Origin of the sequence: Cumulibacter soli (assembly GCF_004382795.1) — a bacterium.
Taxonomy (GTDB): Bacteria; Actinomycetota; Actinomycetes; order Mycobacteriales; family Antricoccaceae; genus Cumulibacter; species Cumulibacter soli.
The window spans coordinates 1-56300 of record NZ_SMSG01000010.1 but is presented as its reverse complement, the minus strand read 5'-3'; the positions used below and the strand labels follow the sequence as shown (position 1 = coordinate 56300).

General features: G+C 64.7%; 55 protein-coding genes, 1 tRNA gene and 1 pseudogene (1 of these 57 running past the window's edge). 33 read left to right on the top strand and 24 right to left on the bottom strand.

Annotation, left to right across the window (positions count from 1 at the left end):
* The 4 genes from E1H16_RS17665 to E1H16_RS17650 form a co-directional block, all read left to right on the top strand.
* On the top strand, nt 1-524 hold the 3' end of the coding sequence (locus tag E1H16_RS17665) for a glycosyltransferase family 4 protein (protein ID WP_134325243.1). It extends 598 nt beyond the left edge of the window; 524 of the gene's 1122 nt are visible here — the last part of the coding sequence; its start codon lies beyond the left edge, outside the window; it ends in the stop codon at nt 522-524.
* Entirely contained in the window at nt 521-2704 is a 2184-nt protein-coding gene (locus tag E1H16_RS17660) for a hypothetical protein (RefSeq protein ID WP_134325242.1), read from the top strand. Before E1H16_RS17665 ends, E1H16_RS17660 begins: the two co-directional genes overlap by 4 nt.
* A gap of 110 nt (nt 2705-2814) precedes the next feature.
* Nucleotides 2815-4488: a CTP synthase gene (locus E1H16_RS17655; protein WP_134325241.1), complete on the top strand. Its 1674-nt coding sequence runs from the start codon at nt 2815-2817 to the stop codon at nt 4486-4488.
* Nucleotides 4488-5105, top strand: a complete 618-nt coding sequence (locus E1H16_RS17650; RefSeq protein WP_134325240.1) for an NUDIX domain-containing protein — start codon at nt 4488-4490, stop codon at nt 5103-5105. Before E1H16_RS17655 ends, E1H16_RS17650 begins: the two co-directional genes overlap by 1 nt.
* A gap of 92 nt (nt 5106-5197) precedes the next feature.
* Here E1H16_RS17650 and E1H16_RS17645 read toward each other — a convergent pair whose 3' ends face one another.
* Together E1H16_RS17645 and E1H16_RS17640 are read right to left on the bottom strand one after the other, a co-directional pair.
* Nucleotides 5198-6031 (bottom strand): hypothetical protein, encoded by an 834-nt coding sequence (locus E1H16_RS17645; RefSeq protein WP_134325239.1) that lies wholly within the window; start codon nt 6029-6031, stop codon nt 5198-5200.
* Nucleotides 6032-6074: 43 nt separating this feature from the next.
* On the bottom strand, nt 6075-7883 hold the full coding sequence (locus E1H16_RS17640; protein WP_134325238.1) for a peptidase M16 family protein: 1809 nt from the start codon (nt 7881-7883) through the stop codon (nt 6075-6077).
* A 67-nt stretch (nt 7884-7950) separates the two neighbouring features.
* Between E1H16_RS17640 and ald the strand changes: the two genes are divergently transcribed.
* The 9 genes from ald to der all read left to right on the top strand — a co-directional run bounded on the left by ald (nt 7951) and on the right by der (nt 16275).
* Nucleotides 7951-9078, top strand: a complete 1128-nt coding sequence (gene ald / locus E1H16_RS17635) for an alanine dehydrogenase (protein WP_243837889.1) — start codon at nt 7951-7953, stop codon at nt 9076-9078.
* Nucleotides 9071-10006 (top strand): site-specific tyrosine recombinase XerD, encoded by a 936-nt coding sequence (gene xerD, locus E1H16_RS17630; RefSeq protein WP_134325237.1) that lies wholly within the window; start codon nt 9071-9073, stop codon nt 10004-10006. The genes ald and xerD overlap by 8 nt, the downstream gene beginning before the upstream one ends.
* Nucleotides 10007-10112: 106 nt before the next feature.
* Nucleotides 10113-11321: a ParA family protein gene (locus tag E1H16_RS17625; protein ID WP_166741831.1), complete on the top strand. Its 1209-nt coding sequence runs from the start codon at nt 10113-10115 to the stop codon at nt 11319-11321.
* Entirely contained in the window at nt 11318-12163 is an 846-nt protein-coding gene (locus tag E1H16_RS17620; protein ID WP_134325236.1) for a segregation and condensation protein A, read from the top strand. The genes E1H16_RS17625 and E1H16_RS17620 overlap by 4 nt, the downstream gene beginning before the upstream one ends.
* A complete protein-coding gene (scpB, locus tag E1H16_RS17615) occupies nt 12160-12846 on the top strand; it encodes an SMC-Scp complex subunit ScpB (RefSeq protein ID WP_134325235.1) in 687 nt (228 codons plus the stop codon). Before E1H16_RS17620 ends, scpB begins: the two co-directional genes overlap by 4 nt.
* Nucleotides 12846-13727, top strand: a complete 882-nt coding sequence (locus tag E1H16_RS17610) for a pseudouridine synthase (RefSeq protein ID WP_134325234.1) — start codon at nt 12846-12848, stop codon at nt 13725-13727. The genes scpB and E1H16_RS17610 overlap by 1 nt, the downstream gene beginning before the upstream one ends.
* A gap of 96 nt (nt 13728-13823) precedes the next feature.
* Nucleotides 13824-14186, top strand: a complete 363-nt coding sequence (gene aroH, locus E1H16_RS17605) for a chorismate mutase (protein ID WP_134325233.1) — start codon at nt 13824-13826, stop codon at nt 14184-14186.
* Nucleotides 14183-14875: a (d)CMP kinase gene (gene cmk / locus E1H16_RS17600; RefSeq protein ID WP_134325232.1), complete on the top strand. Its 693-nt coding sequence runs from the start codon at nt 14183-14185 to the stop codon at nt 14873-14875. The genes aroH and cmk overlap by 4 nt, the downstream gene beginning before the upstream one ends.
* On the top strand, nt 14872-16275 hold the full coding sequence (gene der, locus E1H16_RS17595) for a ribosome biogenesis GTPase Der (protein WP_134325231.1): 1404 nt from the start codon (nt 14872-14874) through the stop codon (nt 16273-16275). Before cmk ends, der begins: the two co-directional genes overlap by 4 nt.
* A gap of 4 nt (nt 16276-16279) precedes the next feature.
* On the opposite strand, the gene E1H16_RS17590 is transcribed toward der, so the two are convergent.
* On the bottom strand, nt 16280-17272 hold the full coding sequence (locus tag E1H16_RS17590) for an LLM class flavin-dependent oxidoreductase (RefSeq protein ID WP_134325230.1): 993 nt from the start codon (nt 17270-17272) through the stop codon (nt 16280-16282).
* 83 nt (nt 17273-17355) lie between these two features.
* On the opposite strand from E1H16_RS17590, the gene E1H16_RS17585 reads away from it, so the two are divergent.
* A complete protein-coding gene (locus tag E1H16_RS17585; RefSeq protein ID WP_134325229.1) occupies nt 17356-18363 on the top strand; it encodes an NADP-dependent oxidoreductase in 1008 nt (335 codons plus the stop codon).
* Here E1H16_RS17585 and E1H16_RS17580 read toward each other — a convergent pair.
* The gene (locus E1H16_RS17580) at nt 18360-18968 is read right to left on the bottom strand and encodes a TetR/AcrR family transcriptional regulator (protein WP_208379144.1); all 609 of its coding nucleotides are present in this window, start codon (nt 18966-18968) and stop codon (nt 18360-18362) included. The two genes, E1H16_RS17585 and E1H16_RS17580, sit on opposite strands and share 4 nt — an antisense overlap.
* Nucleotides 18969-19114: 146 nt before the next feature.
* Between E1H16_RS17580 and E1H16_RS17575 the strand changes: the two genes are divergently transcribed.
* From E1H16_RS17575 to E1H16_RS17565, 3 genes are all read left to right on the top strand, one after another.
* A complete protein-coding gene (locus E1H16_RS17575) occupies nt 19115-19873 on the top strand; it encodes an enoyl-CoA hydratase/isomerase family protein (protein WP_134325227.1) in 759 nt (252 codons plus the stop codon).
* Between the two features lie 10 nt (nt 19874-19883).
* A complete protein-coding gene (locus E1H16_RS17570) occupies nt 19884-20852 on the top strand; it encodes a DNA polymerase domain-containing protein (protein ID WP_134325226.1) in 969 nt (322 codons plus the stop codon).
* An 80-nt stretch (nt 20853-20932) separates the two neighbouring features.
* The gene (locus tag E1H16_RS17565; RefSeq protein ID WP_134325225.1) at nt 20933-21937 is read left to right on the top strand and encodes an amidohydrolase family protein; all 1005 of its coding nucleotides are present in this window, start codon (nt 20933-20935) and stop codon (nt 21935-21937) included.
* A gap of 185 nt (nt 21938-22122) precedes the next feature.
* On the opposite strand, the gene E1H16_RS17560 is transcribed toward E1H16_RS17565, so the two are convergent.
* On the bottom strand, nt 22123-23382 hold the full coding sequence (locus tag E1H16_RS17560; RefSeq protein WP_134325224.1) for an ABC transporter substrate-binding protein: 1260 nt from the start codon (nt 23380-23382) through the stop codon (nt 22123-22125).
* 347 nt (nt 23383-23729) lie between these two features.
* Here E1H16_RS17560 and E1H16_RS17555 point away from each other — a divergent pair.
* A tRNA-Pro gene (locus tag E1H16_RS17555) sits at nt 23730-23803 on the top strand.
* Between the two features lie 239 nt (nt 23804-24042).
* On the opposite strand, the gene E1H16_RS17550 is transcribed toward E1H16_RS17555, so the two are convergent.
* Nucleotides 24043-24600: a tyrosine-type recombinase/integrase gene (locus E1H16_RS17550; protein ID WP_208379143.1), complete on the bottom strand. Its 558-nt coding sequence runs from the start codon at nt 24598-24600 to the stop codon at nt 24043-24045.
* An 80-nt stretch (nt 24601-24680) separates the two neighbouring features.
* On the opposite strand from E1H16_RS17550, the gene E1H16_RS17545 reads away from it, so the two are divergent.
* Nucleotides 24681-25169: a hypothetical protein gene (locus tag E1H16_RS17545; RefSeq protein ID WP_134325223.1), complete on the top strand. Its 489-nt coding sequence runs from the start codon at nt 24681-24683 to the stop codon at nt 25167-25169.
* Nucleotides 25170-25239: 70 nt separating this feature from the next.
* On the top strand, nt 25240-27987 hold the full coding sequence (locus E1H16_RS17540) for a DEAD/DEAH box helicase (RefSeq protein ID WP_134325222.1): 2748 nt from the start codon (nt 25240-25242) through the stop codon (nt 27985-27987).
* Nucleotides 27988-28366: 379 nt separating this feature from the next.
* Here the strand turns inward: E1H16_RS17540 and E1H16_RS17530 are convergent, their stop codons facing one another.
* From E1H16_RS17530 to E1H16_RS17505, 6 genes are read right to left on the bottom strand one after another with little or no spacing between them, the layout of a single operon-like run.
* A complete protein-coding gene (locus tag E1H16_RS17530) occupies nt 28367-29197 on the bottom strand; it encodes an ABC transporter permease (protein WP_134325221.1) in 831 nt (276 codons plus the stop codon).
* Nucleotides 29194-30141 (bottom strand): ATP-binding cassette domain-containing protein, encoded by a 948-nt coding sequence (locus E1H16_RS17525; RefSeq protein ID WP_134325220.1) that lies wholly within the window; start codon nt 30139-30141, stop codon nt 29194-29196. The genes E1H16_RS17530 and E1H16_RS17525 overlap by 4 nt, the downstream gene beginning before the upstream one ends.
* A gap of 1 nt (nt 30142) precedes the next feature.
* On the bottom strand, nt 30143-30919 hold the full coding sequence (locus tag E1H16_RS17520; RefSeq protein WP_134325219.1) for a hypothetical protein: 777 nt from the start codon (nt 30917-30919) through the stop codon (nt 30143-30145).
* A 9-nt stretch (nt 30920-30928) separates the two neighbouring features.
* A complete protein-coding gene (locus tag E1H16_RS17515; RefSeq protein ID WP_134325218.1) occupies nt 30929-32251 on the bottom strand; it encodes a vWA domain-containing protein in 1323 nt (440 codons plus the stop codon).
* Nucleotides 32248-33396: an AAA family ATPase gene (locus E1H16_RS17510; protein WP_279586378.1), complete on the bottom strand. Its 1149-nt coding sequence runs from the start codon at nt 33394-33396 to the stop codon at nt 32248-32250. The genes E1H16_RS17515 and E1H16_RS17510 overlap by 4 nt, the downstream gene beginning before the upstream one ends.
* Nucleotides 33397-33449: 53 nt before the next feature.
* Nucleotides 33450-33686 (bottom strand): hypothetical protein, encoded by a 237-nt coding sequence (locus E1H16_RS17505; RefSeq protein WP_134325216.1) that lies wholly within the window; start codon nt 33684-33686, stop codon nt 33450-33452.
* A gap of 14 nt (nt 33687-33700) precedes the next feature.
* On the opposite strand from E1H16_RS17505, the gene E1H16_RS17500 reads away from it, so the two are divergent.
* The 3 genes and pseudogenes from E1H16_RS17500 to E1H16_RS17485 form a co-directional block, all read left to right on the top strand.
* Nucleotides 33701-34453, top strand: a complete 753-nt coding sequence (locus tag E1H16_RS17500; protein ID WP_134325215.1) for a helix-turn-helix domain-containing protein — start codon at nt 33701-33703, stop codon at nt 34451-34453.
* Complete coding sequence (locus tag E1H16_RS17495) at nt 34450-35217, top strand: alpha/beta fold hydrolase (protein WP_134325214.1); 768 nt, start codon at nt 34450-34452, stop codon at nt 35215-35217. The genes E1H16_RS17500 and E1H16_RS17495 overlap by 4 nt, the downstream gene beginning before the upstream one ends.
* Nucleotides 35218-35748: 531 nt before the next feature.
* Nucleotides 35749-35910: pseudogene (locus tag E1H16_RS17485) on the top strand (helix-turn-helix domain-containing protein); the annotation flags it as partial.
* Nucleotides 35911-35957: 47 nt separating this feature from the next.
* Here E1H16_RS17485 and E1H16_RS17480 read toward each other — a convergent pair.
* Nucleotides 35958-36431, bottom strand: coding sequence for an SgcJ/EcaC family oxidoreductase (locus E1H16_RS17480; protein WP_208379142.1), 474 nt, complete (start codon nt 36429-36431; stop codon nt 35958-35960).
* Between the two features lie 208 nt (nt 36432-36639).
* On the opposite strand from E1H16_RS17480, the gene E1H16_RS17475 reads away from it, so the two are divergent.
* Complete coding sequence (locus E1H16_RS17475) at nt 36640-37572, top strand: hypothetical protein (protein WP_134325212.1); 933 nt, start codon at nt 36640-36642, stop codon at nt 37570-37572.
* 238 nt (nt 37573-37810) lie between these two features.
* Here the strand turns inward: E1H16_RS17475 and E1H16_RS17470 are convergent, their stop codons facing one another.
* The 3 genes from E1H16_RS17470 to E1H16_RS17460 all read right to left on the bottom strand — a co-directional run bounded on the left by E1H16_RS17470 (nt 37811) and on the right by E1H16_RS17460 (nt 39831).
* Nucleotides 37811-38191, bottom strand: a complete 381-nt coding sequence (locus E1H16_RS17470) for a hypothetical protein (RefSeq protein WP_134325211.1) — start codon at nt 38189-38191, stop codon at nt 37811-37813.
* A gap of 61 nt (nt 38192-38252) precedes the next feature.
* Entirely contained in the window at nt 38253-39305 is a 1053-nt protein-coding gene (locus tag E1H16_RS17465; protein ID WP_134325210.1) for a Gfo/Idh/MocA family protein, read from the bottom strand.
* Between the two features lie 178 nt (nt 39306-39483).
* Nucleotides 39484-39831, bottom strand: coding sequence for a DUF1330 domain-containing protein (locus E1H16_RS17460; RefSeq protein WP_134325209.1), 348 nt, complete (start codon nt 39829-39831; stop codon nt 39484-39486).
* Between the two features lie 219 nt (nt 39832-40050).
* Here E1H16_RS17460 and E1H16_RS17455 point away from each other — a divergent pair, with 219 nt between their 5' ends.
* Nucleotides 40051-40950 (top strand): alpha/beta fold hydrolase, encoded by a 900-nt coding sequence (locus E1H16_RS17455; protein ID WP_208379141.1) that lies wholly within the window; start codon nt 40051-40053, stop codon nt 40948-40950.
* Nucleotides 40850-41452, top strand: coding sequence for a phosphatase domain-containing protein (locus tag E1H16_RS19075; protein ID WP_424948529.1), 603 nt, complete (start codon nt 40850-40852; stop codon nt 41450-41452). The genes E1H16_RS17455 and E1H16_RS19075 overlap by 101 nt, the downstream gene beginning before the upstream one ends.
* A 50-nt stretch (nt 41453-41502) precedes the next feature.
* Here the strand turns inward: E1H16_RS19075 and E1H16_RS17445 are convergent, their stop codons facing one another.
* Nucleotides 41503-42123 (bottom strand): pyridoxamine 5'-phosphate oxidase family protein, encoded by a 621-nt coding sequence (locus E1H16_RS17445; protein WP_134325207.1) that lies wholly within the window; start codon nt 42121-42123, stop codon nt 41503-41505.
* 58 nt (nt 42124-42181) lie between these two features.
* Nucleotides 42182-42943, bottom strand: coding sequence for a class I SAM-dependent methyltransferase (locus E1H16_RS17440; protein ID WP_134325206.1), 762 nt, complete (start codon nt 42941-42943; stop codon nt 42182-42184).
* 255 nt (nt 42944-43198) lie between these two features.
* Here E1H16_RS17440 and E1H16_RS17435 point away from each other — a divergent pair, with 255 nt between their 5' ends.
* The 4 genes from E1H16_RS17435 (at nt 43199) to E1H16_RS17420 (ending at nt 49081) form a co-directional block, all read left to right on the top strand.
* Nucleotides 43199-43795 (top strand): lipoprotein LpqH, encoded by a 597-nt coding sequence (locus E1H16_RS17435; protein ID WP_208379140.1) that lies wholly within the window; start codon nt 43199-43201, stop codon nt 43793-43795.
* A gap of 107 nt (nt 43796-43902) precedes the next feature.
* Nucleotides 43903-46908 carry a CHAT domain-containing protein gene (locus E1H16_RS18690; protein WP_208379139.1) on the top strand — a complete coding sequence of 1002 codons (3006 nt, stop codon included), beginning with the start codon at nt 43903-43905 and terminating at the stop codon, nt 46906-46908.
* The gene (locus E1H16_RS17425) at nt 46905-48197 is read left to right on the top strand and encodes a hypothetical protein (RefSeq protein WP_134325205.1); all 1293 of its coding nucleotides are present in this window, start codon (nt 46905-46907) and stop codon (nt 48195-48197) included. The genes E1H16_RS18690 and E1H16_RS17425 overlap by 4 nt, the downstream gene beginning before the upstream one ends.
* A complete protein-coding gene (locus E1H16_RS17420; RefSeq protein ID WP_134325204.1) occupies nt 48194-49081 on the top strand; it encodes a hypothetical protein in 888 nt (295 codons plus the stop codon). Before E1H16_RS17425 ends, E1H16_RS17420 begins: the two co-directional genes overlap by 4 nt.
* Here E1H16_RS17420 and E1H16_RS17415 read toward each other — a convergent pair.
* On the bottom strand, nt 49038-49406 hold the full coding sequence (locus E1H16_RS17415; RefSeq protein ID WP_134325203.1) for an ArsR/SmtB family transcription factor: 369 nt from the start codon (nt 49404-49406) through the stop codon (nt 49038-49040). The two genes, E1H16_RS17420 and E1H16_RS17415, sit on opposite strands and share 44 nt — an antisense overlap.
* Before the next feature lie 112 nt (nt 49407-49518).
* Here E1H16_RS17415 and E1H16_RS17410 point away from each other — a divergent pair, with 112 nt between their 5' ends.
* From E1H16_RS17410 to E1H16_RS17400, 3 genes are read left to right on the top strand one after another with little or no spacing between them, the layout of a single operon-like run.
* Complete coding sequence (locus tag E1H16_RS17410; protein ID WP_134325202.1) at nt 49519-50862, top strand: FAD-dependent oxidoreductase; 1344 nt, start codon at nt 49519-49521, stop codon at nt 50860-50862.
* Nucleotides 50859-52100 carry an MFS transporter gene (locus tag E1H16_RS17405; RefSeq protein ID WP_208379137.1) on the top strand — a complete coding sequence of 414 codons (1242 nt, stop codon included), beginning with the start codon at nt 50859-50861 and terminating at the stop codon, nt 52098-52100. The genes E1H16_RS17410 and E1H16_RS17405 overlap by 4 nt, the downstream gene beginning before the upstream one ends.
* Complete coding sequence (locus tag E1H16_RS17400) at nt 52084-52770, top strand: cutinase family protein (RefSeq protein WP_166741829.1); 687 nt, start codon at nt 52084-52086, stop codon at nt 52768-52770. Before E1H16_RS17405 ends, E1H16_RS17400 begins: the two co-directional genes overlap by 17 nt.
* Before the next feature lie 83 nt (nt 52771-52853).
* On the opposite strand, the gene E1H16_RS17395 is transcribed toward E1H16_RS17400, so the two are convergent.
* The 5 genes from E1H16_RS17395 to E1H16_RS18495 form a co-directional block, all read right to left on the bottom strand.
* Entirely contained in the window at nt 52854-53252 is a 399-nt protein-coding gene (locus E1H16_RS17395) for an arsenate reductase ArsC (RefSeq protein ID WP_134325200.1), read from the bottom strand.
* Nucleotides 53249-54313 carry an arsenate reductase/protein-tyrosine-phosphatase family protein gene (locus E1H16_RS18870; RefSeq protein WP_134325199.1) on the bottom strand — a complete coding sequence of 355 codons (1065 nt, stop codon included), beginning with the start codon at nt 54311-54313 and terminating at the stop codon, nt 53249-53251. The genes E1H16_RS17395 and E1H16_RS18870 overlap by 4 nt, the downstream gene beginning before the upstream one ends.
* Nucleotides 54310-55401 (bottom strand): ACR3 family arsenite efflux transporter, encoded by a 1092-nt coding sequence (gene arsB / locus E1H16_RS17385; RefSeq protein WP_134325198.1) that lies wholly within the window; start codon nt 55399-55401, stop codon nt 54310-54312. The genes E1H16_RS18870 and arsB overlap by 4 nt, the downstream gene beginning before the upstream one ends.
* Complete coding sequence (locus tag E1H16_RS17380) at nt 55398-55751, bottom strand: ArsR/SmtB family transcription factor (protein ID WP_134325197.1); 354 nt, start codon at nt 55749-55751, stop codon at nt 55398-55400. The genes arsB and E1H16_RS17380 overlap by 4 nt, the downstream gene beginning before the upstream one ends.
* 185 nt (nt 55752-55936) lie before the next feature.
* A complete protein-coding gene (locus tag E1H16_RS18495; protein WP_166741828.1) occupies nt 55937-56086 on the bottom strand; it encodes a hypothetical protein in 150 nt (49 codons plus the stop codon).
* Nucleotides 56087-56300 lie beyond the last annotated feature (214 nt).

Sequence of the window (56300 nt, the reverse complement as noted above, 5' to 3'; positions counted from 1 at the left end):
GCGTGGGTCGGCTGCATCCGCAGAAGGGGTACGACACGCTGATTGCCGCGGCCGGCGCGTGGCAGGACCATCCGCTGCGACCCGAGGTCATCATCGCCGGTGACGGACCGCTGGAGAGCGAGCTACGCCGCGATATCGACGCGGCCAGCCTGCGGATCCGGCTGCTGGGGCGTCGCTCCGATGTAGCGGACCTCCTGGAAGCCGCTGATCTGGTCCTGATGCCGTCGGTGTGGGAGGCCCGCTCGCTGGTCGCTCAGGAAGCGATGCGTGCCGGAGTGGCGCTGATCTGCACGACGACCGGCGGGATGGGTGAGTTGGTGGGCGACGCGGCCCGGACCATTGACGTAGGTGATTCGGCCGGACTCGCGCAAGCGGTGCTGGATCTGCTGGAGGACCCGCAGAAACGCGCTGACCTCGCGGAGGCAGGCCGTCGCCGAGCTGCTGACTTCCCGACACAACGCGACACGGCGCTGGCATTGATCGAGATCTACCGTGAGCTCCTTGGCCAAGGAACGCCCGGGTGACGGCCGGCCGGAAACCGGCGCTCGTCGCGTTCTTCGTGATCGGAATTGTCGCGACGCTGCTCGCCGGCCTGCGTACCGCCATCACGCCCGACTACACGGCGCCGTCATCCGCGGAAAAAGTAGTCGTCATCGGCGTACCGTCCCTGGATTGGGACGTGTTGACACCGGAAGCCATGCCGCACCTGTGGCAGAGTGCCGAATCCGGCGCGGTGGGCATGCTCACCACACGCTCCGCCCGCTCGGTCACCTGCCCGTGGGACGGCTGGGTGACGCTGGGATCTGGGAACCGAGCGCGGTATCCGGCGCCGCTTCCGGAGGATGAGTTACCGCCCGAGCCGGCCGACCCGCTGCCCGGCGAGCCGGAACCCACGGCGAGTGAAACCCCCGAACCGACCACGCCGGAGGAACAGCGACAAGAAGAGGCGACCGAGGGCTGCCTGGGTCAACGCGGCGTCGTACCGACGGTCGGCGGGCAGCAGATCGGTCCCGCCGTCGTCGAGAATCGGGACAATGTGCGTTTTGGTGCCGAACCCGGCGCGCTGGGGGAGGCGGTGAGTTGCTCGACGGTCGTCGGTGGCTCGCCGGTCCTGGCCGTGGGTGCCGAAGACGCCGACGTGCGGACCAGCCCGAGTGGCTCCAGCCCGCAGGAATGGTCGAGTATCGTCGCGGACTGTCCGCTCACCCTGGTCGCCACCAGTCACGCGCTGGATAGATCCGTGGCCGAACTGCAGGCGCTCGATTCGGCGATCAAAGACATCGTCGAAGGAGCACGCCAGCAGGGTGCGACGGTCATCATCGCCGGCACTTCGGAGGCTGAATACAAGCGTGCTGGTCTGACGACGCTGATCATGCTCGATCCCGCGCTCGATCAGCAGGTGCTGAGTTCGCCGAGTACCGGCCGTGAGCCGTTCAGCCAACTGATCGATATCGCGCCCACCGTGCTGTCGATCTTGGGCGAGGATCAGCCGGCCAGTATGACCGGGCGGATCATTCATGGCGAAGACCGCTCCGATAACCTCACCGATCTCGTTGCGGACTTCCAAGAGGCCGACATCGCCGCCTCAGCACACATCTCTGTCGCTGGAATCGTCTTCGCCGTGTTCGCCTGGGTCGCGGCCCTCGCAGTCGTGCTCATGGCGATCCTGCTGCACCGCGGCCGCTCGCCGACGCGCTCAACCCGCGCGCTCGGTACGGCGGTGGGCGCGATCCCTGTCGCCACCCTGGTGGCGAACGTCTTTCCGTGGTGGAGCACCGGGCGTCCTATCGTCGCGGTTACCTTAGCGATCGCGGCGAGTTGGGTGATCGTGACGCTGATCGCGCAGTGCGGACCATGGCGCCGATATCGATCTGGTCCGCTGATCGCGGTAGCCGCAATGAGTTTCGGCGTGCTTGCCGTCGATGTGCTGACCGGCTCGCACCTACAGCTCAACAGCCCGTTCGGCTATAACGCGATCGTCGCCGGCCGTTTCACCGGATTCGGCAACATGACGTTCGCTGTCTTCGGCGTCGGCGGTTTGGTCCTGATCGCCCTCGCGTGCACCTGGGCTGAATCTCGCGCGATGCGGACGGCGGTCGTCGCCGTCGGCGGGTTGGCGCTGGTCGTGCTGGACGGGTTCCCCGGCCGCGACTTCGGCGGCGTCGTGGCCCTCGTGCCGTCGTTGCTGTTGATGTGGCTGATCGTGACCGGCGTACGACTGTCGAAACTGAAACTGGCGATTGTGTTCGGTGCCGGGGTGCTGGCGGTGTTGGCCGTTGCGCTCGTGGATTTCCTGCGTCCGCCGGAATCCCGCACGCACCTAGGAAATTTCATCGGTCAGTTGATGGACGGCACCGCCGGCACCATCATCGTGCGCAAGCTCGAGGCGAACTGGAACATTTTGACTGGCAGCGTGCTGACAGTTCTGGCGTTCGTGCTGGTCGCCGTGGTCGTGTGGCAATGGGTGCAGTCCTCCTCGCCGGGTCGGCTGTATCTGGAGCAGCGGGCGCCGTACGCCACCGCGGCGGCGATCGCGATTCTCTCGATGACGATTCTCGGATTCGCCGTCAACGACTCCGGTATCGCGGTGACCGCAATCGGTTTGGGGATCGTCGTGCCACCGCTGCTGGGAATCATCGGTGGAAGCGCCACACAGTCGCGATCGGCACACTCATCAGACCTTCGGCAGACCCAGTCGACCTGATAAGGTGAAATCCCGTAGGTCGTTGGCCTGCGGGATTTCCTTTTGAGCCATTTCGGTCATCGGGAGCGCCGCGGAGTCGACGTTGACATCGTCCTTCAGGAGCGTCGTTGATGGTTGGTTCTCCCCGCAAGACCAGGCACGTCTTTGTCACCGGCGGCGTCGTGTCGTCGCTCGGTAAGGGCCTGACGGCCAGCAGCCTCGGGGCACTGCTGAAGGCTCGGGGTCTGCGGGTCACCATGCAGAAGCTCGACCCGTATCTGAATGTCGATCCGGGCACGATGAACCCCTTCCAGCATGGCGAGGTTTTCGTGACTGAGGATGGTGCCGAAACCGATCTGGACATCGGTCACTACGAACGGTTCCTGGACGTCAACCTCAGCGGATTCGCCAACGTCACCACCGGTCAGGTCTACTCGAACGTGATCGCCAAGGAGCGTCGCGGTGAGTACCTCGGCGACACGGTCCAGGTAATTCCGCACATCACAAATGAAATCAAGGATCGGATGATCGGCATGGCCGACAGCGATCCGGATGGTGAATTCATCGATGTGGTGATCACCGAGATCGGCGGTACCGTCGGCGATATCGAATCGCTACCGTTCCTGGAGGCCGCACGTCAGGTTCGCCACGAGGTCGGCCGGGACAATTGTTTCTTCCTGCACGTGTCGCTCGTGCCGTACCTCGCGCCGTCCGGCGAGCTGAAAACCAAACCGACGCAGCATTCGGTAGCCGAACTGCGCAGTATCGGTATTCAGCCCGATGCGATCGTGTGCCGTTCCGATCGCGACCTGCCGGACTCGCTCAAGCACAAGATCGGTTTGATGTGCGACGTCGAGGACGAGGCGGTCATCGCGACCGCTGATGCGCCATCGATTTACGACATCCCCAAGGTATTGCACCGCGAAGGTCTGGACGCGTACGTCGTCCGTCGCCTCGGTCTACCGTTCCGCGATGTTGACTGGACCGTGTGGGGTGACCTGCTCGAGCGGGTGCACAACCCGAAGGAATCGGTCACGATCGCGTTGGTCGGTAAGTACATCGACTTGCCCGATGCGTACCTGTCGATCAGCGAGGCGCTGCGTGCCGGGGGATTCGCGCACCGCGCGAAGGTCACGATCCGTTGGGTCCCCTCGGACAGCTGTGAGCAGGACGCGGGCGCGTCGAAGGAGCTCGCTGGTGTTGATGGCGTGCTCATCCCCGGCGGCTTCGGGATCCGCGGTATTGAAGGAAAACTCGGCGCGATCAAGTACGCGCGGACCAACGGGATTCCGCTGCTGGGGATCTGCCTCGGTCTGCAATGCATGGTGATCGAAGCTGCCCGCAATCTCGCCGGCCTCGACGCCGCGAACTCGGCCGAGTTCGACGAGGCTATCGAATACCCGGTGATCGCGACGATGAGCGATCAGCAGGACGTGGTCTCAGGTGAACGCGATATGGGCGGCACCATGCGACTCGGGTCGTACGAGGCGCACTTGCGCGAAGGATCGATCGTTGCCGCGGCGTACGGCGAACGTGTCGTGCACGAGCGGCACCGGCACCGGTACGAAGTCAACAACGAGTTCCGCGCGCAGATCGAGGCCGCCGGCCTGCAGTTCACCGGTACCTCGCCGGACGGTCGGTTGGTCGAGTTCTGCGAGCTTCCCGGCGATGTACACCCGTTCTTCGTCGGCACCCAGGCGCACCCGGAGTTGAAGTCTCGTCCGACGAAGGCGCATCCGCTGTTTGCCGAGTTCATCGGCGCGGCGCTGAGTTACATGGACTCGGCCAAACTGCCGGTCACCTGATGGCGAGCATTCTCGGTGGTCGCGACGCCGTCGGATACTCGGTCACGAAGTCGGAGCGTATCTACGACGGTCCAATCTTCACGCTGCGTCGTGATGCCGTCGAGTTCCCGGACGGGTCGAGCGCGACTCGCGACGTCGTCTCGCATGATGGGGCGGTGGCGATCGTGCCGATCGACGCCGATGGGCGGGTCGTGCTCATCGAGCAGTACCGGCATTCGGTCGCGCAGATGCTGTGGGAGGTGCCGGCCGGACTGCTCGACGTAGCAGGGGAGCATGCCCTTGATGCGGCTAAGCGCGAACTGGCGGAGGAAGTCGGTCTGCGCGCTACCTCATGGCACACACTGATCGATCTGGTCAGCGCGCCGGGATTCTGTGATGAGCGAGTCCGGGTGTTCCTGGCGCGCGAGTTGTCCGAGGCGCCGCGTCCGGACGGTTTCGTTCTCGAACACGAGGAGGCGCAGGTCGCCGTACACCGGGTGCCACTAGCGGACGCCGTCGCGGCCGTGCACGCCGGGGAGGTCGTCAATTCCCTCGCCGTCGGTGCCTTACTGGCGGCCGAGCGGGCGCTGCGCGAAGAAAATGTGCTGCGCGCCGCCGACATACCGTGGCCGGCCTGAACTGAGCGTGGCGCACCGCTGATGGTCGGTGCAATGCTGATGGGCGGTGCAACGGTGGCCCCGACCGGAGGTGGCCGGGACCAGCGACGCGGCTAGAAGCCGAAGTCGAAGTCTCCGCCGCCCATATCGCCACCGCCAAAGTCGCCGAAGCCGCCGCCCATATCGCCGCCGTAGTCTCCGCCGCCGCCCATATCGCCACCGTCACCCATGTCGCCGCCGTCCGAGGCGTCGCCACCGTCGCCGCCGCCGTCATCACCGGACTCCTGCCCAGCGTCTTGGCCGTTCTCCCACGCCGAGGCGCTGGCGATCCCGGCCATACCCAGGAACATGGCGTTGAACATCATCATGGACCCCATCGCCCAGACGCCCGTGGCCAGAGCCGGAGCCCACCACCGCTCGCTGTACCAGCCAGCAGGTACCGGGCGGCCGGCGACACGTCCACCGGGATGGTAGTAAGGCGTGCGCTCAGAGGCTTCGGGAGACAGTTCGTACTCGTGACCCTCGACATCGACCTGACGCGATTCGGTCACCGCGCCGGCACGTTCGCGTTCGCGGTCCTTCGGCAGTTCGGGCCCAGGATCCAGACCCATCGCCGTACGCGCGGCACGCACGTAATACAAGCCCTCGAGCGCGGTGTCCTTAGCGAGCTGCGCCTGATGCGCGGTCGTGGCCTGCTCGATTTGCGATCCGGCAGCCGTAAAGCGCTCCGAGGCATCGCTCATGGCCTGCTTCGAGGCCGTGTCGGTGCCTTCCAGGTTCAGCACCTGGCCACCGAGTCGATCGATCCAGCGCCGCGCTTCGGCCTTCTCGTCCTCGACTGATAACGCCGGACGGCCGAATGCGGTGCGACGTTGCGGGCCTTGATTGCGGTTGCTGAGAAGCAGCACCACGAGCACGATAACGCCAACGATGAGGACGAACTCCATCTGCAGAATCCTCCGGAATATGGGGGTGTTCTCGCATAACGCTTTAGTGAGGTAGAGAGTTCCCGGTGACGCGGCCGGTTTGTAGTCGGCGCTCGGTGAGCGCCGTGTCGTACGCCCATGCGCCGCCGATGACGAACGTGACGAGCCCGACGGCGCCGAGTAGCCAGCGCAGCCAGGTGAGTTGACCCGGTAGCAGCGGTGCTGAACCCACCGCGATCAGCAGCACCCCCACCAGTACCGCGCCCCACCACCACATTGGGGCGATGCGGTCGCTGAGTCGCAGCGGGGCGGACGGCGGCGTCTCGCGCGGCCCCATCTCGATGATCGGCTGATCACCCAGGTGGCGGTGTACCGCTTGAGTTACCGCGTCCGGTGCGAGCCAACGTTCGGGGGCGATGTCGAACTCGCCCGCCGCGGTGCTGGTGAGCAGGAGTCGGCCGTCATCCCACGATTGCGCCATCGCGACATCTGCCCAACGCACCTGATCGTCCGCTGCGGTGAGGCTGCGTAACGTGATGCCGTCCTCGCCGACGATGAGCCGGCAGGGTTGGTGCCGGGAACTGAGCCCGTACGCGGGACGCGAGCGGAGGATTTCGCCGTCCGCGTCAAAGGGTGCGAGTGTCGCTCCGGCGCTCCAGGCCCGGACCGGCGGATCGGTCTCGGCCATCATCAACACGGCCGAATCCGAAAATTGGGACAACTGCGCGCCGACCAATTCGCTGCTGGCGCCGCTGAGCATGCGCCGCTCGAGGGCGAGGGACCACGGCTGCTCGTTCAGGGCTCCGAGCGCCTGACGATGGAGTAGATCGTGCGCGCCGGAGCCGGTGCCGGCGGCGCGCTCATAGGCGCTGAGCCGACGTTTTACGTGCGCACCGAGCTCGCCCTCGAGTAGACCGTTGGCAACGAGCACAGCGAGCGCCTCGGCCGCGATATCGGCTACTTTGGCCTCGATCTCGGCATCGACGTCCGCCCATACGACGCTATGCACCGAATGCGGGCCGAGTGTCATCGGTCCACCGCGGATCTTCAGTTCAGATCCGTATCGCTGCTGCAGTGCGAACGCGATCCGCGAGCGGACGATTTCGGTGGACAGCCCGGCGACGGCGCGATCTCGGTCGAGATGATTCTCGTCCGTAGTCAGCAGACCGCTGAGGCTCAGCATCGGAGTAGGGCTCGCGATCAGCGCCGGCGGGTTCAGCAGGGTCGGCTGCGGTGGGGTCACAGGCACGTAGTTGCCATCCGGCAGGGGCACCCGCAGCGTGGTGGCTTTGGTGCCGCTGAGCGCGAGTACGGAGTTCCCGCTGGTCAGGTAGGTCGTTACCCAGTCGTGGATGTCGTCGACACCGATGCTGTCGAGCCCAAGCTCGGGCACCGATCCGCCGCCCCAGCCTGGTAGGCCGAATCGGGCTCGCAGGACTCTCGTGTGCTCGGGGGCGTGCAGTCGTTGATCGGCCTTCGCGGCGCCGCGAACACGCTCCAACGCGCGCTCGTCAGCATGTGCGCGGGCGCTGCCGATCCAGTGGCACACCGCGCCGATCTCGTTGGCAACAGCCAGCGCTCCGCCGGAGAAATGGAAGCTGAGCGTGGAGGCACTGACGGAGACGTGGCAGGTGCTCTCATCTTGATCCGCCGCCGCGCTTGCCAGATGCCCGACGAGGTGGGTGATACCCCGGTGATGCAGCGGTTCGTCGGCGAAACCGACCCGGAACGAAAGGGTTGCCCGGGTGCGTCCACCGACCGAAGAGATAAGCGTTGTGACATTGTCGATGGTGCTGCGAGTGGCCGCGTTGCGCACGATGGTCTGTGCGGCGCTGGCGCCGGACAGGCTGTTCGTTCGTTGCGTTTCGGGCACCCAAGAAGGCTACGTCATCCGGGTGGGTCGATAAGGTTCATCAGCCCGCCAGCGTGGCTTGAGTTAAATGATCGAGAGGTTTTCACATATGCGAGTCGGCGTTCCCAAAGAGGTCAAGAACCACGAGTACCGGGTTGCTCTGACCCCGGCTGGGGTGCGTGAGCTGCACGCGCATGGGCATGACGTTGTGGTGGAGACCAACGCCGGCATCGGATCGTCGATCGGCGATGAGGATTACGTGCGGGCCGGAGCGCGCATTGCCAAGCACGCCGACGACCTGTGGGGCGACGCCGAGTTGGTGCTGAAGGTGAAGGAACCGGTAGCGCAGGAATATGGCCTGCTACGTGACGGGCAGACATTGTTCACGTATTTGCATCTGGCCGCCTCCGCGGAGTGCACGCAGGCATTGGTCGACTCGAAGGTGAACGCGATCGGCTACGAGATGGTGCGCTCCGCTGACGGCCGACTGCCGCTCTTAGCCCCGATGTCCGAGGTAGCCGGCTGCTTGGCGCCGCAGATCGCGGCCAACGCGCTCACCAAGGTCAACGGCGGGCGCGGCATGTTGATGGGTGGCGTCACCGGCGTGTACGGCGCGAAGGTGGTCATCATCGGTGCCGGTGTCAGCGGTATGCGCGCGGCCAGGATCGCCGCCGGCATGCAGGCGAAGGTCATCCTGCTCGACCGCAACATCGAGGCGTTGCACGCCGCCGATGCGTACTTCCGCGGTGCCGTGCAGACGATCTCATCGAGCGCACACGCGATCGAAGAAGCGATCGCGGATGCCGACGTGGTGATTGGTGCGGTACTGGTGCCGGGCGCACGTGCGCCGAGGGTGATCACCAATGAAATGGTCGCCGGTATGCAGCCCGGTTCGGTGCTCATCGACCTCTCCGTCGATCAGGGCGGGTGTTTCGAAGACACGCGCCCGACGAGCCACGCGGACCCGACGTATACGGTGCATGGCTCAATCTTTTATGCCGTGGCGAATGTCCCCGGCGCCGTTCCGGTAACGAGCACGGCGGCGCTGACGAATGCGACGCTGCCGTACGCGCTCGCGCTGGCCGATCGCGGTTTCGCGGGCGCGTGTGCCGCCGATCCCGCGCTCGCCGCCGGTGTGAACACCGCCGCCGGAGCGTTGGTCTCCGAGGCCGTCGCTCAAGCGCACGACATGCCGTGGACGCCGTTCGGTGACTGATGCACCGCGCCACTCGATCGGGCAGGTTGCGCGCGGGTACCTCGATCACCTCGCCATCGAACGGGGCCTGGCGACAAACACGCTCTCGGCGTACCGCCGAGATGTGAATCGGTATCTCGATTGGCTGCACGCTCGTGGACGCGAAGACTTCGGGGACGTGATTGCGGTGGACGTCGCCGACTTCGCGGCGTACCTGCGTGAGGGCGACGAGGAGCATCAGCCGTTGTCGACGACCTCGGCGGCGCGGGTCGTCGTCGCTGTGCGGGGTCTGCATCGGTTCGCCGTCCGCGAGGGCATCGTGCCGGTTGACGTCGCCGGTGACGTCCGCCCGCCGACCCCAGGTAAACGGCTACCGAAAGCACTGCCTATCGAAGACGTCGAGCGACTGCTTGATGCCGCGCTGCACGAGGACACGCCGCTGGCCTTGCGCGATCGAGCGTTGCTGGAATTCCTGTACGGCACGGGGGTGCGAATCTCCGAGGCGCTGGGGTTGGACGTCGACGATATTGACGCCGCCGCGCGTGCGGTTCGGGTGACCGGCAAGGGCAGTAAACAGCGGATCGTGCCGATCGGCAGTTATGCGCTAGCGGCGATCGAGGCCTACCGGGTGCGCTCTCGCCCGACGCTGAGCGTATCCGGGCGCAGCTCCAGCAGACTGTTCCTGAATTCGCGCGGCGGCCCGCTGTCGAGGCAGAGCGCGTGGGCGATCCTGCGGGCGTGCGCCGAGCGAGCGAATATCGACGTACCAATCTCACCGCATACGCTGCGGCATTCGTTCGCCACTCACCTACTCGACGGCGGGGCGGACGTCCGCGTGGTGCAGGAACTGCTCGGTCACGCCTCGGTGACCACAACGCAGGTCTACACGCTGGTGACGGTCGACAAGCTCCGTGAGGTTTACGCGACCAGCCATCCGCGAGCACGTTAGCGCGACACTCTCTAGGGCTACTTGAGGTTTCCGGGGCGCTCGTGCTGTGCCTTAGACTCGTCGGGTACGCCTCGTAGTTTCCGACCGAGAGGTCTTGACCGCTGCCATGACTTTCCCGCCCGATCGCCCGTCCGAGACGCCAGTTCATGGGCATGACGACGCCGTCGACAACGGCACGTACGTCCCGCAGGACCTCTCCGATGCGCAGGATCCGGGAGCTCCAGCAGCTAGCGAATGGCAGTCGCTGTCGCCGCTCATCGTTGACGGTTCCCACCAACCTCCACCTGATCCTCAGTCTCAACCTCAGCCTGAGACTGATCCACAGACGGTCGAATCATCTCCGGTCGCTGATACCTCCGCGGGATCGAGCGCGGCGGCGGTATCGCCACGGCCGGCCGCTGCCGATCAATTGCCGTTCGAGGACGCTCCTGCCGGCGAGCAGGAATCGCAACCCAAACCAAAGCGTCGCGGGATGGGTGAGGATCCGGCGAAGGCACGTCAGCACGACCTGCCTGATCCCGCTCCGCTGGTCAGCACTGGTCCGGCGGTGGTGCTCGCGGTATGCAACCAGAAGGGCGGTGTCGGTAAGACGACGTCCACCATTAATCTCGGCGCGGCGCTCGCGGAGTTCGGACGTCGGGTGTTGTTGGTCGACTTCGACCCGCAGGGCGCACTGTCGGTCGGGCTCGGGATCGCCCCGCACGATTTGGACGTGACTGTCTACAACTTGCTGGTGGAGCGGGGGACCAACCCCACCGACGTCGTGCTGCGTACCTCAGTCAAGGGCGTGGACCTGCTGCCAGCGAATATTGATCTGTCTGCGGCCGAAATCCAACTCGTCAATGAGGTCGCCCGCGAGCAGACACTCGAACGCGTACTGCGCCCGCTGTTGCCGCAGTACGACTACATCCTGATCGACTGCCAGCCGTCGCTTGGCCTGCTGACGGTCAACGCGTTGACCGCCGCTCAGGGCGTGTTGATTCCGCTGGAATGCGAGTACTTCTCGCTGCGTGGTGTGGCGCTGTTGATCGACACCGTGGAGAAGGTGCGCGACCGGTTGAACCCTGAGCTGGAACTCTCCGGGATTCTGGCGACCATGTACGACCCGCGCACCATTCACGCCCGTGAAGTGTTTTCGCGCATCGTCGAGGCGTTCGGGGACATCGTGTTTCAAACCACGATTAACCGCACGGTGCGATTCCCGGAAACCACTGTGGCCGGTGAGCCGATCACTTCCTGGGCGCCTACCTCCGCGGCCGCCGACGCGTACCGGAACCTGGCGCGTGAGATTCTCGCCCGCGACGCGGCGTCGTGACCGAAACGGTCGAAAACTTCGACGAGTCGGATATCGCCGCCGACGACCAGCCGCGCGGCTCCTTCACCGTTCGGTTGACCAACTTCGAGGGCCCGTTCGATCTGCTGCTGCAGTTGATCAGCAAGCACAAACTCGATGTCACCGAGGTAGCGCTGTCGAAGGTTACCGATGACTTCATTGCGCACATTCGCGCAGATGGCGATCGATGGGATCTCGCGCAGGCGACGGGGTTCCTGCTGGTCGCCGCGACATTGCTCGATCTGAAAACCGCGCGGCTATTACCGCGCGCCGAGGTGGAGGACGAGGAAGACCTCGCACTGCTGGAAGCACGTGACCTGCTGTTCGCCCGGCTCCTGCAGTACCGCGCGTACAAGGAAGCCGCCGCCGCGGTGGCAGAAATGATCAGCACGGCCGGACGCCGGTACCCCCGCGCCGTCGCGCTGGAGCCGAAGTTTGCCGAGGCGCTCCCTGAATTACTGATTGGCGTGGGCCCCGAGCGGTTCGCGGCTATCGCTGTTCGGGTGATGACACCTAAAACGCCAGAGACCGTACGCCTGGATCACCTGCACGCCGCCCAGGTGTCCGTCAGCGAGCAAATGGGCATCCTGCGCGAACGGCTACAACGTAAGCGCCAACTCACCTTCCGGGAGTTGACCGAGGATTGCACGCATACCCTGGAGGTGGTCGCTCGCTTCCTGGGCTTGCTGGAGCTCTACCGCGAGAAGGTCGTTGCGTTCGAACAGGTGGTGCCACTCGGTGACCTCAGCGTGCGGTGGTCTACGCGCGACGACGGCGCCGAGCCTGCGGACGCCGGCTACAACCCCGACGAGGAATACGCATGAGTCCAGACAGCGAGAACGCCCCGGCTCCCGTCGAGATCGAACTGCCGCCGCGCCCGGACGATGGCACCGCGCCGTCCGAGCCCGACCAGTTAATGACCATTCTCGAGTCGGACATCACCCCGGCGATCGAGTCGGTGTTGCTGGTGCTGGATCAACCCACCGCAGCGATGGATATCGCCCGAGCCATCGGTATCGGTGAGGACGTCGTCGAAGCGCGGTTACAGGGGTTGCGTGCGGAGTACGACGAACAGGGACGTGGCTTTCAATTGCGCGAGGCCGCCGGGGGCTGGCGGCTGTACACGCGTGAGCAGTACGCGCCGGCGGTAGAGCGGTTCGTGCTGGACGGGCAGAAGACCAGGCTGACGCAGGCTGCACTGGAAACCCTGGCGGTCATCGCTTATCGCCAACCGGTCACCCGAGCGCGGGTCTCCGCGATCCGCGGGGTGAATGTGGACGGCGTCGTACGGACCCTGCTGACTCGCGAACTCATCGAGGAATCGGGGCACGAAGAAGGCTCCGGTGGTGGACTGTTGTCCACGACCGACCTGTTCCTGGAGAAGCTGGGGTTGAAATCGTTGCGGGACCTTCCGCCGATCGCCCCGCTGCTGCCGGACGTGGACCCTGAGATGGACGAGCGACTCGAATCCGGGCTCGCCGCGATCGCCGATATGGAGATGGACTGATGAGCAGGACCTACGACGTGAATCTCGGCGGCGACTTCTACGATCCGGACGACGACGAGTACCAACTCGCCGATGCCGAATTCGATCTGACACCCGCGGCCCCCGAGCGTGGTGAGCGTCGATCGGCGAACTGGAAGGACGAGCACAAGCCCGCCGGCGAGCGATTGCAGAAGGTGCTCGCCCGCGCCGGAGTCGGCAGCCGCCGCGTCTGCGAAGATCTCATCTCCGCGGGGAAGGTGCGCGTCAACGGACAACGCGCATCGCTCGGGATGCGCGTCGATCCGCAAACCGATGTCGTACAGGTCAATGGCTCGCGGATAGAGACCCGCGAGGACATGATCTACCTGGCCCTGAACAAACCACGTGATGTGCTCTCGGCGATGAGCGACGACCGCGGCCGGTGGACCCTCAGCGACTACATCGAGAGCTATACCGAACGCGGCATCCGCCTATTCCACGTCGGCCGGCTCGATGCCGACACGGAGGGGTTGATCCTGCTGACTAACGATGGCGCGCTGGCACATAAGCTCGCGCACCCGTCGTTCGGCGTGGAGAAAACGTATATAGCTGAGATCGTCGGCCCCGTCGCGAAGGACGTCGGCAAGCGGCTGCGCGCGGGAATCGAACTCGAAGACGGACTCGCGCGGGTCGACTCGTTCCGTCTGGTCGAGCAGTTCGGCAACCGGGTGATGGTGGAGGTCGTACTGCACGAGGGGCGCAAGCACATCGTGCGCCGGCTACTGGAGGCGGTGGGGCATCCGGTGCAGAGCCTCGCGCGCACCAAATTCGGTCCGGTGCACCTCGGTGATCAGCGTTCGGGGGTTCTGCGTCCACTGAACTCGAAGGAGATCGCGGACCTGCACGCTGCCGTCGAGAAGTAGCACCGGCGCCGGAATCTTCGCGGCCCGGCGCTCAATGCGGGTAGACCGCTAAGATTGATCGGATTCCCGGCTGGACTGAACGACGAGGAGGACGCTGTGGCGGTACGTGCTGTGCGAGGCGCGGTCCAGATTGACCGTGACGATGTGACGGAGCTGCACGAGGCGACCGCTGAACTGGTCAGCGCCGTGATGGAGCGTAACGACTTCACGATCGATGACATGATCAGCGTGATCTTCACGGTCACCCCCGATCTGACCTCCGACTTTCCTGCGCACGCCGCGCGACTGATGGGGTTTACCGACGTGCCGCTGATGTGCTCGACGGAGATCCCGGTGCCTGGTGCGTTGCCGCGGGTCATTCGGCTCATGGCGCACGTGGAGACCGACAAGGCGCGCGCTCAGATCCAGCATGTGTACTTGCGTGGCGCGGCAGCGTTGCGCCGGGATATCGCACAGTGACCGATGCGTTTCGCGGCGTCGTAGCGATCGACGGCCCATCGGGTTCGGGCAAGTCGAGCGTGGCCAAGGCCGTCGCACGATCGCTTCAGCTGCGCTACATGGACACCGGTGCGATGTACCGGGCAGTGACGCGCGGGGCTCTGCAGGCTCAGATCGCGCTTGACGATGCGGCGGCGGTGGCCGAGTTCGCGCGCCGGATGGATCTGCCGGTGCCTACCGATCCAAATGCACAACGGATCGTGATAAACGGCGCGGACGTCACCGAGGCGATCCGCACCAGTGCGGTTTCTGAGGCGGTCTCGGCCGTGGCGACCAATCTCGACGTACGCGCTGAGTTGGTGCGTCGCCAGCGGGAGGTCGTGGCCGCGGGTGCCGCGATCGTGCTCGAAGGGCGCGATACGACCACGGTCGTCGCGCCAGATGCCGCCGTACGCCTGCTGATCACCGCCGACCCGCAGGCGCGGATCGCGCGGCGAGCCGCCGAACTGCACGAGACGGTCGATGCCCGCACGATGGGTGCCACCACCGCACAGGTTATCGAGCGTGATGCCAAGGACTCGACGGTGGTGGAGTTTCAGCGGGCCGCGGACGGCGTGATCACCGTGGACACTTCGCACTTATCGTTGGAATCCTCAATCGAGACCGTGCTTCGGATCATTGCTGAGGTCGACGGAAAGCAGACGCCGTGAGCGACGAAAACGAGATCCCTGAGTGGGTCGCCACCGAACTCGCCGAGCTGGATGGCGGTGACGCTGATGATTTCGAGCAGTCCGCCCCGGCGCCGATCGTGGCGGTGGTGGGTCGGCCGAACGTAGGCAAATCGACCTTGGTGAACCGGATCCTGGGACGACGCGCGGCCGTAGTCCAGGATGTGCCGGGCGTGACCCGGGATCGGGTGAAGTACGACGCCAATTGGAGTGGACGCCGGTTCACCCTGATGGACACTGGTGGATGGGAGCCCGATGCGTCGGGGCTGCAGGCCGCCGTCGCGCTGCAGGCTGAACACGCGATGAACATCGCGGACGTCATCCTGTTCGTCGTTGACGGGTCGGTCGGCGCGACGACGACCGACGAGGCTGCGGTCCGCCTGCTGCGCAAGGCAAAAGTGCCCGTGCTGCTGGTCGCGAACAAGGTCGACGATGAGCGCGGTGAGGTAGACGCGTTGACGTTGTGGAACCTCGGTCTGGGCGAGCCGTACCCGGTCTCGGCGCTACACGGACGCGGCTCGGGTGACCTGCTGGACGTCGTCCTGGACACACTGCCGGATGCTCCGCGCGAGTCATACGCGGCATACGGCGGCCCGCGCAGAGTTGCACTGGTGGGGCGGCCGAACGTGGGGAAGTCCTCGTTGCTGAACAAGTTGGCGAAGGAAACCCGCTCAGTGGTCGACAACGTTGCCGGGACGACCGTTGATCCAGTCGACTCCGTGGTGGAGGTCGGCGGCGAACAGTGGCACTTCGTGGATACCGCCGGGTTGCGCAAGCGTGTCAAGAACGCCGAGGGAGCGGAGTACTACGCCTCATTACGTACCGCGTCGGCGATCGAGCAGGCCGAGGTATGCGTGATCCTGCTGGATGCCTCAGAACCGATCAATGAGCAGGACCAGCGCATCATTACCTCAGTGGTCGAATCCGGTCGAGCATTGGTGCTGGCCTTCAACAAGTGGGACCTGGTCGACGAGGAACGCAGACTGCGCCTGGACAAAGAGGTCGAACGCGAACTCGTACGGATTCCCTGGGCGCAGCGGGTCAACATTTCCGCGAGCACGGGGCGTGCAGTCGATAAGTTGGCGCCGGCGATGCGGACCGCGTTGGAATCGTGGGACACCCGGGTACCGACGGCGAAACTGAACGCGTGGCTGTCCGAAATCGTGTCGGCCCACCCGCACCCGGTGCGCAGCGGTAAGCAGGCCCGGATCCTATTCGCCACCCAAGCCTCGTCGCGCCCGCCGCGGTTCATCATCTTCACCACCGGATTCCTCGAGCCGCAATACTTGCGGTTCATTGAGCGGCGGATGCGTGAGGACTTCGGCTTCACCGGGTCGCCGATCCGAATCAGCGTCAAGGAGCGGCAGCGCCGCCAGCGCTAACGCTTCAACTGCTTAGGCACTGCTCGGCGACGATCTCGAACGAGCGAAGCCATGCGGTGCGCTCGGTGGCATTGGAGACCAGGATCAGCTCGTTGGCCTGCGTCTTCTGTTGTAGGTCGGCGAGGAAGGCCTTGGCTTGTGGCCCGTCTCCCACGGCGGTGTAGGTGAGCATGTGGTCGACCTGCATCCCGCCCGGTCCGGCGAGGTGCTCTTCGATCTCCGCGTCGGTGAAGTTTCGGCCGCGACCAAACATCGACACGAATCGCTTGCGTCGACTGTCCTGTAGCAGGCGTTGGGCCTCGTCGGTGGTGTCGGCGGCGATCACGCCGGCACCGACGATCACATACGGCTCGGCGAGTTGTTCGGAGGGTTCGAACCGTTCGCGGTAGATCGAAATGGCCTGGTGCAGCGAGTCGGGCGCGAAGTGGGACGCAAACCCGAACGGTAGGCCGAGCGCGGCGGCGAGCTGGGCGCCGTACAACGACGATCCAAGGATGTAGAGCGGCACGTGCGTTCCGCGTCCGGGGACGGCTTTGACCCCCTGCAGAAGCGAGTGGTCGCCGAGATACCCCTGCAACTCTTGTACGTCGCGGGGGAAGCTGTCTGCGGAGGCGTTGTTGCGGCGCAGCGCCTGCATGGTGACTTGATCGGTGCCCGGAGCGCGGCCGAGGCCGAGATCGATCCGGCCTGGGTAGATTTCCGCGAGGGTGCCGAACTGCTCAGCGATGACCAGCGGGGAGTGGTTCGGCAGCATGACTCCGCCCGATCCGAGCCGGATCGTCGAGGTGTGCCCGGCAATGTGTCCGATCAGCACGCTGGTCGCCGAGGAGGCGATGCTGGACATGTTGTGGTGTTCGGCGTACCAGATCCGCTCGAAACCCCACCGCTCGGCTCGTTGGGCGAGGTCGACGCTCGCGGCGAAGCTCTCCGCGATCCGCTCGCCCCTGACGACGGAGGCGAGGTCGAGGATGGACAGTGGCACCGTGAATGAACCCATGTCTGCACTCTATGTTGACTTCGAGTTAGGTTGGGCAGCACCGTTCGTGTCCACAGACGTACCCGCTGAAGGAGTCGCATTCCATGACGAATACCACCCAGATCGTGCTGGCCTCACGGCCAGTCGGGGAGCCGACACACGAAAACTTCCGCACCGAAACCCTCGCACTGCCTGAACTGGCCGACGGCCAGGTGCTGCTCGAGACGCAGTACCTCTCGCTCGATCCGTACATGCGTGGGCGGATGAATGACGCCAAGTCGTACGCCGCCAGTGTTGAGATCGGCGATCCGATGGTCGGCGGGACCGTCTCTCGGGTGGTTGAGTCGCGCTTCGACTCGCTGCGCGCCGGCGACGCCGTGCTGAGTTACGCGGGCTGGCAGACGCACTCCATCGAGGAGGGCAAGAACCTCGCGAAGGTTGATGATTCGGTGCCGCTCTCGCAGTACCTGGGCGTACTAGGGATGCCGGCCATGACCGCGTACACCGGGCTGCTGAACATCGGTAAGCCGCAATCAGGGGAGACTGTGGTGGTTGCTGCCGCCACCGGCGCCGTCGGCGTCGTCGTGGGTCAGATCGCGAAGCTCAAGGGCGCGCGCGCCGTCGGCATCGCCGGTGGCCCGGAGAAGGTTGCGTACCTGAAGGAGATCGGCTTCGATGCGGCAGTCGACCATCGAGCCGACGATTTCGTCCAGCAGCTCGAGGCGGCGACGCCGGACGGAATCGACGTGTACTTCGAGAACGTCGGCGGCAAGGTGTGGGAGGCCGTGCTTCCGCGGATGAACGACTTTGGCCGGGTGCCGTTGTGCGGTCTGATCGCAAGCTACAACGACACCGCGCTGCCGGAGGGCCCGAACCGGGTTCCCGTGACGATGCGGACCATCCTGCAGAAGAGCTTGACCGTGCGCGGCTACCTGGTGCGTGAATACAACGATCAGTTGGCGCAGTTCCGTGGGGAGATGCAGGAGTGGATCGCGGCCGGAAAGATCACCTACCGCGAGGACGTCACCGAGGGGCTGGAGAACGCCATCGATGCGTTCATCGGTCTGCTGCGTGGCGAGAACTTCGGCAAAGCTGTCGTCAAGGTCGCTTAACTAGTATCGCGCCGGTCGGTGTTGCGCTGATAGGTCATATCGGCGTCAACGCCGACCAGGAAGGCGCGGATCGTATCGACGAATATCTCCTCGTCGGAGCGGCCGCGCGGAGCGTCGCTCGTACCCCGGGCGAGGGTCCGCTGCACCTCAACGCTGATGAGGCCTAAGGTGATGCGCTCCAGGCCCTCGATGACGCGTCGCGCATCGTGATCGCTGATGCCGTGCTCGTGCAGTTCCTGCACAGCTCGGTCGTTGGCATTCGGCATGCCGTTCACCGCGAGGTAGTGAACGATCAGCGGTGCGACCTGGGGCCGCGCCAGGCTCAGGTCTCGGAAGGCGCGTGCGGATTCCAGGCAGAGGTCCGGCCATGGCACCGAGATGTCATCGAGTGGCGGTAGGTCCGCAGACCTAAGCACAGAGAGGGCGGCCTCATCGAGAAGCTCTGCCCGGCTGGCGAAGTGATGGTAGAGCGATGGCGGTTGTACGCCGAGGATCTTGGCCAGGCGCGGCAGACTGAACTGTTCGTAGCCGACCTCTTCGATGAGGTCGAGCGCCCGCTGAAGTACAGTCGGCCGAACTATTAGCGGCACCGACGGTCGAGCCATCTTAGCCCCCATCCCGAAATGATTCAAACTTGAAGATCGAATCAACGCTAATGAAGAAGACTTTCGGACGTCGCCCGTTTCAGTGGCCTGTTTTGTGATTCGACGTACGCAACTGTGTCAATCAACCAAGTTATTTGGAGGGAATTATGGTCGCAGTTCTGGTATCGAGTGCCAACCGCGTTGCTACGGTGTCGTTCAACCGTCCGGAGAAGTTGAACGCCATCGGCGAGGACACCGTGCCCGAACTGATCGCGGCCCTGACGGATATCGCCGGACGCGACGATATCGGAGCGGTCGTGCTGACCGGGGAAGGTACGTCCTTCAGCGCCGGACTCGACCTGGAATCCGACTTTGGCGGCAGCGTCACGGCGACCTATGAGCGATTGCGAACAAGCGTCGCAGCGATCGTGCTGATGCGCGAGATGCCGCAACCGATCATTGCCGCCGTCCGCGGTCACGCCGTCGGCGGCGGCTTCGCCAATGCCGTCGCCTGCGATATGCGCATCGTCAGCGCCGACGCGCGATTCCTCGCGCCGTTCTCGAATATCGGCATGTCCGCGGGGGACCTCGGTTTGACGTGGCTCCTGCCGCGACTCATCGGGGCAGGTGCAGCGGCCAAGGCGTTCTACGCCGCTAAGCCGATCGACGCGCAGGAGGCGCTGAAACTCGGGCTGGCCGAGGAGATAGCCGAGGATCCCCGGGCGCGCGCGATTGAACTCGCCGAAGAGATTGCGGCCAAGCCAGCGTTCGGCGTGCGGCATACCAAGGAACTCTTGAACGCCAGCATGTACGGCCAGGGGTTCCGCGAGCATCTCGAGACGGAAATGCGCTCGCAGGTCATCTGCTCAATGTCCGAAGACTTCGCCGCAGCCAAGGAGCGGTTCGCCGGGAGCCGCAAGAAGTAGTGTGAGGTGCATGGCATCGCGCAGCGCCCACGGCGCCCCCGTCGAGTTGGAGATCGGCGATCGCACCGTGCGAATCTCCAGCCCGCAGCGTCCGTACTTCCCCGGGCTGGGCATCACCAAACTCGACCTGGCCTACTACTACATAGCGGTCGGCGACGGGATCGTGCGGGCGCTGCAGCAGCGGCCGTGCATGCTGCACCGGTTCCCGGACGGCGTGGTGGACGCCGACGGCACTATGCGTACCAAGGTGCATCAGAAACGGCTACCGCGCGGCGCACCTGACTGGGTGCCGACCGTCCGCCTGCACTTCCCGCGGTACAACCAGACCGCCGATGAACTATGTGTCGACGAATTGGCGAGCGTCATTTGGGCCGTACAGATGTCAACGGTGGAGTTTCACCCATGGAACAGCCGCAGCGCCGATACAGAGATGCCCGATGAATGGCGCATTGACCTCGACCCGATGCCTGATGCGCCGTTCGATCGCATTCGCCGTGTCGCCGGCGTCGCGCACGAAGTGCTTGATGAACTCGGTGCGATCGGTTGGCCGAAGACCTCGGGTGGAAATGGCATGCACATCTATGTGCGAATCGAGCCGGTGCACGGATTCTCCGACGTACGCCGAGCGGCGCTTGCCTTCGCCCGTGAGGTGGAGCGCCGCCTGCCCGATGACGTGACGACCACCTGGTGGCGTAAAGACCGCGACCCGGCGGCTGTGTTTATCGACTACAACCAGAACGCGCGCGATCACACCATGGCGTCGGCGTACTCCGTGCGTGGAAATCCACTCGCCACGGTGTCGACCCCGCTGGAGTGGTCGGAGATTGACGCCGTGGATCCGCGTGAGTTGACCGTGCGCACTGTGCCGGAGAGATTCGCGCGGCTGGGCGATCTGCATGCTGGAATCGACGATGCCGTGTTTGATATCGCGCCGCTGTTGGACTGGGCCGACCGTGACGAGGCGCGCGCGGATTCTTGACACGCGCCGCGGGTCTCGATCAAATCGACGTAACCGGCCCGCGATCGTGGGCCATCTTGCTGAGACCTGGAGGTCGAGGAATGCCGTACTCGTGGAGCGAGGAATTTTTGGCCAGCCGAACTGAGGAGGTCATCGATCCGGGTTTGCCCATCGTCGACCCACACCATCACCTCTGGGACGCGCGCAATCTGCAGCCATACCTCGTTCCGCAACTGCATGACGACACCGGTGCTGGACATAACGTGCTGGCGACCGTGTTCATCGACTGCGTGTGGGACTACCGCCCCGACGGACCGAGGGAGTTCAAACCGCTGGGGGAGACCGCACGTGCTGCAGATGCTGCCCGGATCGCCGAGGAGGCCGGCGGCGCGAAGATCGGTGGAATCGTTTCGCACGCCGACATGATGCTCGGCCAGCGGGCCGGTGAGGTCCTTGATGGGCACCTGGAAGTGGGGAAAGGCCTATTTCGCGGCATTCGACATGCCACGGCGTACGTCGAGGACCCGGCCGTGAGCCGCACCCACTTCAACCCCACGCCCGGCATGCTGCTGACCGAGGATTTCCGCGCTGGCGTGCGCGAACTCGCAAAGCGCGATTTGACCCTGGATGCATGGGTGTACCACGAGCAGTTGGGCGAGGTCGCAGACCTGGCGCGAGCCGTCCCCGAGTGCACCATCGTGCTTGATCACATCGGCGGCCCGCTGGGGATCGGCGAGTATGCGAACAAGCAAGCCGAGGTCGATGCGGTGTGGCGTAAGGGTTTGGCCGACGTGGCGACCTGCCCGAACGTGACGGTGAAACTCGGCGGGATCGGTATGCCGCGGTTTGGCGCCGGATTCGAAAAGCTCGATGTAGCGCCGTCCAGCGAAGACTTGGTCGCTCGCTGGGGCGAGCCGTTCGCTTATATTATTGAGAAGTTCGGCGTCGAGCGGTGCATGTTCGAATCGAACTTCCCCGTTGATCGGGAATCGACGAACTACGTGATTCTGTGGAATGCCTTCAAGAAGATGGTCGCGGACGCGTCGGCGTCGGAGAAGGCAGCACTATTCGAGCAGACTGCGCGACGCGTCTACAAGGTCGCTTAGACCTGTTCCCTGACTTTCGCGGCTGAAACGTACGGTGGGCTTTCGCGGCTGAAAGCGCAGTGTGAGAGGCCAATCATCGGCGATACATCGATGAGGCACCTCTGACGCTGCGTTTTCAGCAGCTGCTGTTCGCGGGGCGCGGGTGTCGGTGGGTAGTCCCGACACCCGCGCCCTCGTTCGGGTTGTTAGTTCTGTTGATGCGGGAACTTGTAGTCCTTCGCTTCATCGGACGTGAACGGGCCGTCGATGATCTTCTCGCCCCCGGGCGTATCCGGATCGATCTCGAACGCGTACGTCGACCGAACGGGGGGAGCGCCGGGATCGGAGAGGTCCATGTCGTCGGATAGGCCTTGTGCGTCGACTTCGGTCAGCCCGAGGCGCGCTTCAAGGAGACCTTCGCGCGTCATATCGCCGTTCTCGCAACCCTTTTCCAGGATCGCCTGCCACGCGAGCGCCTCGAGGTATCCGGAGGGCACACCGTAGCCCGGCTCCTCGTCAGGGTATTTCTCGGCGAAGTTCTCCTGGATCTCCTTGCTGAGGTCGCTGTCGCCGGCGTACGGCTCACCGCCGAGGAAAACGGTGAGGTGCTTGAGTGCGGAGACCACGCTCGGGTCCGACAGGATCGTGGGAGCGAAGGTCGGGTTGCTGCCGAGCAACGGCAGGTTCATGCCCTGGGCCACGTTCTGGACAGCGATCGAGGCGGTGCCGGCAGGAGTTGTGGTCAGCGCAATCGCATCGACATCCTGAGCCTTGATTTTGGTCATCGTCGTGGTCATATCGGTGTCGGTGGCTGAAACCGGCACCGGGATGACTTCGAGGTCGTTCTGCTCGGCGTAGTACTGCGAGCCCATCAGTCCGTTCTGGCCGTACTCCGAGTCGACATATATATGCGCGATCTTTCCACCCTCGGGGATTGTGCCCTGCTCCGTGGCCCACGACATGGCGTTGATCATCTCCGAGTCGTAGCCGGTACCGATCATGATCAGTTCGTCGACGTCCAGGTTGATCGTGGACTGCGTTGCGATCACGGACATGATCTGGTCGGTGTCCAACTTCCCCTTGACCGCCGCGATGATGGGGGAGCCGAGGATCTGCATGAAGCCGACCACGCTGTCCTTGGTCTGGTCATACAGCGAGATCGCATTGTCGGGTTTGTACCCGTGGTCCTTCACATCGAGCACGATCTCTCGTCCGCAGATCCCACCTTCTGCGTTGATGTGGTCTGCCCAGAGTTCGTTGCCTTGGGTGAGGTTGAGCCCGATCGCCTTGAATACGCCGGAAGTGTCGGTCAGCACGCCGAGCCGAATCTCGTCGTCGGTAACACCCGCGTCAGACTTGAGGTCTCCGCCGCCGGAGCCGCTGTCGTCATCGGCCTTGCTGGAACACGCGGTGAGTGCGAGTGTGGCAGTAGCCAGCAGCCCGAACCAGGCCTGTGTTTTTTTCATGAGTCAATCGACCCCCGTGCCGTAGATGAGAGTGGTGCGGTTGGTATCCCGTCGGGGGTCCGTCACTCGGCCCCGGCATTTGGATCGGCCTACGGTAGCGCTGTATGACCTAGGTCTCACCGATGGTTATCGGGACGCAAGGTTCAAGGCCATTTTGGGTAGGTAATGTGCGCTCTGCGTTCGTCGGAGTGAACCTGCTGTTTGATTGTCGGTATGACTAGAGCAGCGGCTCGCTCGATGCGGCGGGTCTTGCCGAAACCGGGTGCCGACGGCGTCTGGCGTCGCGACATGGGCTAGAGTAATCAATCGGTTCGGGCGAGAATCCGACCCATTGATATGAGTAGCCACGGGCTGTGGCGCAGCTTGGTAGCGCACCTGACTGGGGGTCAGGGGGTCGCAGGTTCAAATCCTGTCAGCCCGACGTAAAAGCCCAGGTGAGAGTAGGTTTCTCGCCTGGGCTTCATCATGTCCGGGGTTAATGGCCAAAATGTGTGTATGGCTGTCGGGGGTGGTTTTCTGTGGTCCCTCTCTGGTCCCCCGGCATGGTGCGGGACGACCGCCTGTGGACGCGCAGGGTGCCGCGGACCGGCTTCCTGTGGATAAGGGGACCAAAAGGGGACCAGAAAGCCTTCGGCAGCACTCCCGCGGCCTCGGAACGCATCACAGGCTCCTGGTCGCCGGGCCGCTGCGCCGGGCCTGCTTGCGCTGTCCGGCGGCTGAGAGGAAGGCGTTGGCCTGCTCGGCCGCCGACGCGAGGTGGCGGTCGTCGGGGTGCAGGTAGCCGCGAGTGGTCTCCATCGAGGCGTGCCCGAGGATGTCCTGGAGCACGTGCAGCGGGATGCCGGCGTCGGCCATCCAGGTCGCTCCGGTGTGCCGCAGGCCGTGCCGGGTGAGGTCGGGCAGCCCGAGCTTCGCGACGATGCCGTCCCAGTTCGTGGCGTCGCGGACGGTCGCGGTGGTGAGGTAGCCGCCTTTCGGGCCGACCAGCAACGAGTCCTCCGGCTGCTTGCCGTCGGCGAGGCGTTCCAGCACAGGCCGGAGAGGTTCCAGGATCGGCACGCGGCGCTCTTTGCGGCTCTTGGTCGGCTTGGTGACCAGGCCGCCCTTGCCGGGGAACACCTGCCGGCGGATCACGACGAGGTTCTTGCCGAAGTCCACGTCCCCGACCTGCAACCCGGACACCTCCGAGGAACGGGCCGCGAGCAGCGCCGCGAGCATCACGAAGTCGTCGCGATCTACCTGACCGCCGAACTACTGGCTCAGGTCGCTGATGCTTCGGTCGTATTGGAGACCGCGGCATGACTATCTCCCGCGAAGCAATCAGTCGTCTCAGGTCACACTGGGCAATCGAAGCCCTCGGCGCCGACCGAGTGAAGGCGGCCCACGACGCGGCTGCCTCCATGTATGTCGACTCGAACCTTGGTCGCCAGCTTCACCGCGAGGGCTCTCACGACGCTGCGACCGAGACTCTCATCCAAGACGTCGCTTTCGCCTACGAGATTGTCGCGAGCGAAGGCATCGAGGCCCTCGCCCAGGTGTCGCTGCACTCGGGTGCAGCAGAAGCCGCGGTGGCGGAGGCCGCGGCCCACGAGGCGTTCGCTCTACTTCGGGCGCTTCCAATGAAGCTCGACTCGTTGGAAGCGCTGGTACATCAAGTCCTCCAGCTCGGCGCGCTCGCATACTGTTCAGACCGCTGGGCGGAGTACCGAGCCTGGATGCGCGAGCGCGAAGTCACCCCGGAACTCTTCCAATCTGACGACTCATGGGACACACGTGTTCTCAAGTGACCTCGGGCAGGTTTGGACTCGGCTACTTCGCAAAGACGGATGGCACGATCTTGAAGGCGTTGCAGAAACCGTGGCGCGGCTGCGGGCAGAGCAGCGAGAGAATGAGGAGCTTCTCTTCAATGCGCAATCACGGCCCGAAGACCTGCAGGTCGCCGGGTGGCGTCTGGTGGCCTTGTACCACTGGGCCAGGCTTTCGGAGATGGTTGCTACATACCTGATGCAGGGGGAGCCAGCCGATGTCGCTACACAACTTGACTTCCACTTCGACCGAGCGATTTCCGCGGCACAGCAGTCTGCCGATCCAGCATTCGTAGTGGTTCTCCAGTGGCAGCGCGCGATGGCTCAGCGCATGGTGGCGGGTGCACTGTGGTCTGTCACGCGAATCGGTCCCGAGATTCGGAGCATCGTCGAAATTGCGACCCGACAACGCTCGATGTTCGAGATGCTGCCCCCGCAACGCATAGCAATTCAGGAACAGGGACTCTTGGACCCGGCAAGCGCCGCGGTAGTTGTCGATCTTCCTACGAGCGCGGGCAAGACCATCCTCGCCGAGTTCAAGATCGTTCAAGCTATTAGCCAGTTCAAGCAGGACAAGGGCTGGGTCGCATATGTGGCCCCGACAAGGGCGCTCGTCTCGCAGATCACTCGACGGCTGAGGCGAGACCTCGGACCCAGCGGCATTCGGGTCGAGGAACTCACTTCCGCTGTGGAGATAGATGAGATCGAAGCCGGAATGCTCAATGAGTCTCCATTTGACGTGCTGGTGGCAACTCCAGAGAAGCTCCACCTGGCAATCCGCAATGCGGCGATTGATCGCCCGCTCGCGTTGTTGGTGCTCGATGAGGCACACAACATTGAAGATTCCGATCGCGGCATCCGCATCGAACTATTGTTGGCCGCTGTCAAACGAGACTGCACCCAGGCGAACTTCTTGTTGCTCATGCCTTATGTGCCGAACGGAGACGACCTCGCCCGATGGCTGGCTCCGAGAACTGGAAAGAGCATCAGTCTTGCAACAACCCCTTGGCAACCCAACGATCGGTTGATCGGCCTTGTATCAGCAGTAGCTCCGCTCTCTGGGCGGGGAAGAGACTGGCGACTGTCTTTCGAGCCAATGCTGACAAGCGGCTCATCAATGAATGTCTCCGGCCTTTACCAGATTGGGGAAGCGCCCCAACTTGATCGGACGTTTTCTAGTATCAAGAACAGTCTTAGCAAGATCGCTGGCGCATCGGCGCTAACGCTGTCTGAGCGGGGAACCGCGATCGTGATCTGCTCCACTATCCCGACCGTTTGGACCATTGCCGAGGAGTTGTCAGGAGAGCTTCCGGAAGTGGATGATCCCGACATCGCCCTGGTGCAGCGCTATCTGGCAGCAGAAATCAGCGAGGACTACGCACTCATTGGCATGCTTGCTCGCCGGATTGGGGTGCATCATGCAGGACTGTCCGACGAGACGCGCGCACTGATGGAATGGCTCGCCGAGCAGGGAAAACTGCGGATTCTGGTCGCTACGACGGGGCTTTCTCAGGGTCTGAACTTCCCGGTCTCGTCCATCTTCCTCGCAAGTCGGAATCTGCCCAGCGGCAAGTTCAACCGTCCTATGACTGCCCGCGAGTTCTGGAATCTCGCGGGCAGAGCAGGCCGTGTGGATCACGACAGCATCGGCGTCGTCGGGATTTCCAGCAAAGAAGGCGATCGAGAGTCGCTAGCGCAGTTCTTGTCGGAACAAGCAGGGGCGCTTCTTTCTAGGCTTGTCGTTCTCTTGGATGAACTTGAAGATGCTGGCCGACTGCTCAACCTAGAACGATCGCTCTACAACGATCAATGGGCGGACTTCCGTAGTTACGTCGCACATCTATTCGCTCAAAAGAAGAACCTTGACGCTGTTCTGTCTGAAACAGAGCTGCTGCTACGCAACACATTCGGATACTCGTCCCTAGCCGAGGCGAGTCCCGCTGAACGGCAGAAGGGTCTGAGGCTTCTGGAGGCGACGCGGGCTTATGCTGCTGAGCTTGCACAGAACGTTGAAACGACGACGCTCGCCGATAGCACGGGATTCACTCCGGAAGGCATCCGTTCTGCGATGGGCGAGATGCGTCGGATGGACAAGTCCCTCGATGCGAGTGATTGGCAACCGGGCAGCCTGTTTGGCGATGTCACGTCGAGTGCTCTCCCTGACCTCATGCGGGTCATGCTTCAACTTCCGCAGATCAGAGACAGCATCGATGAGCTGAGTGGCGTCGGTGCTGGGATCGGCGAAAGGGCAGCGAAGATCGCTGCCGACTGGGTTGCCGGCGTCTCCATCAAATCGATCGCCGAGCGATACTTCGGCGATGCGGCAAGCCCGACTGCCGCGCTTACGGAGGCGACGAAGGCCATCTACCGAAACCTTGCGACGGCTGGTACGTGGGGGATTACAGCCCTGTCCAAGTTGCCCACGAGCGGTATCGATTTTGAGAACGTCAGCGAGAGCGACCTGCGAAGCATCAACTTGCTCGGTGCGATGCTCTATCACGGGGTCAACACCGAGGCAGGCGTGGTGATGCGGATGAGTTCAGTTCCAAGAACGGCAGCTAACTCGCTCGGGGCGGAGTTCGCACAGGGCCACGAACCAGGGTCCCTTCGTCCGTCAGAGGCGCGTGAGTTCCTCTCGCAACTGTCTGACGCTGTTTGGGGTCGGCACGTTCCGCGCGGGTCAGACCTCGCTGGTTCTGACCTGAGGGACCTGTGGCAAGTGCTCTCAGGCAGCAGCGGTGATCCCGGCGCTCGGGCTGCGGTTCGCACCGCGGAGCAACCTCATTCAGGATCTTCGTGATTGATGAGGGGGACCAGAAGGGGACCAGAATCATGCAAACCATGCATCTCGTGACGTGCTCTGCATGATCTGATGCCCGGAATCATGTGGATTGTGGGCTAGACGGGCTCGTTTGGACGCCTGGCTTCTCACCGAACTCGCTGAACAGGATCGCCGAGCCTGATCGAACGAAGATCAGTTTTACGCAGTCGTAGGCGACGGGATCAATCGGCGCGTGCACCGTGCTGGTCCGTGCGAAAACAGGAGCGAAACCGCCTACGTGTTCCTCGATCGGGTGCAGCGCGAACCGAGTCACGGTGGTGGACATGATGGGGTCAGCGCACGCGAGCTATCCGCGGGTGGAGGCACACGACGATGGCGTGAGGACGCATCGTTGCTCCTACGCGGCGAGGTACCGGTACCGCCGGGCTGCCAGGGGGAGGAACACGGCGATGAGGATGAAGGGCCAGGCGATGGCGAGGAGTGTCGCGTTCTCGGCGGCCCATGATGTCGATGTCGTGATGCCGGGATTGCCGAAGAGTTCGCGCGTGGCAGTGACTGTGGCGGAAAGTGGGTTCCACTCGGCGATGACCCCGAGCCAGGCCGGCATCTGGGCAGGGAGGACGAAGACGTTGGAGATCATCGTCAGCGGGTAGATGGGCGCGAGGGCGACGCTCGCGAGGTCGGGCGACTGCAGTGCGAGGCCGAGGTAGATGCCGACCCACGCGAGCGCGTAGCGCAGAAGCAGCAGGAGCCCGATCGCCGCGAGGGTCTGCCCTACGGTTCCGTTGGCGCGCCAGCCGACCAGCAGGCCGCAGGCGAGCAGGGCGATCAGTTCGAGGACGGATGCCGCAAGGTCGGCGAGGCTTCGTCCGGTGACGACGGCGGCGCCTGACATGGGGATCGTGCGAAACCTGTCCGTGATGCCCTTGGCGGTGTCGGTGGTGACGGAGATGACGGTCTGTGCCATGCCGAGCGCCATCGTCATCACGAACAGCCCGGGCATCAGGAACTCGCGGTAGTTGCCGCCGTCGGGCAGCGTGATCGCGCTCCCGAACACGTACCCGAACATGATCACCATGACGATCGGGAAGAGGAGGTTGCCGACAAGTCGTGATGGTTGCTGGCGGAAGTGGGTGAGGTATCTGCGGGTTACGATCAGGCTGTCGTGCAGAGCCCACCGTGACGGCGAGCCGGGGACGGTTGCGGTGTGGGGTGCGAGCGATGTCATGCTGTCTTCTCCTTCCGATCGGTGAGCTTGAGGAACACGTCGTCGAGGGTCGGTTGGCGCAGGGCGATGTCTTCGGGGTCGATGCCTGCCTCGTGGAGTTGTCGCATGGTGGTGCTCAGGTTGTGGAATCGTTCGGGAGCGGGCGCGCTGACGCGGCGACGGTGGAGGTCGATGCCGGGGTCAGTGCCGGTCGAGGTGGCGACGATGCGTGCGGCCGCTTTCGTCTGTTTCTCGTCGCGGAGTGCGAGTTCGATCCGGTCACCCCCGACGCTCTCTTTGAGTTCGCGGGGTGTGCCGCGGGCGATGATCGTCCCGCTGTCGATGACGGCGATCTGGTCGGCGAGGTGGTCGGCCTCATCGAGATACTGGGTCGTGAGCAGGACGGTTGTGCCCGCCGACACGAGTTCTCGGATGTCGGTCCAGACCTCGGCGCGCGTGCGTGGATCGAGGCCGGTGGTCGGCTCGTCGAGGAAGAGCACACGTGGTGCGAGGATGAGGCTGACAGCGAGGTCGAGGCGACGCCGCATCCCGCCGGAGTAGCCGCCTGCGGGTCGGTCGGCGGCGTCGTGGAGTGCGAACCTGTCGAGCAGTTCGTCTGTTCGTTGGCGCGCCTGTCGTCGGTCGAGGTGGTAGAGCCGGGCGAACATGTCGAGGTTCTGCCGTCCGGTCAGGATCTCGTCGACGGCCGAGAACTGTCCGGTGAATCCGATCGCGGCGCGTACTCGGTCGGAGTCTGTCGTGAGGTCGTGTCCGGCGATGCTGGCCTTACCCGAGTCGGCTTTCAGCAGCGTGGCGAGAATGCGGACCGCCGTGGTCTTTCCCGCACCATTGGGGCCGAGCAGCCCGCATACTGTTCCTTCGTCCACGGAGAGCGTGAATCCGTCGAGCGCCTGTTTCTTTCCGTAGGTTTTGCGGAGGTCGGTGGCGCTGATCATCGCGGTCATGTCAGTTCCTTTCTTCGGGTGGTTTCGGGGCGCTCTGGCCGCTGAGCGCTCGGAGCACGGCGGCGTGTTCGGCGGTCGTGCCGGCGTCGCGGGCGTGACGGGCGTCGTCGGGCGTGAATCCGGCGACGGCCCAGGCAGGGACTTCCGTTCGGGGGATGCCTGCGTCCCACCACTGCCGTAGGAGTTCGAAGCCGTCGTGGCCGGCTTCAGCGAGGGGTGATGCTTCGGAGGGGGTGAAGCCGATGCTGTGGTACACGGCGGCCTGTGCCGGGTCGAGGCCGGTTCTGGCCCAGGGCACTGCCGTTGCGGCATCGCGCCATCCGGCGTCGAGGTAAGCGCGTCCGGTCGCGACAGGAACTCCGGAGCGGAGCAGCGCCCGCATGGTCGCGGACTGTTCGCCGGTCAGCGTGTCCGACTTGCGAGGGCGGTGTCCGAGCAGGGTCCGCCACCAGCGTCGGGGGCGTGGTCGTTCTCCGGCGAGGTGCCGTTCTGCGGCCTCGGTGTGGCTGTAGCCGAGTTCGTGCCATTGCACGGCGTCGCGGGGTGTCATCCCGGCGCGCAGCAACGGTTGCACGGTGTAGGGGCTGAGGCCGGCGGTGCGCCAGGCGTACGCGTCGCCCGGAGTGTAGACGCCACTGCCGCGCCAGCGTTCGGCTGAGCCCAGCAGAAATCCGTTGTCGATCCAGCGGCGTGCTTCGGCCACGGTGAAGCCGCGCTCGGTCCAACGGTGGAGGTCTTCGGGCTCGGGGTCGGGATGGTCGTCGTAGGCGATGGTCATGGGTGCTCCTTATGCAGTGGCAGGGAGGGCGATGACATGTGCCCATCCAGGTGGCGGTGTCTCGGTGTGGTAGCCGGGGCCGGGTTCGACCAGGCCGACCACGACCGGCACGGGCGGGCGGTGGTCCGGCCACGGGGTTTGCCCGTCGGTGAGGACAAGGATCAGATCAGGCCGGGGTCGCAGCGCGAGCGCGGCGCTGATGCCCTCGCGCATATCCGTGCCGCCGCCGCCGAGCAGCTCGATGTCCTCTGCGCGGCGGATGGTCTGGACGGGGTGGGCGTTCAGGTCGCAGCAGATCACGTGCAGCCGTCGGCTCGGTCCACTGGCGCGGGCGATGATCGCCGTCACTTCGGCGAGGAAGCCGGTCAGGATCGCGGGGGTGATGCTGCCGGAGGTGTCGATGACCAGCGCGATCTCTGGTGCGGGAGCGACCATCGCAGGCATCACGATGCTGTCGACGGCCGGCCTCCGGGAGGGACGGCTATAGGAGAAGTCCACCCGGCCTGCCGCCTGCCGCGCTCCGCGGCGCAGCATCGCGCCGAGCTCGGCGCGCCAGTCGACGGCGGGATGCAGCCTCTCGCTAGCCCAGCGTCGCCAGCCGCCGGGAATCGTGGCTCGCGCGGCCGAGCGGGTTTCGATCTCGCGGGCGACCGCCAATTCGAGGATGTCGCGCTCGGTCTCACTGAGCCCGTCGCCACTGGCCGAGTCCTCGTAGTCGTGCGGGATCCCGTCCGCCGCGCTGCCGCAGTCGATCAGCTCGGCGAGCCGCCGCCCACCCTTGCTGTGGGCGGTGTCGAGAACCTCGATGAGCGACAGGTACTCCTCGGCAAGTCGTCCCTCGGGCAGCCCGAGTGCGTGTGGCGAGATGATCCCGGCCGGTGAGTCGAGTCCTGCCGCTTCGAGGTCGTCGTTGACCTCGGCGTCCGCGGCCTGGTTCCACCGCCGCGCGATCGAGTCCGGCGCGCCCGCCTCGCCGGTGGCATGCGTGCTTGGAGCGTTGGCTGACACCGGGGAGCGGGTCGCGTGATGGCGGACAAGATGCCCGATGTGGTGCAGCAGCCACCAGCCGACCACCGGCGGGGCCGTCGCGAGCGTCGCGCCGGGATCGAGGTGGACGTTCCAGCGGGTGTCGGCCGGGAACGCCCGGAAGTCGTCGTCCGGGACGGGCTCGCCGGTCTCTTCGTCCACGTATGGTTCCAGCACGACCGGTCGGAGTGCGAACAGCGCACTTGCGAGGTATGGCGCCTGCGCTGCGGCCCACAGCCGCGCCTCGGCGAAGCGTGCTAGCACTTCGGGTGTGTGATCGGGGTCTGTCGGAGCCGGGCCGGTCATGGCATGAGTCCTGCTGTGCGGAGGATCGGGGCGAGCTCGAGCATGGCCGTGGGCAGGTTCACCCCGGCCGGTCGCTGGCCTGCAAGCGCCCTGGCGGAGGTCGCGGCCACGTCCGGCGTGGTCTTGGCAACCCGAGCAATCACGTCCCATGCGCGCTCCCATGCCGACTCGCTCGCATCCGCGTGAACGTGGGCGACGACCGCGCCGAGCAGCGCGTGCAGGTGGTCGGGCCGGTCCGGCAGTGGCGCGTGGGGGTCGTTCAGCACCGACTCAGGGTCCGGCAGGTCGAGCGTGCGCAGCCAGGACAGCGCCTCGAAACCCGCCGCCTCTCCGACCGCACCGATCACCAGCGCGGCGATCGTCGCCTCGTCGCTGGCGTTCGCAACCCCGGCGGCCAGGCCGCGCGCCGCCATCTCCCAGCTCCGAGGGCTTGGCCAGCTCCGTCCCGCCCGCTCCGGCGAATCCGGCACGGCAAGCACCAGCTCCGGCCGGATACGAAGGAATGCACCGAGCTGCGCCTTCGCTGTCGCGATCTGCCCGGACGTCGGCGCGGCGACAGAGGCGGCATCGGCGACGGCGAACCCGTGAGCGAATCCCTCAGCGACCGCGGCGGCCTCGATCTGCCAGTCCAGATGGACGAGCCGGTTCGCCAGCGGCGCAGACAGCTCCCAGCCGTCCGCGGCGATTCCGGGCGGGTTCGCTGCGGCGACGATACGCACGCCCTCCGGGAGCACAAGATCGCCCACAGCGCGTTCCAGGACGACGCGGAGCATCGCGGCCTGCACCGCGGGCGGTGCCGTGGTCAGTTCGTCCAGAAACAGCAACCCGGATCCTGAAACGGACAGCCGTTCCGCCCATCGTGGCGGCGCGAACCAGGTCCCGTCATCGCGGATGACGGGAAGACCGGAGAAGTCGCTCGGTTCGCGGATCGAGCCGACCACCACCTCGATCGGCATGCCCAGCTGCTCAGCAAGCGCCACGACGGCGGAGGTCTTGCCGGTGCCTGGCGCACCCCACAGCAGGACAGGGAGGTTCGCCCTCACCGCCAGTGAGAGCGCCGAACGCACGGTCTCGTTCTTGGTCATGAGGTCCTCCTTCATATGCGCGCGGGCAGCACGAAGCCGCCCGTTTTCGGGTGTGCTGATCTCCGGCGGCTGAGGCTGCTGCTCGCCGCCTACGGATGGGGTCGGCTACCCGCCTATTTCTGGCTGCCGAACAGACCTCTGCCGCCGTACTTCTTGTGGGTGGCCTGCTTGGACACGCCCAGCACGGCCGCGATGTCGACCCAGGTCGCTCCCTGGTTGCGGGCACGGCGCACCAGCACCGCCTCCACACGCTCCATCTCCTTGCGAACCTGCACGGTCGCATCCAACCCGACCAGCGGGTCCTCGCTCGCCGTCGCCCGGGCTAGCGCCGTCAACTGCTCCACGTCCATGTGGTCAACCATAATTGACCGCTTGGCCGAAGTCAACCTGGATTGACCGGTGCGCCGGGCGTGGAGGGCTGCGCTCGGCATGGAACGGTATCGACCGGGACGCCGACCCTCCGCAAAGTCGACGTCGAGCGCTTCTCCGACGCAGGCCGGACCTGCGTTTCATCCACCCGTTGCTTGCGCAACTCCCGCCCGTGGTGGTCTTGCGCGCGCCATTCGATCGCGGCGAGCCGCTCCGGGACGCGGTAGAACTACTCGCGATGGAACTCGACCGACCTGGACCGGGCACGGATCACCTGGTCGCCGCACTCCTCGACGTACTGTTCATCCACATCCTCCGGGCGTGCCACGACGAGCGCGTCCTACCGGACAACGCACATTCCTGGATCACCGCAATCCGAGACACAGGAATCCGCTCCGCACTAGACGCCTTCCACGACAACCCAGGGCACCCCTGGACAGTCGCCGAACTCGCTCAGCATGCGGTCATGTCCCGCACCGCCTTCGCTCGCCGATTCCATGAACTGATCGGCGATCCACCCATGACCTACATCACCTGGTGGCGGATGAATCTCGCCGCCGCCCTGCTCACCGACACGGATCAATCCATGCGCGCGATCGCTCAGCGTGTTGGCTACAGCTCGGAGTACGCCTTCGCACACGCCTTCCGCCGGGAACGTGGAATATCGCCAGGGGCAGCACGCCGAGCCGGCAGACGCGGCGGCCTCCCGGACACCGGCAATCCACCAGAAGAAGGAGACACGGCGTGACAGACCGAAGCTCAAGCCCACTCCCCGAAATCGTCGTGGACGAGTTCGGCGACCGCAATGGGACACCCGTCCTCCTGCTCCATGGAGGTGGAGTCGCCGGGTGGATGTGGCGACCACTGATCGAGCAGATGAGTCCCGGATACCGACTCCTTGTCCCGGACCTGCCAGGGCACGACCGCAGCGCGCACGCAGACTACGAGTCACGCGAACGGACCATCGAGGCGCTCGTGGAAGCGCTCGAGCACCGTCAGGTCCGCCCGGTCGCGGTCGTCGGCTTCTCGCTCGGCGCGCAACTCGCTGTGCTCCTCGCCGTCCGCCGCCCTGACCTGGTCTCGCACGTCGGGATCATCAGCGCCCAGGCAGAACCATCGAGATGGCCGAACGCGACCCTCGCACTGCTGCGAACGGCGGCGCCGCTTGCGAAGCGGGAGTGGTTCGCGCGAGCACAGGCGAAGGAACTGTTCATCCCCCCGACCCTGTTCCCCGACTACCTCAGAACCACTCAGAACCTTTCGACACGGACCCTCTTGGCGTCGGTGGGCGAGAACATACGGTTCACAATCCCGCCGACGTGGGCCTCATACGCAGGCAGAACTCTCGTCCTGGTGGGCGAGCGAGAACGAGCGATCATGGCCCGCTCGGCGCACCACCTCACCCGTTATCGAGCCGATGGCGAGCCTGAAACCATCGCCGAGTGTGGTCACGGAGTTCCGCTCCAGAAGCCACACTGGCTGGCAGACCGACTACAGGCTTGGCTTGCCTGATTGGGTTCACGCCCGACGGCGGTGCCTGAGGCAACATCGAGTCCCTGTATTCAGCGTGATTGCGTCCGTAGCATGACGCGGAGAGCTGTCACCGCCTGAATCGGCAGGACGCCGTTTCCAAGCGCAGCGAGTTGCTGGTTGTCGGTCAGATCGTGGGAAGACTCGGTGACCCAGCCAGGTTCGAGACCCATGAGCCATTCCACGAACTCTGGCGCGGGCCGCGGCCCCTTCGTCGTGCTTAGGAGGGCTGGCTTAGGGGCAGATCGCCCGGTGATGTGTTCCCATCGCGCGACGGCTGTGGCGTAGCGTCCCCAGCGGTGAAGATGTCTTCGATCAAGGACCACAGCGTCTCCGACTCGTCGTTCTGGTTCGCTGAGCCGTCCGGTCCGTGCAAGGCGAGGTCGATGACTTGATGCGACAGCGCTACCGTCCCGCGACGAACTCGCACTTGCGCCAAGGTCTCCCCGCGGCGGGAAGGGTCTGAGGCCAGCGGGGTTCGAAACTGATTCGCGCTGAGTTTCGTTCCGTACCCGCTGGCGCATGAACGTCGCCCGATACCGGCTCGCCGAGGAGAGCATCACCGTTGGCGCACTCGCTGCCGACCTCGGTTACCAATCCGAGGCGGCATTCAATCGGGCCTTCGCCCGCATCGCCGGACGCACCCCGGGGTCGATCCGCAAACTACAGCAGTAGCAGTGGCTACGCGCGTCTGCGGTTTCAAGCCGCCCCCAATCGTCTGTTCACCCTCGCGCTCTCGCCTGTCCATCTGCGACGAGAGTGTTCTGTCGACGAAGGATCCACCAGCGGCCCTCACGGCGCACGAAGGTGTAGTGGGCGTTCATCTCGGGCGACGCACCTCGGCGGGCGTCTTCGGCACTGGACCACGCACTCTTGTGTGCGACGATCACATCGGGAGCGACGAGTGCGATGTCGCTCAGGCGGTAATGGGCCGTTGCGGTCTGGAGTGGACCTCGGGCAAGCCCTGCTCTCGTGGCGGACTCGACGGCGTCGCGCCCTCGGAGTACGGTGCCGACAGCGTTGACGATCACCGCATCCGCGGCGACATGAAGTAGGAGCAGATCCGCATTGTTCGTGTTGAATCCGCTTTCGACGTCCGATATCACCAGGCGGATCGCCTCCTCGTCCCTCGGCCCCGGTGTCGGCAGGTTGAAGTCGTGTGCGGGTTCTGGGGAAGGCATCGTCTTATTAATCATGCGTTGAGTCAACTTCATGAAGTGCACTTGATGTCAAGCAGGAGGATAAGCGAGATCCCCGGCAACACGACCCACCGGAGGCGAAGGACAGATCCGGTCAGAGCGGGACCCTGGACGCGGAGTGACTCGCGAAGATTCGAGACCCAGGTCGCGCTCCCCGCGACCTGGGGAGGATCCCTGCGGCCTGTCCGAGCGGCAGAGTCGAGGTATGACCACCGCAGACTCAACACAGAGATCACCCGTCCCGCCCCTCCCGGGGGGTTCGCTCCTGCACATCGCGCCGGTGACTGCCGCACTGGCTGTGACCATGGTCGCAACCAGTGCGGTGTCGGCGATTTTGATCGGCCCGGGCGCGGACTATTCCGCGATCTTCCCGCCTACATGGTTCGGCCTGCTCGGCGCCGGCCTGCTCGGGACAGCCGTCCTCCTGCGCGCGGCGTCGCCGGGGCGGCTCGCCCAAATGACGGCGTGGCTCGCAGCCCTCGTCTTGCTCGGCGCCTCCGGTGGGGTTCTGCTCGACTGCTTCCGTGCCTTCTTCGCAGTCACCGGTATCCCGGCCGGTGACTTCTCCGAAGTGGACGTCGCCGGAGCCGTTACACGGGCGAGCGCACTGGGCGCGTCTTTCAGCGCCGTTCTGTTGGCACGGCGGATCAGAATCGAGGCGGGCCCTGCACGCAGGGCCGTCTCCGACCGGAGTCGTCAGATGGTGGGACTGCTCGGAGTGCTCCTCTGCGTCCCGTACCCACTGCTGAAGCTGGTGTGGTGGCTCCAAGGTGAGGACGGCTCGTTCTCCGTGGGCTTCCCCGGGATGGAACTCGTGCTGTTCGCCATCGCGGCGGCCGTGCTCATCGGATTGACCGTGGAGCGCACGCCTGACACGGTCCGCGTACCGCTTCTGATCGCGGGATGGGGCGGCGGGTCCGCACTGTTGAGCATGGGGGCGCTGATGGTGTTCGGCCTCCTGGCGCAGATGACCGGCATTGCCGCGTCGCCGCTCGCGCTTGGGGATCCCTCTCGCATCGCATTCGTGACCGCGGTCTACGGCACCTGGTTGCTGCTGGGTGCGGCGCTGATTGCGGCTACGGTGCTGTACGGGGAGGCCCGCCCGGTTGGGAGGCCGCGAGGTCAATCCCATGAATGAACGGAGGCGCAGGGTCGCGGAGATCGGAAATGCAGCCTCGCAGTCTCGTTCTGCTCGTCGTGGGCTCCGTGGTCCGCCTGCTTCCGCCGACGATGGGCCTAGACAGGAGCGATCTTCGGTGCGACCCTCACGGTGGTCGTGCTGGGTACGTCGCCCTGGCCGCCTCAGCCGGCTGCGATCGCGCGGGATCTAGCGCCGATAGTCTGAGTTGGTCTCCCGGTCTCGGGACGCAGCGCGATCATGAGGTATCTACTCGTAGTCGTCCGAGGGCGAATGCCTGGCTCCCGGCGAACAGGGCAATATCCACCGAGACCGCGAGTACGCCCAGAACCGCGAAAAACGCCGCAGCCGTGAAGGACACGAGCGCGACCGCAAGGGTCGCGGCGATGTTGGCGATCATCACGATGCGCAGCGCTAGCCGCAGGTCGAGCGTGCGGCGAATCCATTCCACGAAACCGGCCCACAGGACCACGCTGATTCCGATCGCCAGAATCACACCGGTCGGGAGCGCGAGGGCGCTCGAGATCGCCGACGACGCGACAGCGACCGCGGCGCCGAGAACGAGGCAGTAGAGCGCATCCAGCCGGAGGCTGAGCATGCCGAGCCGTTGTCCCTTCACGTTGATCAGCGTAACTGACGCCGCGCTGCGCCCGAGGTCGCCGTTTGCTGGGCGCGGGCCATCATTGCGAGACGTCCGGAACCGGGACGGGACAGGAGTCGCGCGCCAGCGATTCAGCACCTGCCACTCCCACGAGTGAAGCGGCGACGGCAGCTCGGACCGGCACCATCGGTGGCGCCCCCGCCATCACGGTGTCCCGGAAGGCCTGGAGCACGCGGACAGTGCCTTCGTTATGACGCTCCACCAGTTCACCATTGAGTTCGATCCGGCTGGCGCTGCGTTGCTCCTCGATGGCTGCAGCCTGGCCAACGGTCCACCCTTCCTTCCTCAGTCGGACGTCCCACGCTTGGTCACCAGCGGCGCGCGAGGACTCGATTAACCCGGTGGATCCGCGCACCGATACCCAACTCCAGTGGCTATCCGGCTCGCCTTGGAGGAAACCGTGACGGGCGATCGCCAGGGCGCCCGTCGACAGGCGCACCGCCATGGCGACAGCCGGCCGCGGATCCTCAGCGTTCACAGGGAAAGCACTGACTTCCGTCGGCCATGCGCGCGTGAGATGAAGGATCGGCGAGAGCGTATGGGTGCAGTACGCCGTCGGTGAAATTCGGCCCCGCCACGTTGCGCTGTCGCGGATCAGGGAGTCCACGCTCTCCGGGGCCATAGCGTGCAGGTAGTCAGCCTCGATGAGCTGGACCGGGCCGATCTCTCCTGCCGCCAGGGCGTCGGCCATGACGCGAACGTGCGGGTGTACGACGTAGTTCTCGGCGAACGAGTACGTAACCTTGGAGCGGTCCGACGCCGCGATCAGCGCTCTTCCCTCAGCCTCGCTCGTGCACGCCGCTGACTCGGACAGGACGTGGATGCCGGCGTCGAGAAAAGCGATCGCCATCGGCGCATGCGCATCGAAGTCGTTGACCAGTGCCACCGCATCGACGTCGTACGTCAGCAGGTCTTGCCACCGGCCGGTCAACAGAGCGTCGGGGTACTCGGAGCCGGCGGACTCCAGTACCTGTTCGTCGAGGTCGCACAGCGCCACGATCTCCATTCCGATGGAGGTGGCCCAACGGGCCAGATGCCGTCCCAGGCCCAAGCCGATAATTGCCAATCGCATTCTCAATGCACCTTCCGGCCGTAAAACGGCCCAATCCTGATCGCGTCGCCGGGCTCGAACCCACCTCAGCACACCAGGGCAACCGAAATTGCCGGCGCGCAGCATCCCCTGGATGCCACGGGCGAACCGTTGGAGGCGTAAAGCAGGTTCTGCGCGGCAGGTCTGCCAGGCCCGTGGGCTAGCGCGCAGCGGCCGCTTCTCGGATCGTCGTAGCTAAGCGGGTCGGGTCGTAACCCTCTGCGACGCCCGCCACCAGAATGATGTCGCCACTGATGTGGCGTGACCGCAACGGCGCGATCTCCTGATACGCCGATGATTCCCACCATGCCCGCGCTTCGACGATGCCGGGAAAGCCAATCAGTACTACGTTCCCGGGCCAATCGCCCTCTCGTACCTCGGGTGGCGTGGCGTGCACCAGGAATCGGCCGTCGTACGGTTCGAGCGTGGCGGTGATCCGCTCCAAATACTCCGCGATATCCAGATGTGGGGTGGCGTCTTGTAAATGCGCTATGGCATAAGCAGGCATCGATTGTTCTCCCAACGGTCGGTCGGCGGATGGTCAGCTGCGTTCGTGCGGTCGAATCTCACTTTGAGGCAATGAACGACGCGAGGCGATTACCTGTGAGGTCATGGCGGCGCCCTCGCAGGTACTAAACAGCCACAGGCATCTCACGACGATCAGAAATATTCTTACGGCCACATAACGACTACGGTCGAGGTGTCACAGCGTCGCGTGGGGAGACTGATGGTGAGACGGGCAGCCAAGACGAGACATCGACTTCGTGAGGCGGCCGGGCTGCGCGTGCGGTACCGCGAGGCCGGCGTGCCGTCCGCCACCGCGGTCGTGTTGCTACACGGCGCACCGAGCTCGTCGTACTCGTTCCGTGAGGTGCTGCCGGTGCTCGGTCAGGACGCGTACGTCGTCGCGCCGGACCTCCCAGGATTCGGTCTCTCCGAATCCCCGCCGGTTGCGGACTACGACTACACCTATGAACGTCTGTCTCTGGTGATCGAGGCATTGTTGGAGGGCCTCGGTATCGAGCGCTACATCCTGTTCGTCACCGACTACAGCACTCCGGTGGGCTACTTCATGGCGACTCGACATCCCGAACGGGTGCTGGGCTTGGTCGTGCAGAACGGCAACGCGCACGAGGCGGGTTTGGGGCCGGCGTGGGACTCGGCTCGACGGTACTGGGCGGAGCCGACCGCACAGAACCGCGACGCCTTACCGGATTGGCTGACCTTCGAAGGAACAAAGGAGACCTACCTGGCGGGGCTTCCTGAGGACGTTGCGGAACTACACGCCGCGGAGTCCTGGCATCTCGATTGGGCCCGTCTGGCACGCCCCGGCGGCACGGACGTGTACTTCGAGTACTTCCGCGACTACGGCACCCATGTTGCGCGGTTCGATGAGATCTCGGCCTACCACGCCACGCATCAGCCACCGTGCATGGTGCTCTGGGGCCGACACGATCCGGCGTTCGATATTGCTGAAGTCCTCGCCTACCACCGAGAACTCGACAGGTTCCAAGCTCACATCTTCGATGGAGGACACTTCCTCCTCGAAACTCACGCGGCCGAGGTCGCCGGCCTGCTCGTCACCTTCACCCGGGATGTGTTCGATGACGCTGTACGGAGTTCATGACGTCGGTACGTGGGTAACCGCGCGGCATCGATCCGCCACACAAGCGAGCAGAGACCGGATACTGATAACTATGAGTTGGCCCAATGGACCTGGTGTCGTCGTGTACCCGGACGGCGCGCGAGTGCGCGGCAAAGGCCTGCGGCGACCATTGACCAGCTCCGAGCTGCCCGATTGGACCCTCTACCTACTGCCTCACGAACCAGACACAGCTACCGCTACAAACCAATCATGGCTGCGATGGCGCGACTTCTGGATTCCGAGCGACCGCGATCAAGCGCGCGGACTCCTGCATGAGGCGTACCGCAGAGCCCGTTCAGGACAACGAGTCGACATCACCTGCACGGGCGGACGCGGTCGTACTGGAACGGCCATCGCATGTATCGCCCAATTCGCCGGTGTTGAACCAGACCACGCTGTGCGTTGGACGAGGCATGCGTATCACCCCAGAGCAGTCGAAACACCGTGGCAACGACGCTACGTCAGGTGTTTTCTGGGCCGCTGATCTTCGGGGTGCCGCACTTATTCGCCCGCGAGGTGCACGGCTTGATCGACTTAGAACGGCCAGATCGGTTCGGGGGCAGCCGGGCTCTCATGCGCCGAGTGGAATTCGGCCGGGATCTCTTCCAGGTCGACGTGGCCGGCCCACACATCAGGCAACGGCGGCGTGATCCCTGCGAGTGGGGGACCGGTGCGTTGCTTCCCGCTGAACTCGACCAGCGGCAGCGAGAAGAGCGCGACGCTTGCCAGTTGCTCGGTGGTAGCCGGCGTCAGGCCAGCGCGGCCAGGCCACACATGCGCAGCCAGAGCATTGAAACTCGACCGCTTGGCGGATTCGTCAGCCACCGGGGTGGCGATGCCGTGCACGACGAGTGATCGGTAATTCATCGAGTGGAACCGAACTTCATTCGCGAGCACGATGCCATCGACGATGGTTACCGCGAACGCGATACGGGTACCAGATTCGAGATCCGTGGCCAGCGGAGTTTTGGCGCGGCAATGTATATGCACCGAGTCCTCAATGCGCACGTACATCATCGGCACGAGGTGCGGATAACCGTCGCGCGTCATGGCAAGATGTCCCATCCGGCCGGCGTCGAGTACCTGCGCCGCGAATTCGAGGTCGTACCGGGCCCGCTGCGGATAACCGCGCACCTGCAATCGTTCGTCCACCATCCCTCGACTTTAGAATGCAGAAGTGCTGATGGGGCAACGTGGCGTCCCGGCCGCGCGCTCAGGTGCCTGGTCGTCGGGCTTCGATGAGATGTCGACGCGAATGGGCGATAAATGGCCCATGCTGTTGGATCACGTCGTGCAGGTCACGCAGGCGTTCGCGGTACTTCTCAGTCGTGAAGCCCGGTACCCACCAAATCACCTTGCGTAACAGGTAAACGACCGCCGCGACGTCGTAAATCTCGATTCGCAGCGTCGCCTCTTGCAGATCGACGATGTCGAGCCCAGCGGCCCGCGCATCGGCGGCTTCGGAATCAGGACGCCGTCCTCGCCGCGCTTCGGGCTGCGGGCCGAGGAAGAATTCGATCAGCTCAAACGCGCTTGCCGGACCGACATGCTGTGCGAAGTAGGTACCGCCGGGGCGGAGGACCCGGGCGATTTCATGCCACCAGATCGTCGCCGGATGCCTGCTGGTCACCAGATCGAAAGCCTCGTCGGCGAAGGGGAGTGGGGGTTCGTCGGAATCGGCTACAACGACTACACCGCGGGGATGTAGGAGTCGCGTTGCCTTAGCCACGTTCGGTGGCCACGACTCGGTCGCGACCGCGATGGCCGGAAACGTTGCCGCCTCGGCGAGTACCTCGCCTCCGCCGGTCTGTACATCCAGCGACGCCGATGCGTTGGTGAGGCGGTCGGCGAGCTGTCGCGCGTAGCCCCACCCGGGGCGCTCTTCGGTTGCCCGTCCCTCTAGCCAGCAGAAGTCCCAACCGGACACGTCGGCGACGGACCCGGCCTCGATCAATGAATCGAACGTGTCAGTCATGACCTACATTCTGCTGCCCGCACTCGCCATCGGCCATTCGCCCTAACTCACTGTGAAGATTCACAGGAACCGTATGCGTCGTCATCGCGTCAAGATTCCTGGTCTCCAGCGCGGCGGCCCCGCGGGTCGGTAGAAATTCGCTCACTCGACCGACGGGGTACGACGAAAGTTGGGATCGGTAGCCGCCAGCGCGCGGTGAGATCGAGTCAACGCCGAACGACACAGGTTCGGCATTACCGAAAGGGCACCACACTCATGAAGATCAAGAAGGTCATGGCCACGGGCATCGCCATTTTCGCGCTGGCTGGCGTCGCGGCCTGCTCAGATGATTCCGGGAGCGGCGACGACTCGAAGAACAACGAGACCACCAGCGACTCCGGATCTGACGCCAGCGCCGACGATGGCACCGACGACGCGAGCGCGGCCGACGGCGACGAGTCTGGCGACGATGCTAACTCGGGCGACGGCGCTGGGTCGGGCGACGTGTCCACCGGCGGAACGACGGTTGTGAAGGTGGACGGGCAAGACCTGGAGAGCATCGATCTGGACTCCGTTACGTGCCTCAAGCAGGGCGGCAAAGTCAACATCGCCAGTGGTTCGGCGAGCGCGCAACAGGGTCTGGCGGTCATCCTCTCCGACGAGGATCCGCCGAAGGTCGAGGCGTTCAGCATCGTCGTTGACGACGTCGCGCTCGCCGTCGCCGAACAAGCCGGCGCGAAGATCGGGTCTGCCGAGGCAACGGTTGACGGTGACGAGTACACGATCACCGGAACGGCCGAGGGAGCGGATTTGAATGATCCGACCGCCGGAATGATCTCGAAAGACTTCGAGATCACGGTGACCTGCTCCTAAGTCCGACTGCGGTCCGCGGCCACATCAGTGGACGCGGACCGTATGGCAATCTGTCGTGTAGTGCAGACCAAGCGCAGGCCATGTCGCCGGACGAATAGGATCATCTGATGCACGGCGACCTGGCGCACGCACGACGACTGGCTTTCGCCAGCGATGAAGAGGCCGCACACCGCCACCTCCTCGGTCTCATCCCCAAGATTGAACGCGCTGACCGTGACGATTGGATGCTCGAGGCCCTCACGCAATTGGGCGACGCCTTCCTGAACCGAAGTGCATACGAGCAAGCCGGTGAGGTCACGCGACGAATCGATGACGTTCTCATCCAGGTTCGTGAACACCCCGACAGCGCCAACTTCACCGAATCCGCTATCAGTCGGTACGACGCATGGCGGAGATACCTGGCATCTGGATTGACCGCTGCCCAAGGAAACCACGATCAGGCGATCCAAGAATTAGAGAACCTGGGCGAGCGACTGCGCGAGCGCACGAGCGAGTCACGCTACCTCCTGGGCAACGCCACCATTCGCTGCGCGCTCGCTCTCGGTGACGACGATCGGTATGCCCAGGCGGCGCCGCTGTGGCAGCGCGTAATGGAAGAACTTGCCGACGAGCGATCCTCGGACGTTTTCCTCGACCGGCTATATGTGTCCGCCGGCCTCGGGTACGGCGGATACTGCGTGGCAACCGGGAACCTGCAGGACGCCGAGGAATGGCTGCAGCGCGCTGCAGCACGAGCGAGCGCGCTCGGGTGGCGCTTCGACGTAGCGAAGGCGCAACTCGAACGCGCAGCGGCCGTTTCATCCGCTGGCAACTACTGGGCGGCGCATCAACTGACCGTCGCGTCCTACCCGACGATCGCCGAGTTCAATCGGGCGCATGAGGTGTCCAGCGCTTGGTACATGTTCGGGCTGACTCACCTACTCATGGGCCAATTGGACGAGGCGGGTCAATGCTGGGACCAGGCCGAATTGCATTGGCGCGAGATCGATAAACCACTGCAACTGTATCGCATGTTGTTACAGCGCAGCTGGATTCCGATCTTCCGCGGCGAGTTCGACGCCGCCACCAAACAAATCGCCCGCGCTCGCGAGGTGCTTGAGGAGTGGCCGCGGAGCAACTGGCTTCATTACGCCCGCCTGGACACGCAACGTGGTGCGGTGTGGCGCGCTGATGCCCTCTCCGATATGGGATTTGAGACCGGCCTGGATCCTGATGCCCCCAGTAGTGACCGCCCCGTCGGGGTCGTTGCTTGCGCACCGGGAACTCCGGAGTATCGCCGCGCCACAAGGAAACTGGCCACCGCCGCGGAACTCATGATTCCCGCCGCGATCGCTGTGGATGCCGAGCGTTACGCCATGATCGATCCGAAGGAGCGAGCCCAGTGGGCGATGCAGGTATCGGCACCGATGCTTGCCGGCGCATTCGCGATCGCCTACGAGGGCGGCGATTCGGCGTTGCTGGCCGAACTCATCGAGTACCACAGCGTCCGTGGAGCGTTCGATACCGACCCGTCGGCGGCGCAGCAGCCCGAACCGACGCATTATCCGCAGGTCGCGCTCCCCAGCGACGATCAACCACCTGTTTCGACCACGTCATTGCGGTTGCTCGGTCCGGCCCCGGACCTCGTGATGGATCCAGGCCGTGGGCCGATTCTGGCGCAGCATCGGTCAGCCGTAACAACCCGATACGGACGCAACATAATTTCTGAAGAGAATCCCTGGGCGACGTGGGTGCGTGGCGTGGACGACGGGATCCCGCGAAAGACGCTGATGCTGCGATATGCCGATGTGGGAGTCGCTACTTACGGCAGCCTGCGCGTTGTCGACGACCCCGACTTGACTATCACCTGGGCGCTTGATGAACCGCTATTGCTCGCAGCGCTGGAAGAACTGGATGCCGTACTGCCCGAGCCACGAGGCGGGGAAGCGCTCGGTGAGGCGGCGACCCGGGCCTTCACGGCGCTGAAGGATCCGCGGGCAGAATTAACGTTCGCATACAGATTAGGCGCGTTGCTGATCCCGCCCGACGCGTGGCGTCGCCTGTACGAACTCACCGACGACCCGCGACCAGACCTATTCGTGGTTCCGTCCGCTCGACTAGGCGCCGTGCCGTGGGGACAATTGGCGATGCCGACGGTGGTACCCGACTTCGACGATTTGATACGCGCCCGCACTGACGCAAGTACCGCCACCGGAGTGCGGCCAGCGCAGATCGCGTGGCCGGACGGTGATATTACGACCTTGACCGACGGATTCAGATTGATGGAACTAGTCGATATCGGGTGGGCGGTACCCGCCAATGTCACCGCTCGCAGGACCGGCGTACGCAGCAAGCTGTCCGGGCCGGACCGCCCGCTGCTCATCCTCGATCCACGGGTTCCTGGGCATCGCGCCGATGGCCCGTTGGGTTCGGTGCTGGGTCGGCCGCGTGACATGAGCGCCGCGAGTCGCTACTTCGCTGAGGTACTTACGAAGTACGACGTCCGACCGTTCGTCGACACCGCGGTTGAACTCTTCCGGCGCAGAGATGTCAACCGGACCTGGCTGGCAAGCGAATTGGCGCGCAAACCGACGCGGCTGATGTACGTGGGACATGCGAGCGGCTCCACCGCTCTTGACGGGCAATCGGGTGCAGAGGATGCTGCCATTCACCTCGCCTGTAGCAACGACGAGGAAGGATACGCCGACGCAGTCGACGGTCATCGTCCGATGCAGGTGCGCGACCTACTGGAATTACAAGCACCCATTCCACCCAAGGTTGCGCTGGTCGCGTGCGCATCGGGCAGTGATGTGCGGTACGACGAGTCGGCAGGTCTGGTCGCGGCGTTCGTCATCGGTGGCGCCGAGTTGGTGACCGCGACGCTGTGGTCGATGCCGACAACAGCGGGTTTCGCCGCAGCTGGTGGAAACGGGGAACTGGACCCGATGGCCGAACTGGTCATCGCGGTCGACACGGCACAACGTACGGCCGACCCACGCCGCAGACTGAATCGTTGGCAGCGCCAGCAGATGCGCGCATGGCGGAACGGGGAGCCCGCGCTGAACCCCATCTATTGGGCTGCCCTCGCGAACTTCGAGGTTGGTCCGATACAGAACGACCAGGACGCCACATGAGAGGACGACGAGGTGAGGGCGCGTCCGGCGTGCCACGGCGGATGGCGATCACGGCCGCATGGCAGGGCATTGGCGCGGGGCTGGATGTGTTCAGTGGCAGCGATGGGACGCCGTTAACCCGCACGATAAAGCGAATCATCGATCCGCTCGTACTTCGCGTTCGAGCACACCCAGAATTCAGTCAGCCCGTGCTCGAGGCCGATGTTGCCGCACGGCTCGGTGAGCAGATCGCCGCACAGGGCGATCGACTGAGGGCCGCGGCAGCCTGGTTCAGCGTGCTCAAGTCACAGCGTCGGGCTATGCGGATCACGGACGGAAACGCGCAGGAACTGTACTTTCCGCTGAGTTACGCGTTGGCGATCGAGTACGCCGCGCCGAGCGCCAACTCCAGGCAGGTCGCGCACAACGAACTGAGCGAGATACACGGTGCCCACAACGAGGACGCGGTCACCGCGCTGGAGTTTCTGAGCAAGGATCCCGATGCGCTTGGCGCACTGCGCGCCCGAGTGAATCGCGACTGGCCCACCACGGCGGAGTCGTGCGACACCGACGGGTTCCTGCTCCGGCTGCAACTGGTGTTCGCCGACGCCCACGATCACCGTGCGCGCACTCGCCAGCAGCAGGCCTGGAGGACTCTGGCAACCGACCGCGCGCCGAGCGCACTGGGGCTAACGCTGCGCGGCGCCGCCCCATGGCCCGGCCGCGATCTCGCGCTATGCGCGTTGCCGCAACAGCCGCCGCCCATCTCCGCGGACGACGCAGCGCGCCGCAGACCACTCGACAAGAGCATCCTTGAGCGGGTGAGGTCAACATTGCGGCGTTCGCGCGATCGTACTGAGCTCCCCGACGTGTCGACGCTGTGCATTCAGGAGGCCGAACGCGCGTGCGCGCCATGGGGTCTGTGCGACGCCAGCGCACAGGCGGTCTTGGTTGCGGGTATCGAGATCGCCGTACAACTCGCGCCGTTGACCGACGATGCCGAGCCTGCAGCCGACCTGCCGCGCCGTATCCAAGCGCGGCTTCGGAAGGAGGCGTACGTGATGCATGCGCGGAGGTATCTCGCCGATGACGAGCCGCTACATCCCCGACAGGCTAGCGTTGTCGGCGAACTGAAGGAGTTCGCAACGCCGTATACCGCCCGTCTGTGGGCGCGCTTGCACGGTCGAGACGTCCGGCAGGAGCCGCACGCAGATGTCGGGCAGGTGCGAACCCTGCTTGACGGAATCGCGCGGTCGGTGAGTCTTGATCACCGGCAGCAGATCAAGTTGATGCTGGGAGCGGGGAGATGAGACTGCACCTGAGCAATGGGATCTGGACCAATGCCACCGATTCAGTCGCCGCAGCGCTGACAATGGTAATAGAGGTCGACGGCGGGCTGATCGAGTGGACCGTCGATGAACCGGACTCGGCGCGCGTGGCCTTGCTGCAATTCGATTCCGCCGACTGGTTATGGCAAGCAGTCGGCGCCGACGACTACGCCCGGCTGCTTGCACACCCACCCTCGCCCATCGAGGTCGAGTGGGACTCGAGCGTCATTGCACCGCTTCGCGACCTCGCCCTCGGCCATTGGATGCGGCGCTGGTGGCCCGCCAGCGCGCGGGACGCGATCGAGCGCCTGGATACGGCCGTATTGGATGCCGAACTTGTCGTACGGACGGCAGCATGCGAACGCTTCTTCGATACCGCCGAATTCGACGCCGAGCTGGTCACGTTGCTCGGCTCAGTCATCGCCCAACAGCGCCGACTTGACGAGGTGGCCGGCGGCGATGATCGGGTCGCGCGTTTGTTAGCGCAATGCCGTGAGCTCGCCGATGAGTTCGGAGTCTCGTCGACATCCGAGGCATATCAGCATTATCAACCAGAATTCGCCCTCGCCGCGGGTAACGACCGCCCGAGGCTGCCGCGCGGACCGATTGCCTCGGGGACATCGTCTCTCAGTTGGAGCGCCGTACCGCCAGACGTCTTCGACGCTGCCGAGGATACCGTCGCGTGGTCGGTACACGGCGACATCGACCCCGAGGGCAATCCGCTCGACGTCAGCATTGTCGCGCGCATCGCGGCCGCGCTCGCCCATGCGCCAGATCGTGACCTCGCCGAGGGCGTGGCGGTAAGTTTCCGATCGGGCGACCTCATCGGAGCCGGTGCGCTCGATCGGCGTGGCCAGACCCCATGAGCGCGGAGACCCGGGCAAGCGCCGCGGGGCTTGCCCGGTAGTAGATCCACGTGCCGCGTCTCTCGGACTCGATGAGTCCGGCCTCGCGCAGCACTTTGAGGTGGTGCGAGATGGTCGCCGGCGACTGCTCAAATGCGCCAGTCAGGTCGCAGACACACACTTCGCCGTCGGGGTGGCACGCGATTAACGACACGAGGCGTAACCGCACCGGATCGCCCAGCGCTTTAAACAGGGGCGCCAGCTCTGCCGCGTCGTCGGTGCCGAGTGGTTCGCACGTCAGCGGCGCGCAGCAGGCTGCCGTCGAGGCTTCTTGAATGACCGTCACCCCTATAATTTGACACACATCGAATAAGGATGCAAACTCGACGAAGCGAATGATTCGAGGGGCATCGAATCATTCGGCGTGTGGGATTCATAGTCGATTGAGGTGCATGTACATGAACGATCTTCCTGTTGTCATCGTGGGTGCTGGTCCTGCCGGGCTTGCCGCTGCTGCGCAGCTGCGGTCGCGGGGGATGGACTCCGTGGTCCTGGAGGCCGGGCAGGCGGCTGGTGCGAGCGTTCGGCAGTGGGCGCATGTGCGTCTGTTCTCGCCGTGGTCGGAGATTGTTGATGTGGAGGCAGAGAAGTTGCTCGCCACCACCGGGTGGAGTCGGCCGGAGCCGACGAGCTATCCGACGGGAGTCGAGTGGGCTCAGATGTACCTGCAGCCGCTGGCCGATGTGCTCGGCGAGCAGGTCCACTATGGCAGCCGCGTGGTGGGTGTTGCTCGGCGTGGGCGCGATCTTGTCGTGGATTCTGGGCGTGAGAGTGAGCCGTTCGTTGTCCATGTCGCCACCGAGAACGGCAGCGAACGGATCGAGGCACGTGCGGTTATCGACGCCTCAGGTACGTGGAGTGCGCCGAATCCGTTGGGTGGGGACGGGTTGCCCGCTGAGGGAGAGCGCGCGGCGGCTGAGCACATTATCTATCGGGTACCGGATCTGAATGATCCGGCGGTGCGGGCGGTGTACGCCGGCAAGCACATCGTGGTCGCTGGCAGTGGTCATTCGGCGATGACGGCTCTGGTGGCGCTGGCCAATCTTGCCGAGCAGCATCCGAGTACACGCGTGTCCTGGCTTGTTCGGCGGGCAAGCACTGGTCATGCGTTTGGTGGTGGTGAGAACGATCAGCTCGTCGCACGCGGCGCGCTCGGTCGACGAGCGCAAGAAGCGGTGACGGCCGGTCACATCACCACCGTCACTGGTTTTCGCACAGCGAGCGTGACCAGCACCGACCGCGGTATGACGCTGGTGTCCTTCGATGGCCAGCAGTTGGACTCCGTCGACGAAATCGTCGTGGTCACGGGATTCCGCCCGGATCATTCGATGCTCTCGGAGGTCCGGCTCGATCTCGATCCGGTGTTGCAGTCTCCGCGTCAGCTCGCGCCGTTGATCGACCCCAACGTGCACTCGTGTGGCTCGGTGTATCCGCACGGCGCTAAAGAGCTCAAGCAGCCGGAGGCGGGTTTCTACCTGGTGGGGATGAAAAGCTACGGGCGCGCCCCGTCTTTCCTTGCCTTGACTGGGTATGAGCAGGTCCGATCCGTGGTCGCCGAGATCGCGGGCGATCACGAATCCGCGGCCCGGGTCGAGTTGACTCTTCCCGAGACCGGCGTCTGCGGTGGCGCGGGTTTGTTCGATGAAGCCGAGACCGGCGACTCGGGCGGCTGCTGTGGCGCACCAACGCAAGTAGAAATGCTCTCCATCGGGGCTCCGGCGGGCGGCCAGTCGCGCGCGTGAGCACCGCGACCGACACGATGCAACCCGGCTCGCTGCATGCGGGCGGGTTGCGTCGCGTGGTGATTGTCCTGTCGATCACCGAGATCACCAGCTGGGGCGTGTTGTACTACGCGTTCCCGGTGCTTGCCTCGTCCATCGTGCAGGAGGCCAGCTGGAGCATGCCCGCGATCACCGCGGCGTTCTCGGTCAGCCAGATCGTCGCCGCATTGGTCGGCATTCCGGTCGGTCGCATCATCGACCGCCGCGGGCCCCGAGCGGTAATGACCTTCGGCTCGATGCTGGGCGTGTTGTCCGTGCTGGTGATTGCATCGGCGCCGAGCTATCCGATCTTCTTCCTCGGGTGGGTGTGCTCGGGGGTGGCGATGGCCGGCGTGCTCTACGCGCCGGCATTTGCGGCCCTCACTCACTGGGGCGGGGCGCAGCGGATCCGCGCGCTGACTACTTTGACGCTCGTTGCCGGCCTGGCCAGCACCGTGTTCGCGCCGCTGACCGCCGCGCTGAACAACCACCTCGACTGGCGCCAGACGTACCTCATCCTGCTGGTGATCCTCACCGTGGTCACGATTCCTGCGCACTGGTTCGGTCTGCGGTATCGATGGGTCCCGCACCACCCCGGCGCGACGGGACCCGACGCGGCGGGGCCTCGATCGGTGATCTCCAGTCGCGCTTTTGTGCTCCTGGCGGTGGCGCTGTGCGCGGCGGCGTTCACTACCTTCGCTGTCGTGATCAACCTGGTACCGCTGTTGGTCGAACGTGGCCTGAGCACCGGCGAGGCAGCCGTTGCACTCGGGCTCGGCGGCGTGGGGCAGGTAGCGGGGCGACTGGGCTACTCCGCGTTCGCGGCACGGACCAGCGCGGTCGCTCGAACGGTGATCATCTGCGGCGCGGTCGCAGTGAGTACCGCGTTGCTGGCCGTGGTTCCCGGGCCGATGTTCGTGCTGATCGCGATCTCGATGATCGTCGGCGTCGTCCGCGGCATCACCACCCTGATCCAGGCGACCGCGGTCAGCGATCGATGGGGCACCCGCGGGTTCGGCCGCATCAACGGCGTCTTGTCCGCACCGATCCTGGTCGCTGCGGCCGTCGCGCCCTTTGCTGGCGCTGCCCTCGCCGAATCCGTCGGCGGCCAGGGGCCCGCGTTTCTGATCCTGTCCCTGATCGCCGTCGTCGCGGCACTCGCTGCGATCGGCACCAGACCACGAGCCGAATACGAGGAATCCCGTGCAGTCCAGTCCTGATCTGCTCATCGTCACTGTCCGCGGAAGCACCGAACCACAAAGCGGTTCGCGACTGCTGATCCCCATCGCGCGGACAGTGATGCGCCAGTACCCGGGATCGTCCCGAGTGCGCGAGCTGACCTACCCCGCATCGTTCGTCTCCTTCAGCACCGAGCATCCCGCGCGGCTCGACCTCGGCATCAGCCCGCACATCGGCGTGCGGAACCTGATCGCCGAACTCAACGAGGAATCGCGGCACAGCCCCCGCCAGCAGTACGTGCTGCTGGGCTGGTCCCAAGGAGCACAAGTCATCACCGATGCACTCGTACCTGCTGACCAACGAATCGCCGGGCAGCAAGCCGGAGCTCTCGATGCGCCGATCGGCGGACGCATTCGCGCGATCGCGCTGTTCGGCAACCCGGCCTTTACCGCCGGCGAGCCCTTCAACGCCGGCACGTTCGCGCCCACGATCGATGGAATCACCCCTCGGCGACGCGGCGCACTGGCCGAATACCAGAGTCGGCTACGCGACTACTGCGCGGCCGGAGACGTCGCTGCACAAGACGCACCGGGCTCTACCGTTGATGGCCATGTCTCGTACTTCCACAACGGGATGCCGGCAGATGCTGCCCGGTTTATCCTCGACCGCTTGATGCAGCCGACGGGTCGACAACGCTCTCTCAGCCGTTAGGACGAACCGCCCGCTTGCTCGGGCGATTACCGGGTCCGGGGAGACTCTGCCCGGACCCGGTGATCACGCGTATCGCGATGGGTTTACGCGGTCAGCTCGTGCAGGAGTTGCTCGACGCGAGTCTTGATCTCGTCGCGGATGGCCCTGACGGCCTCGATATCTTGACCTGCCGGATCGTCAAGGTCCCAATCGAGGTAACGCTTGCCGGGAAAGATCGGACATGCGTCGCCGCAGCCCATGGTGATGACGACATCGGCGGCCTGGACTCCGGGAGTGCTCAGCTTGGTGGGCACTTCGCGTGAGATGTCAATGCCGACCTCGGCCATCGCTTCTTCAGCGGTGGGGTTGATCGTATTGGCGGGGGCTGAGCCTGCCGAGCGGACCCGTACCCGGTCACCGGCCAGGTGCTGTAGGAATCCTGCGGCCATCTGTGATCGACCGGCATTGTGTACGCACACGAACAGTACTTCTGGAATGCTCACGAGTTACTCCGGATGGTGGGGTGGTCGAGGACTTCAGCCAGCAGTTGCGTGACTCGGATCTGGATGTCGTCGGTGATCCGGCGCACGGTCTCCAGATCCGCGCCGTCGGGATCAGCGACGGGCCAGTCCTCGTACCGTTTGCCTGGTACATACGGGCATTCATCGCCGCAGCCCATCGTCACCACCACGTCGGCTGCGTGCAGTACGTCGTCGGTCAGCGGCTTGGGGAACGCATCGGGTGCGGGGATTCCGCGTTCGGCGAGCACTTCCAGCGCGACGGGGTTGACCGAGCCGATCGGCCGCGAACCGGCGGACTGCACGTTAACGCGGGCACCCGAGAGGTGCTTGGCGAGGGCCGCGGCGATCTGCGACCGACCAGCGTTGTGCACACACACAAACAGCAGTCGAGGCAACGGGGTCGGACGGCGACCGCTGGCGACAGCTTTCGCGCCGAGGAGATCTGTTGCGAACCGCTCCACCAGAACCGGCAGGTACGCGGGGATACGGCTGGTGATCGCGAGGGCCGCGTGCGCTTGACGGACGGCCGCGCGAACCTCGACCTCGGTGAATACCCCCTCGAACCGATCGACCAAGTCGGCAACGATCTGCTGATAGCGCCGTGCCTGCTCAGGAGGTTGGCCGGTCACGTCCATGACGAGCGAGACGACACGATCATTGATGTCGTCGCGGATCAGTCGCATCCGATCGATCCCGTCGATGCCCTCGTGTGACGGCTCGACGATGGGCCAGCGTTCGAGCTGGCCGCGCATACCGTCCACCGGCGCGAGTTCGACCTCAGTCCCGAGCAGCACGACGCGGTCCGCTGCGCGAAGCAGATCGGCGTCAATCGCCTTCGGGTGTGCGGTCGCCATATCCGCGCCGGATTCGGCGACCACACGCGCCGAGAGCTCGTTCACGGTTGTTTTCGGGCTAGTGCCGGCCGAGCGGGCATCGATCGCCCGGCCGGCGATCTGGCGGGCGATCGCCTCGGCCATCTGCGACTTCCCGGCGTTACTGACACACAAGAAGAGCACGATCGGCGTGTGCCGCGAGCTTGTCATGGTTCCCTCACAGACTCTGACTGGGCGGATCGTGGTGAGAACGACTTACGCAGTCGCAAGCTCACGTACACAAGCCCGACGAGCACGGGGACCTCGATAAGGGGCCCGACGACGCCGGCGAGAGCCTCACCACTAACGGCACCGAACGTGCCGATCGCGACAGCGATCGCCAGCTCAAAGTTGTTACCGGCAGCTGTGAACGCGACAGTCGTGGAGTTCTGGTAGTCCAAGCCCAGCGCTTTCGCGCTGAAGAACGACCCAAACCACATGACGGCGAAATACGCCACCAGCGGCACGGCAATCCGAGCGACATCGAAGGGGTGCTCGGTGATCTGCCCGCCCTGCAGCGCGAACAGCACGATGATGGTGAACAGCAACCCATACAGCGCGAACGGGGAGATCTTCGGCAGGAACGAGCGCTCGTACCACTCACGCCCGCGCCGCCGTTCGAGCAGGACCCGCGACAAGAACCCGGCCAGCAACGGGATGCCGAGGAATATCAACACCGACTTGGCGATCTGCCACATCGAGATATCCAGCGCGTCCTGCGACAGCCCAAGCCAACCCGGGAGAACCTGCAAGTAGAACCAACCCAGGACGGCGAACATCACGACCTGAAAGATCGAGTTGAGTGCAACCAGGAACGCCGCGGACTCGCGGTTACCGCGGGCCAGATCGTTCCAAATGATGACCATCGCGATACATCGCGCGAGACCGACGATGATCAGCCCAGTGCGGTACTCCGGCAGATCCGGAAGCATCAACCACGCCAGAGCGAACATCACCGCAGGCCCAAGCACCCAATTGAGCACCAACGACAGCACCATGAGCCGCCGATCGCGGGCAACCGCACCGAACCGGTCATAACGCACCTTGGCGAGTGGGGGATACATCATCACCAACAGCCCGAGCGCGATCGGCAGCGAAACCCCATCGAGCTGCACCGCGTTCAGCGCATCGGTCACCGCTGGGACGAAGTTACCCAGCAAGATCCCAACCGCCATCGCACCTGCAATCCACACGGCGAGATAGCGATCCAAAAACGACATTTGGCCGGCGACGCTGTGCTCCCGCGATGTGGTCGTCATGCCGGCACCGCTTCCAGATCAAGTAACGAGGAAAGTGAGGCCACGACCTCGGGCACGACCCGATAATGCACCCACGTGCCCCGACGCTCGCTACTGACCAGCCCGGCAAGGCGCAGCGTCTTGAGATGGTGACTGATCGTCGGCGCCGTCAATTCGAACGCGCAGGTCAGGTCGCACACGCACACCTCATCCTCGGCGCTGGCAATCATCGCGAACAACTGAATCCGCACCGGATCACCCAGCGCCTTGAACTTGATCGCCAAGTCCTCCGCGCTCGAGCGCTCGAGAACTCCAGCCGTCAGCGACGAACAGCACTCCTCGTCCGACATCCCCAAATCGTGATTAGACATGCCTCTAATTTAACAGACATCTAATCAGATCGCCGAATCGCGTCCGCGAAATCGACAACTCGCTGGTTGACCGCCTCGCCGATCGCACCTACTATGGATGGAGCAAATGTTCGACTTCTTGCCTTTGCGGTTCGTGAGTTGGATTGGCCCTCGGTGTAGCTACGGCAGCCGGGGGTTTGCGCTTTTCAGGGGATCCGCACGACGCGGGTGAGGGCGGCGATCTCGTTGTAGAGGGCGGCATCGTTGCGGGTGATCTTTTGGCGATAAGCGCTGCATACCAAGTCTGGTAGCCATAGTAGGTGTTCTGCTGCGGGGGATACTGCTGCTAGTGACATTGTGGGACTGACACTCCCGTCGTTCACCAGGGTGCGGTGAACCGCACGGTCGGCGTTGTTTACGCGCGCGATGCGGTGCTCTTCTGATATGTAGCCACCGCTTGTCAAGGGCAGGGTGAGGTGCCGCCGGGTTCGTGTGGGCCGGCGGCGCCTCGTTGCTTCGTCGAGGTGGCTGGTGAGCGTGTCGTTGGCGACGCGCGGTCAGACTGATATG

Excerpts from the sequence above, each read along its gene's own strand:
- E1H16_RS17655 (WP_134325241.1), top strand. The coding sequence starts at position 2,815 with ATGGTTGGTTCTCCCCGCAAGACCAGGCACGTCTTTGTCACCGGCGGC.
- E1H16_RS17650 (WP_134325240.1), top strand. The coding sequence starts at position 4,488 with ATGGCGAGCATTCTCGGTGGTCGCGACGCCGTCGGATACTCGGTCACG.
- E1H16_RS17645 (WP_134325239.1), bottom strand. The coding sequence starts at position 6,031 with ATGGAGTTCGTCCTCATCGTTGGCGTTATCGTGCTCGTGGTGCTGCTT.
- ald (WP_243837889.1), top strand. The coding sequence starts at position 7,951 with ATGATCGAGAGGTTTTCACATATGCGAGTCGGCGTTCCCAAAGAGGTC.
- E1H16_RS17625 (WP_166741831.1), top strand. The coding sequence starts at position 10,113 with ATGACTTTCCCGCCCGATCGCCCGTCCGAGACGCCAGTTCATGGGCAT.
- scpB (WP_134325235.1), top strand. The coding sequence starts at position 12,160 with ATGAGTCCAGACAGCGAGAACGCCCCGGCTCCCGTCGAGATCGAACTG.
- E1H16_RS17610 (WP_134325234.1), top strand. The coding sequence starts at position 12,846 with ATGAGCAGGACCTACGACGTGAATCTCGGCGGCGACTTCTACGATCCG.
- E1H16_RS17590 (WP_134325230.1), bottom strand. The coding sequence starts at position 17,272 with ATGGGTTCATTCACGGTGCCACTGTCCATCCTCGACCTCGCCTCCGTC.
- E1H16_RS17585 (WP_134325229.1), top strand. The coding sequence starts at position 17,356 with ATGACGAATACCACCCAGATCGTGCTGGCCTCACGGCCAGTCGGGGAG.
- E1H16_RS17580 (WP_208379144.1), bottom strand. The coding sequence starts at position 18,968 with ATGGCTCGACCGTCGGTGCCGCTAATAGTTCGGCCGACTGTACTTCAG.
- E1H16_RS17575 (WP_134325227.1), top strand. The coding sequence starts at position 19,115 with ATGGTCGCAGTTCTGGTATCGAGTGCCAACCGCGTTGCTACGGTGTCG.
- E1H16_RS17570 (WP_134325226.1), top strand. The coding sequence starts at position 19,884 with ATGGCATCGCGCAGCGCCCACGGCGCCCCCGTCGAGTTGGAGATCGGC.
- E1H16_RS17565 (WP_134325225.1), top strand. The coding sequence starts at position 20,933 with ATGCCGTACTCGTGGAGCGAGGAATTTTTGGCCAGCCGAACTGAGGAG.
- E1H16_RS17560 (WP_134325224.1), bottom strand. The coding sequence starts at position 23,382 with ATGAAAAAAACACAGGCCTGGTTCGGGCTGCTGGCTACTGCCACACTC.
- E1H16_RS17550 (WP_208379143.1), bottom strand. The coding sequence starts at position 24,600 with ATGCTCGCGGCGCTGCTCGCGGCCCGTTCCTCGGAGGTGTCCGGGTTG.
- E1H16_RS17545 (WP_134325223.1), top strand. The coding sequence starts at position 24,681 with ATGACTATCTCCCGCGAAGCAATCAGTCGTCTCAGGTCACACTGGGCA.
- E1H16_RS17530 (WP_134325221.1), bottom strand. The coding sequence starts at position 29,197 with ATGACATCGCTCGCACCCCACACCGCAACCGTCCCCGGCTCGCCGTCA.
- E1H16_RS17525 (WP_134325220.1), bottom strand. The coding sequence starts at position 30,141 with ATGACCGCGATGATCAGCGCCACCGACCTCCGCAAAACCTACGGAAAG.
- E1H16_RS17520 (WP_134325219.1), bottom strand. The coding sequence starts at position 30,919 with ATGACCATCGCCTACGACGACCATCCCGACCCCGAGCCCGAAGACCTC.
- E1H16_RS17515 (WP_134325218.1), bottom strand. The coding sequence starts at position 32,251 with ATGACCGGCCCGGCTCCGACAGACCCCGATCACACACCCGAAGTGCTA.
- E1H16_RS17505 (WP_134325216.1), bottom strand. The coding sequence starts at position 33,686 with ATGGACGTGGAGCAGTTGACGGCGCTAGCCCGGGCGACGGCGAGCGAG.
- E1H16_RS17480 (WP_208379142.1), bottom strand. The coding sequence starts at position 36,431 with ATGATTAATAAGACGATGCCTTCCCCAGAACCCGCACACGACTTCAAC.
- E1H16_RS17475 (WP_134325212.1), top strand. The coding sequence starts at position 36,640 with ATGACCACCGCAGACTCAACACAGAGATCACCCGTCCCGCCCCTCCCG.
- E1H16_RS17465 (WP_134325210.1), bottom strand. The coding sequence starts at position 39,305 with ATGCGATTGGCAATTATCGGCTTGGGCCTGGGACGGCATCTGGCCCGT.
- E1H16_RS17460 (WP_134325209.1), bottom strand. The coding sequence starts at position 39,831 with ATGCCTGCTTATGCCATAGCGCATTTACAAGACGCCACCCCACATCTG.
- E1H16_RS17455 (WP_208379141.1), top strand. The coding sequence starts at position 40,051 with ATGGTGAGACGGGCAGCCAAGACGAGACATCGACTTCGTGAGGCGGCC.
- E1H16_RS19075 (WP_424948529.1), top strand. The coding sequence starts at position 40,850 with ATGGAGGACACTTCCTCCTCGAAACTCACGCGGCCGAGGTCGCCGGCC.
- E1H16_RS17445 (WP_134325207.1), bottom strand. The coding sequence starts at position 42,123 with ATGGTGGACGAACGATTGCAGGTGCGCGGTTATCCGCAGCGGGCCCGG.
- E1H16_RS17440 (WP_134325206.1), bottom strand. The coding sequence starts at position 42,943 with ATGACTGACACGTTCGATTCATTGATCGAGGCCGGGTCCGTCGCCGAC.
- E1H16_RS17435 (WP_208379140.1), top strand. The coding sequence starts at position 43,199 with ATGAAGATCAAGAAGGTCATGGCCACGGGCATCGCCATTTTCGCGCTG.
- E1H16_RS18690 (WP_208379139.1), top strand. The coding sequence starts at position 43,903 with ATGCACGGCGACCTGGCGCACGCACGACGACTGGCTTTCGCCAGCGAT.
- E1H16_RS17425 (WP_134325205.1), top strand. The coding sequence starts at position 46,905 with ATGAGAGGACGACGAGGTGAGGGCGCGTCCGGCGTGCCACGGCGGATG.
- E1H16_RS17420 (WP_134325204.1), top strand. The coding sequence starts at position 48,194 with ATGAGACTGCACCTGAGCAATGGGATCTGGACCAATGCCACCGATTCA.
- E1H16_RS17410 (WP_134325202.1), top strand. The coding sequence starts at position 49,519 with ATGAACGATCTTCCTGTTGTCATCGTGGGTGCTGGTCCTGCCGGGCTT.
- E1H16_RS18870 (WP_134325199.1), bottom strand. The coding sequence starts at position 54,313 with ATGACAAGCTCGCGGCACACGCCGATCGTGCTCTTCTTGTGTGTCAGT.
- arsB (WP_134325198.1), bottom strand. The coding sequence starts at position 55,401 with ATGACGACCACATCGCGGGAGCACAGCGTCGCCGGCCAAATGTCGTTT.
- E1H16_RS17380 (WP_134325197.1), bottom strand. The coding sequence starts at position 55,751 with ATGTCTAATCACGATTTGGGGATGTCGGACGAGGAGTGCTGTTCGTCG.
- E1H16_RS18495 (WP_166741828.1), bottom strand. The coding sequence starts at position 56,086 with ATGTCACTAGCAGCAGTATCCCCCGCAGCAGAACACCTACTATGGCTA.